Raw genomic sequence first — 42,112 nt, forward strand, 5'->3', positions numbered from 1 at the left:
AAAGCCTCAACATTGTGTTGAGGCTTTTTAGCATTTTAGAATTGAGATAAAGTTTGAGTAAGCCTATCTATAAATATCATCTTTTATTGTGATATGGAGCAATATTTGTAACCCTCAGCGTTATGAGTACATAAGTACATAAACACCCAAATCTTTAGTTTACCATTGCAACTAAATACTTGATCTATAAAACAGCAGAGCACTAAAGTAATTTATTAAATAATCGACTACTCAAATTTCGAAGATCTATTAATGGTTAGATTTTTATTGAAAATATTTTATATGATTTGTTTATTGGTCATGAGATGTATTTTTCTAATTTTGCAATCTTTTCAGTGTATCTCTATGTATTCATTATTAGTGCAAAAACAAACTCACAAGAAAATTTCGGCTTGAAATTACAGAGATGTATTTAAAACGATTTCGTGATAATTAATTATGTAGTTTACTTGATAACCAATTGAGAAATAAACACTAAAAACTGCTTGCTGTGATTGTATTAGTTTGTATAATGCAAATTGTTGATAGAGAGATAAGTCTTTTCAAGAATTTGTGCCAGTGTGATGGAATTGGTAGACATAGGGGATTCAAAATCCCCCGCAGCAATGCGTGGCGGTTCGAGTCCGCCCACTGGTACCATTTAATACATCCATAGTATTAATGTAAAGATAACCGACGAAAGTCGGTTTTTTTATGCCTGCAATTTAGCTTGTTTTAACTTTAATTAGCGTGTATTCCTCTCTCTGGGTTAGAATAACGCGTACTTCAGCTTTAAGGTTTTACATCTTCTATGTCAAATATCGAACAACGAACTGGATTTATGCGCCGTTTAGCATCATGGGTTTATGATGCATTAGCTACCATCGCAATCATCATGTTAGCGCAAATTATCTTTTTAGGGTTAATTGAGTTATTGCTGTCTTTAGGAATCGTTAATAAAACAGATGATGCTGATATCTCTCATTTTGTAACGACTCAGCCATGGAATTTTATTAATCAATTTTATTTAGTGTGTGTGGCGTGTTTTTTCTATGTGTATTTCTGGTGTAAAGGCGGTCAAACCATCGGAATGCGTGCTTGGCGGCTAAAAGTAAGAAATCTTGATGGTTCTCCAATTAGTAAAGGACAAGCACTTATTAGAGCGGTTACGGCGCTTTTAGGGGCAGGCAACCTTTTGGTTATCTTCGATTTTAAGAATAAGCGAGCATTACAAGATTACCTCGCAAAAACAGAGGTAATTACCTTGTCAAAAGAAGAGAACAAAAAGGTATATCGAGAACTCGATTAACCCTATCTTAAAAAGTAAAAAGGCGCTATTGGCGCCTTTTTAGTAGAAATGTTGCAATCGCAATAAAGATAACGCTTGGCATTATGGCACCAATAGAGGGGTGTAACTCATATACCAATACAAATGGGCCAAATATACGATCTGTTAAGTGGAAAACAATACCTGTTACCACACCCATTACAATGCGAGCGCCCATGGTTACGCTTCGTAGTGGGCCAAATATAAACGATAAGGCAACTAATAACATTACAGCGATAGTAAGAGGTTGAACTACCTTTCGCCAAAACGCGAGATCGTAAGTGCTAGTATCTTGATCGTTTTCTTTTAAATATGAAAGGTATGAATATAAACCAGTAAATGAGAGCGTTTCTGGTTTTACTGAAACCACGCCTAGTTTTTCAGGTGTTAATTTTGATTGATAGAAAAACTCTTTGCTGACTGAGGTATTTGTATTGTTTGCAGTAATATCAAGATTCTGAACCTTGTATAGCTGCCAACCATCTTTTTCAGGAACGGCTTTTTCGGCACGTTTTATCGATTGTAATTCAAGGCGCTCGTTGAACTGGTACATAGTTAATCCATCAAGACGACCTGATTCATCAACATTATTAATATTAATAAAAGTATTGCCGTCTTTTGCCCAAACACCTTGTTGGGCGTTGAAAATACTACCACCTGAGATTTCCATTGTTCGTAGTTGCTTTGCAGTCTTTTGCGCTTCAGGAACAACCCACTCGGCGATAGCCATCATCACTAGCGCAAGTAACAGTGCTGTTTTCATTACCGAGCGAATAATTTGAAAGCGTGAAAGTCCAGCTGCTTGCATAACCACAAGCTCGCTGTTTGAAGCAAGCGCACCAAGCCCAAGTAGACCACCAATTAACGCAGCCATAGGAAAGAAGACAACTATATCGTAAGGCATGCTGTATAAGGTGTAGAGCACAGCATCAACAATATCATATGTGCCTCGGCCAACAGATTTGAGTTGTTCAATAAATTTAATTAACGTACCAATGCCTACCAAAACTAACAGTGTAAACCCCGTTGTTTGTAAAAGGCTGCGGCCTAAATAACCATCTAAAATTTTCATGCTGTAGCCTCCTTCTTGCTAAACCAAGCTCTAATTGTAGAGCCAAGAGGCCTGTCTCTGAGAATTAAGAATGTACCAATAAATAAAGCACTTAAATGTATCCACCATAAACCAATTGAGGTAGGTACTTTACCATCTTGTACTAAAAAGGTACCTGCGTTTAATAAAACAAAGTAACCAAGATACAGTGAAATTGCGGGTACTAGCTTAGCAAACTTTCCCTGACGCGGATTAACCACTGATAAAGGCACTGCTATTAGGGTAAGTAACGGAATTGATAAAGGCACTGCTAAGCGCCATTGGAATTGAGCAATCGACTCTTTGGTGCCTTGCTCTAATAATTGCATTGATGACAAAGCTTCTAATTTGCGGCGTTTTTGTTCAATAGCCTGATCTTGAATTTGTACTTCATAATTAGTGAATTCAGTTAATTGTAACTGTTTTGAACCAGCTGGATTTTCGTACCGTTTACCATCGTTTAATATTAGTTTTTGTTCACCGGTGTTGTTATCTTCTAATACTTTACCTCTTTCGGCATAAACTACTTCTGAGGTACGCATTTCTCCGTCTTTATCAATCTGCGCATAAAAAACGCGGTCGAGTTCTGTTCCACCTTGATTAATATCATGAATAAATACAACGGCTTTTTCGTTATCAGTTTGTTGAAAACGACCAGAGCGAAGCGCTGCGAGGCCTGCATCGGCTTCTATTTTCTCTTTTAATTGGTATTCGTGTTCATTTGCCCATGGTGCAAGTTTAAGTGTAAGGAAACCGGCTAAAATAGCTAATAGTGTGGACGATACTAGAGTTAGGCGCACCACGTACCATTCACTCACGCCGCACGCTTTTAAAACTGTCATTTCGCTGTCAGCATAAATGCGGCTATACGCCAAAATAATGCCTAAGAAAATACTTAACGGTAAAATTAAAGATGCAAGTTGTGGCAGCTTTAATAACACCATTTGCAACACCAATTGTCCAGGAATAGAGCCTTCTGCTGCATCAGCTAAAATAGAGACAAATTTTTGACTGACGAAAATCGTCATCAGGGTAAGGAATACCGCGAGCTGAGATTTAAATACTTCTGTCGATAAATAGCGAAAGATTAACACCGCGACCCCTACAAAACTTGTCTTTTTACTGGAATAGTCTGAAATTTTAAGTAAACTTTGTATTTTTACAACTTAAATATATGCCATTAGGACTTAAATTTAAAAATTAAGTTTGTTTTGGTTTAATTTATAGTCAAAATCACTCAGGAGTCGCTATGGAATTTAGCGTTAAAAGTGGCAGCCCAGAAAAACAACGCAGTGCATGTATTGTTGTGGGTGTTTATGAACCTCGCCGTTTATCACCAATTGGCGAGCAACTCGATCGTATTAGCGATGGTTATATTTCTAATTTGCTACGCCGCGGCGATTTAGAAGGTAAGCCTGGGCAAATGTTGCTATTACACCATGTACCAAACGTGTTAAGTGAGCGCGTGCTATTAGTTGGTTGTGGTAAAGAACGTGAGCTTGATGATAAGCAATATAAGCAAATTATTTCAAAAACCATTAGTACGTTAAATGATACTGGTTCTATGGAAGCGGTATGCTTCTTAACAGAACTACATGTAAAAGGTCGCGATACGTATTGGAAAGTACGTCAAGCAGTAGAAACTACGCAAGACAGCCTATATGTGTTCGATCAGCTAAAAAGCAAGAAAAGCGAAGCACGCAGACCGCTTCGTAAAATCGTATTTAACGTACCAACACGTCGTGAATTAACGATTGGTGAGACGGCAATTGAGCATGGTTTAGCTATTTCACATGGCCAAAAGCTGTGTAAAGACGTTGCAAATATGCCACCTAATATCTGTAATCCAGCGTATCTTGGTGAGCAAGCGCAAGCACTTGAAGCAAACTTTGACAACGTTAAAGTAAATTTAGTTGGCGAGAAAGAAATGGAAGAGCTTGGTATGCATTCATACCTTGCAGTAGGCCGTGGTAGTGCGAATGAATCGATTATGTCGGTTATTCACTATACTGGTGCGGCTGAAGAAAAAGCGCCAATTGTACTGGTTGGTAAAGGTCTTACTTTTGACTCAGGTGGTATTTCAATCAAGCCAGGCGAAGGCATGGATGAAATGAAATACGATATGGGTGGCGCCGCAGGTGTACTAGGTACGATGCGTGCGATTGTTGAAATGCAGCTGCCAATTAACGTAATTGCGGTACTTGCTGGTTGTGAAAACATGCCAAGCAGCAATGCATACCGCCCAGGTGATATTTTAACAACCATGTCTGGTCAAACAGTTGAAGTATTAAATACAGATGCTGAAGGTCGCTTGGTATTATGTGATGCATTAACTTATGTTGAAGCCTTCGATCCTGATACAGTAATTGACGTAGCTACCTTAACAGGCGCGTGTATTATTGCACTTGGTCACCATACTTCAGGTCTACTTGCTAACCACAACCCACTGGCGCATGACTTATTAAAAGCGTCAGAGCTTAGTGGAGACAGAGCATGGCAGTTACCGTTATGGGATGAATATCAAGAGCAACTTGAAAGCCCATTTGCAGATTTCACTAACTTAGGTGGACGCGCAGCGGGTACAATTACTGCAGCGTGTTTCTTATCTCGCTTTACTAAAAAGTATCACTGGGCACACTTAGATGTGGCGGGTACTGCATGGCGTAGTGGTAAGAACAAAGGGGCAACAGGTCGCCCAGTTGCAATGTTAACTCAGTATCTATTAAACCGTGCTGATGTTAATATGGAGCAAGATGCCTAAAGTGATTCTAGAGGCAGTTTAATGAACGCAGTATTTTACGTTCTAAAACAACTAAATGAGCCGGTAAATTCCATTCCGGCTCATTTTGATCTAGCAGCAAGGCTGGCTGCAGATTGTTACCGACACGGAAAAAAAGTATTTATTTATGTAGATAATCAAGAAGATGCCCATTTAATTGATGAGCATTTGTGGCAATTCGAAGTTGATAGCTTCGTGCCACACAATCTACAAGGCGAGGGACCACAAGCAGGTTCACCTGTTGAAATTGGCGAGTCAGCGCCGGTGGCAAATCGCAAAGTGATAATTAATTTGGCTAAAACAGTGCCAGATTTTATTCGTCGCTTTTCAGAGGTATATGACTTTGTACCTTCTGATGAACAATTAAAAGGTGTAGCGCGTGAACGCTACAAAGTAATGCGTCAATTAGGGGCGCATTTGTCGACACAAGAGATAGAGATTTAGTATTAAGGTTCTGTGCAATGGATAAAACCTATAATCCACAAGATATTGAACAGTCGTTATATCAAGGCTGGGAAGAGAAAGGCTACTTTAAACCGTCAGGTAAAGGTGACGCGTATTCAATTATGATCCCACCGCCAAATGTCACAGGTAGCTTGCACATGGGCCACGCCTTCCAAGATACCATCATGGATACGCTGACACGTTTTAAGCGTATGCAAGGCAATAACACCCTTTGGCAGGTTGGTACTGACCACGCAGGTATCGCAACGCAAATGGTTGTAGAGCGTAAACTTGCAGCTGAAGAAGGTAAAACACGTCATGAGCTTGGCCGTGATAATTTCATTGACCGTATTTGGCAGTGGAAAAATGAATCTGGCGGCACGATTACCAAGCAGTTACGTCGACTAGGTGCGTCGGTAGATTGGGACCGCGAACGCTTTACAATGGATGAAGGTCTTTCTGAAGCAGTTAAAGAAGTATTCGTTCGTCTTCATAAAGAAGATTTAATTTACCGTGGTAAGCGTCTTGTAAACTGGGATCCGAAATTACACACTGCAATTTCAGATTTAGAAGTTGAAAACAAAGACAAACAAGGCCATATGTGGAACCTGCGTTATCCGCTGGCTGATGGCCTAACAACGCAAGATGGTAAAGACTACATTGTTGTTGCAACAACACGTCCTGAGACCATGCTGGGTGATACAGGTGTTGCAGTAAACCCAAATGACGAGCGCTATCAAGACTTGATTGGTAAAGAAGTAATTCTGCCAATTGTAAATCGTCGTATTCCAATCGTTGCTGATGAACATGCCGATATGGAAAAAGGCACTGGCTGCGTAAAAATTACCCCAGCGCATGATTTCAACGATAACGAGGTAGGTAAACGTCACCAGTTACCTATGATCAATATCTTTAACAAAGATGCTGCGGTATTGACTGCGGGTGAAGGTTATACATTTGATGGCAAGCCGCAAGAAATCGACGCACCAATTCCAGAGCGTTTCCATGGTCTTGATCGTTTTGATGCGCGTAAAGCGATTGTATCTGAATTTGAACAGCTTGGTTTACTAGAGAAAATCGAAGATCACAGCCTAACAGTACCGTACGGCGACCGTTCAGGTGTGGTTATTGAGCCACTTCTTACAGACCAATGGTATGTGCGTGTTGCACCACTGGCAGAGCCTGCTAAGCAAGCAGTTGCAAATGGTGATATTAAATTTGTACCAGCGCAATATGAAAACATGTACAACGCATGGATGAACGACATTCAAGATTGGTGTATTTCGCGTCAGCTTTGGTGGGGACACCGTATTCCAGCATGGTACGATGCTGAGGGTAACGTATATGTTGGTCGCAGCGAAGAAGAAGTACGTAGCGAGAATAACATCGCTGCAGATGTTGCACTTACACAAGATGAAGACGTACTTGATACTTGGTTCTCATCGGCTCTTTGGACCTTCTCAACGCAAGGTTGGCCTGCACAAACTGAAGATTTAAAAGTATTCCACCCATCAGATGTGCTGGTAACGGGTTTTGATATTATCTTCTTCTGGGTTGCACGTATGATCATGATGACCATGCACTTCATCAAAGATGAAGACGGCAAACCACAAGTGCCATTTAAAACGGTTTACGTAACCGGCCTTATTCGCGATGAAAATGGCGATAAGATGTCTAAGTCAAAAGGTAACGTACTTGACCCAATCGATATGATTGACGGTATTGATCTTGAGACCTTAGTTGAAAAACGTACGGGTAATATGATGCAGCCACAGCTGGCAGCAAAAATTGAGAAAAACACTCGTAAGACATTCGAAAATGGTATTGAAGCACACGGTACAGATGCACTGCGTTTTACACTTGCTGCAATGGCATCAACAGGGCGTGATATCAACTGGGATATGAACCGTCTTGAAGGTTACCGTAACTTCTGTAACAAGCTGTGGAATGCGAGCCGTTACGTTTTAATGCACACAGAAGAAAAAGACTGTGGCTTTAATGGTGGCGAAATGGAGCATTCACTTGCAGATCGTTGGATCTTAGGCCAATTCCAAAACACGGTTAAAACATTTACTGATCATATAGATAATTACCGTTTTGATTTAGCAGCAAGCACTATTTACGAGTTCACTTGGAACCAATTCTGTGACTGGTATCTTGAGCTTACTAAGCCAGTATTGTTTAAAGGCAATGAAGCGGAGCAACGTGGTACACGTAATACGCTAGTTACCGTGCTTGAAGGCTTACTGCGCTTAATGCACCCATTAACGCCATATATTACTGAAACAATCTGGCAGCGTGTTGCACCACTTGCAAACATTAACGCCGATACCATTATGCTGCAATCTTTCCCTGAGTTTGATGCAAGCAAAGTGGACGAGTCAGCAATGGCTGATCTTGAATGGGTTAAGCAGTTTATCGTTGCGATTCGTAACATCCGTGGTGAAATGGACATTAGTCCTAACAAGCCGCTTGATGTACTGCTTAAAAACGCAAGTGACGAAGATAAGCGTCGCCTAGCAGAAAACGCAAAGTTCCTAGCATCATTAGCTAAATTAGAGTCTACGACTGTATTAGCTGACACTGACGAAGCGCCAGCATCTGCAACCGCGTTAGTGGGTGGTCTTGAAGTACTTATTCCTATGGCAGGTCTTATCGATGTTGAAGCTGAGCTTGCGCGTATTAGTAAACAGCTTGAAAAAGCAGAAAAAGGCTTAGAGCAAGTTGAGCGTAAGTTAGCAAACGAAAAGTTTGTTAACAATGCACCTGAAGCAGTACTTGCCAAAGAGCAAGAAAAGCTTGCTGAATACAGTGAAGCAAAAGCGAAACTGCTTGAGCAAAAAGAAAAAATTGAAAGTCTTTAAGGCTTTTGTTAAAAAACCGCGATAAATTCGCGGTTTTTTTTGCAAGGACGAAAATGAATAGCCTAGGTATTTTTTATATTAATTTAGCGCGTAGCCAAGATAGGCGCGGTGCTATGGAAGCCGAATTAAACAAATATAACTGTACTTATACCCGTATTGAAGCTGCAGACGGTAAACAGCCAGAGATGCTTAAAAATTCAGGATACTGTGCAAAGCTTAATAAAAAGTATTACCACAAGGTACTTTCCAGCGGCGAAATTGGTTGTGTAGAAAGTCATAAACGAGCACTCAGCGCGTTTTTACAATCTGATTTTCAATGCGCGCTGATTTTAGAAGATGATGCACGCGCAAACTATGATCTTTTTAAGGAATTAACCTCACTGGCACAAACCTCGAATGACTGGGATGTTATTAAACTGTACTTAGGGAAAAAGAAAAAGCGCTTGAGAAACTCAGTTAAAATTTCAGAAAATTTGAAAATTGGAATACCAACAAAAGTTCCCACTTCGGCATTAGCTCAGTTGGTTTCTCGGGAAGGGGCAGAGAAATTATTGCGAGCTTATAAGAATTTTGGTGAGCCAGCAGATGTTTTGTTAAAGTCGTGGTGGCGCTACAATTTACGCATTCTTGCTGTGGAAAATGCTGTTTTTGACACTGCAGATGTTGAAAGTGAGATTGATGCTCAGAGTCATAGGAAAGTGGGCAAAAAGAATCGGCTCAAACGCCTGTGGCAAAAATTGAAGTATGAAGTGTTTAATCAAATCAATAAGCAATCCGACAACTTACTAAGTTCACTAGCAAAAGTGTCGGTTAAATAAATACCCAAAATTTTTACGCTTGTTTACTTTATTTAGCGCAAAAAATTGACTCGCAAAGTCATTTTAAGAGATAGTGATATTGTAACAATTTCATAAGAAATGCTAATAAAAAGGAAACGCACAATGCGCATTAAAGCGATCGCAGCTGCACTTGCAGTAAGCTTTGCAGGCTCGGCTTTTGCCGACGAGGGTATGTGGCAACCACACCAATTACCTGAACTAGAAGATGTTCTTAAAGCAAAAGGTTTAGCAATCGACGTTAAGTCAATTTCAAAGCTTACCGAATTTCCAATGAATGCCGTTATCAGCCTTGGTGGCTGTACAGCATCATTTATATCGCCAAAAGGTTTAGTTGTTACTAACCACCACTGTGCTTATGGTTCTATCCAGTACAACTCAACAACTGATAACAACATTCTAGAAAATGGCTTTTTAGCAAAGAAACCATCTGAAGATTTACCAGCAGCACCAGGTTCACGTGTTTATGTAACTGAAAAAGTGACCGATGTAACAACTAAAGTTAAAAAGGGTACTGAGAGTCTTGCTGGCAAAGCGCGCTACGAAGCAATTGATGCTAACCGTAAAGCACTTGTAGCTGAGTGTGAAGAAGATAAAGGTTACCGCTGTAATGTATACACCTTCCACGGTGGTTTAGAGTACTATCTAATTAAATCGCTTGAAATTAAAGACGTACGTTTAGCTTACACGCCAGCAATGGGTGTAGGTAAGTACGGCGGCGATATCGATAACTGGATGTGGCCGCGCCATACCGGTGATTTTGCATTCTACCGCGCATATGTTGGTAAAGATGGTAAACCTGCAGAATTCTCAAAAGATAACGTTCCATTTGAATCTAACTCATTTTTAAGCGTGAGCGCTAAAGGTGTGCAAGAAGGTGATTTTGTGATGGTAACTGGCTACCCAGGCCGTACTAACCGTTACCGTGTATCTCCAGAGGTAGATTATGTTTTCAATACCGCATACCCACTTTCTCGCAAGCATAACTCTAAATACGTTGAGCTGATCGAAGAAAACGCACCTGAAGGTTCGCAAGAGCGTATCGCATACGAAAGCACGATCGCAGGTTACAACAACTACATCAAGAACTATGGCTCGATGATTGAGAGCTTCAAAAAAGGCTCGATGTATACGCGTAAGCAACAATTTGAACAAGATCTACAAACTTGGATAAACAGTGACAGCGACCGCAAAGCAAAATACGGCAAGGTATTAGCTGATTTAGAAGCGCTTGTTGCAGAGTCACAAAAGCATAATCAGCGAGATCGTATGCTTGGTTATGTACACCGTTCACAAATGATTTCAACAGCGCGTATGTTGTATCGTTTAGCGGTTGAAAAGCAAAAGCCAGACGCAGAGCGCGAAAGTGGTTATCAAGAGCGTGATTTGCCACGTATTGAAGCGCGTCTTAAGAGCATGAGCCGTCGTTATGCAGAGCCAGTTGATAAAGCAATTCTACTTCACTTCTTAGAGCTATACGCTGCACTTCCAGCAAATGAGCGTTTAGTTGAAGTTGATAACGCGTTAGAGCTATCTAATGGTTTTGATAAAACTAAACATGCAGCAATGCTAGATGACATGTACGTAAACTCTAAACTTGCTGATGAAAAAGCGCGTTTATGGATGCTCGACTTAGATCTTGCACAGCTTGATCAAAGCAATGACCCATTTGTTAAATACGCCAAAGCGATTTTCAGTGTAATGAAGTCAATTGAAGATCAAGACAAAGAGCTAACAGGTAAAATGCAGGCTGCTCGCCCAGCGTTAATGGAAGCGATTATTGCGTACAATAAATCACTTAATAAGCCTGTGTATGCAGATGCAAACAGTACATTACGTGTTACTTACGGTACAGTGGGTGGCTACTCACCGCAAGATGGTCTTGTTGCAACGCCGTTTACTTCACTTGAAGGCCTGCTTGCGAAAAATACTGATGTTGAGCCATTTAACTCTCCGAAAAAGCAAAATGACTTAATCAAGCAAAAGCAATACGTTGATTACACAGGTGGTATGAACACCGTACCTGTTAACTTCTTATCAAATGTTGATACAACCGGTGGTAACTCTGGTTCACCAACACTTAACGGTAACGCAGAGCTGGTTGGTTTACTGTTTGACGGTGTTTACGAAAGTATCATTGGTGACTGGGATTACGATGAAAACTTAAATCGTTCAATCCACGTAGATTCACGTTATATGCTTTGGGTAATGGACAAAGTTGATAATGCGCAAAATCTACTAAACGAAATGAAGATTGTGCGATAAGTACAATATGCTTAAAAAAGGAGGCTTATGCCTCCTTTTTTTTTGAAAATTTCACCGTTTATTGGCTAGTGTCTGATTATCAGCAGGACTTCTAACGATAAATCTATGTTAAAGTGAATGTTATGTCAGATTAGTTTGCGCTATTAAAAAACTCTTCCGCATCTTCTTTAATATCTTGGTAATCTTCATCATCAAGATCCAATACAGCCAACACTTTTTCTTTCATATACGGCCAATCAGGTGAAGCAACAAAACGGCGGTTAACATGCACAATATTTTCCGCCATTTTCAATGTGGCAAAAGTTAGTTGATCCTGACCGAAGTCAATATTTTCTAAAAAACTCACGTCGTGATGACGTAAAATGATTTGGCAAATATTCTTAGGCAAATTCCAACTGGTCGCTAAAAAATAACCAACAACCGCATGATTTGTCCGGTAGTTTGCCTCTTCACGTTCTATTAAAGAAGTGTGGTAGTCACGATTTGACTCAGCAAGTACCTTAACGTAATCCCCGTAATTCATTGCCATCGCAGGAATGCCTGCATCATGAAACAAGCCAACCATATGTAGGTTTTCAGTCGGTACCTTAGATTTAAGCTTTTTACCTATTAGGGTTGAAATGGCAGCGATTTCACTTGCGGTATCCCAAAAGCGTTCAAGTTTGATACAGCATTTAGTTTGATCAAATGCTTTTTCTAATAGAAAACCAGTTACCAAATTAGTGATGCCCTCTAAGCCAAGAAACATAACAGCTTGTTTTATATCAGTGATTGTTCTAGCAAGGCCATAAAAAGGAGAGTTAATCACTTTTAAAACCATCGCTGCAATAGCAACATCTGCTGCAACAATAGACGCAATAGTATTTAGCTCAGGAGAGTCACTACTTAATTCATTCTGAAGTGACTGCAATAATTCTGGTTTAGGGGGAATGGTAAATCCAGACTCTAGATCAGTAAGAACCTTACTATCAATTTCGATCATGTTAAGCACCCTGTATTCTTTAAGTAACCATTATACTGAGTCTTTATTTCTTAAGTTAGATTTAAATCAAAGGTTTTTGGTTTAATGAACGTCTGTATTAAATCATCATACCTGTGGCACAATAAAATCAGAAACTTCAATTTTGGGCATTACTTTGCGTTATCTACTTTTTTTAACTCTAATCTTTCCCGCGCTTTGTCGGGCGCAATGGCATTTTGAAGAGCAAGCTATTATGGGCACTTCAGTCAAAGTAACGTTTTGGCATAACGATGAAGTGCAAGCGAAGAAAATAGCGTCAGCATTTTTTGCTGAAATGGAACGTATTAATCAATTGATGAGCCCTTATATTGAATCAAGTGAGCTCTATTCAATTAATAAAAACGCAGGAATTAAAGAGGTATCGATTGGTGAAGAACTTTACCAGTTAATCGAGCTATCAATTGAAATCGGCAATCAAACAAACGGTGCATTTGATATTACGTTTGCCAGTGTGGGATTTTTGTATAACTACCGAGAGCGCATTAACCCAAATCAAGAATCTTTACTAAACAATCAAGCGCTGATTGATTACAGGCAAATAAAGCTTAACCCACAAAAACAATCTGTATTGTTAACACAAGAGGGTATGAAAATAGATTTAGGCGGTATTGCAAAAGGCTATGCTGTTGATAATGCTGTTGCCTTGTTACAAACCTTAGGTGTCACTTCAGCTTTAGTGAGTGCTGGTGGTGATACCAAAGCGCTGGGAAAACATGGGCAGAGGCCATGGTTACTCGCCATTCAAGACCCGCGCAAAAAAGGCAAGCACGCCATTCAATTACCAATGGAAGATGAGGCCATATCCACCTCCGGTGATTACGAGCGTTATTTTATTAAAGAGGGTATTCGTCATCATCATATTATTGATCCTAAAACGGGACGCTCAGCATCAGAGGTGCAAAGTGTTTCCATTATTGGCGCAAAAAGCGTGATGACAGATGCGCTTTCGACCAGTGTGTTTGTGCTTGGAGTGAAAGAGGGGCTAGCATTGATAAATCAAATGCCAGCCTATGAAGCACTGATTATTGATAAAGACAGAAAGCTACATTTCTCGAACGGCTTATTAGCAAACTAACCATCGTTTATGCTGCTAAACAATGGGCTCAAATGCGATTAAACTGTCCATTAATCTTGCATTGCCTAAACCATGCATGGGGAACAAGTTTGCAAAACTGCCTTGCTCACCATGCAGTGCCATATAATTTAGAATAACAGTCTCAACCAGTAGGTTAACATTATTTGCTGCAGGGCCTGAGGCTGTCTCCACTGACGCATCACGGCGCATGTAACCAATTTGTTGGCGTTTTGCTTGTTGATCTGGTGTTGCACCTAATAACTGTGGTGTGCCTTGAGGGTTATATACCAAAAAGAATGATGCTGAAGTTGAGGAGTTATCACCTGTCCACACCCCTTTACCGCGGCCAAATTCTGAGTCATCAATCATGCCGTTACTGGCAACCGAGCCATCACTGTAAACATACATCATCAATGGTACACCAAGCCTTGCGGCGTACTCTAAACAAGCTCCCATACAGCGACCCGCGCGCAAGTCGCGAATTTCACCTGTTGCTCTGTCACCCGTATGGTAATCATAACCGCCCATAGTGATGGTGCCTGCGCCCGCATAGCCATTTAAAACTAACTTCATAATTGAAGCTGTTTTTCTAAACTCGCTGTCTTGTTCTAATTCTTGTTCACTAAAAATGGCATTATCACCAGTGATCAGCGGATCAGTGAGTGGGTTTAGGTTATTTGGATTGCCAAAGCGGTCGGTAATATCAGCGGTTTTCACATAGCCACAGCGCACCAAGTCCTTTAAAACATCGTCACGACTTATTTGGGTGCTAACATTATTGAGCTTCATATCGCTGATACGTTGAATGGACTCCATCACTGCTACTGCATCGCTTTGGTCGAGCAGACCAACTAAGTCGCCAGTATCAACAAGGCCAATAACATCACTTGGCCTATCAATTTTGGTAGGGCGTTTTGCAACATCAAATAAGCTGTTTGGCGACATTGAATTGGCACCAGAGTCTGAGTTACGAGAGCCAATCAGGCTGAGTAACGAGCCATCAGCCCCAACACGGTTAATGCCAAACATTGGGTTGTGCGGGTTAGTACCAGTATCATTCTCAGAGCGGGCAGGAATAACAGCCCCGTTAATATTTGCACGATTTGTAACTGACACTTTTTCTAATATACCGCGTAAAAATTGGCTATCAGAATGAAATGCAAGCCCAAGTTCACTATTTACAAAGTCGCTTAACCCCGTTTGCGCATTGGCAATAGGGGGGATCATATCACCGGGCAACCCCAGCTTGCTGTAACCTTCGGTTGATAAGAAATCCATCTGACCATTGGGCCCTCCAACGAGTACATTTGAACCTGCGATATTTGCGCCGCCAGCCAAATCAAAACAAATAAAGGGGATTTTGCCAGCGCCTGAAGTGGCAATTCCGCAGCTTTGTTTTAATGCTTCTAAGTCGCTTGATAACGTGCTTTGCGCTTGAAGCGGGCTTGAGAATAAACTAAACAGCGAACCACTAAAAAAAGTGCCTAAACCTGCGGCAAAGCCTTGTGCGATAAAATCACGCCTGCTAATTGGTTTACTGTGATCTTGATGCAGTAATGGCGTATCTGGATTAAGAATATGTTTTTGCTTTTTCATAAGAGATCCATTACTTGATAATTGTGGCAGCACTACCAACGATGGCAGCACAACTGGCTTTGGCAATAATCTGCGTACGCTCGGCATCGCAAGATTGCGGGCAACGATTTAAACGGTCAATCAGATTGCTGAGCTCTTGCTGTAGTGCAACATAATTAGGCGCAGACGCGAGTTCTTGGCCGAGTAGATAGTGACTAAGTTCGCTGATAAATTGTGCTTTGCTATTTGTTTCAAAAGCGATGTTTGGTGCTTGATTAACATCGAATGCGCTAAATGCCTTTGCACGCAAATCACTATTATCAATAAATGCGCTGCAATATTTAATTGCCAATTGTGATATTGCCATCTGATTTGCGGCAACAAAGCTATCGATAGCGTTAACTGTTGGCAGTTGTTGCTTTAATTGCTCAAAGGTAGTTTTTACATCCGCTTGTGAAGTGGCAACACCTGTCATTTGTGCCATTGAATAATTAATTTCTGAGAAGGCTTTTATGCCGATATCACTGGTTGGTTCAGCTGGAAACTCAATAGGAAAAGCAGGCACTTCGGCTGGTACGCGCACAAATTGATGTTCACCTAAACGATCAAACGTTAAAAAGAATTCATCATTATTTGGCCCTTGCTCTAACGGAATTAAGCTGCCTAAACGTGAAAGGGCTTGTCCTGTTTGATTAGAGTAGTTATCACCTAACACCGTTTTAATATTGGCAAAGCTTTGACCTAGGGGACTTTCTTTACCATTAATACCAATACGAATGCCTTCAAGCGAAATATTTTCTGGCGATACCGTATTATCTAATGAGAGGAAAAACGGCTCTTTAAAGAGGTAGCTGAAACTATCAAATTGACTGACTTCGGCAACAATATAGCTGCGTGGTAAATCAATAAGTTCACCAATAGAGAATAATAAAAAACGCCCACATCATAATTTTGCACAATTTGTTGCGCTGAAAGTGCACGGTTATGAATTGCCAACATGCGAATTTGGCCATGCCATTTAAAATTACTGCTGGTTTCACTGCCTAGAATAAGTGCAAAACTGGCGTCCCAATTGGATAAAACACCCAAACTTTCACTTTGTTGTGCTGCTAGATTACCATTTACAAAAATGCGTTTACCGTTAACTGGGTCAAACGTTAACACCACATGTTGCAATGTCGCTTGCAGTATTTCTTCATCATTTGGCGTTGAAAGCATCGGTTCGCCATTACTGCTGGTGGTGCTATCGCGCAGTAAAAAGTCATAATTATAAAGTGTTTGACCAAGCGTCATGTTGCGTCTGTCATCACCGCCAGAGTAACTAATAATGCGTGCGGGTCCTTCTTGTGTAACATTATCGGGCACAAGCCATGCTTCAATACTAAATTCGCCTGATGCGGTAAGCATTTTATGCAGTTTTGTACTTGAACTGGTTGCAGCTTGTGCTCGTCCGCCCGCAAGGCGAATGCCCCAGCCACCTACCCAAGAAACATCGCCAGATAGTGTTAAATTGGCTGCGGGTTCAATGCCACTGGTATCATAGGCTGTAAAGCCTTGGCCTGATTTAAACTCCCATTTAGCAATAACATGTTGTTCAAAGCGATTGCCATTATTAGCCACAATACCTTCGGTTAATTTAAGTGCTTTGCTGATAACTAACGCTTCATCAACTTGATTAGTGGCAATGGCATCTGCCATTTGGCTAATGGCTGTTTGCATTTGGTTTGCATCGTTTTCGCAATTCGACCAACAATTATGGAATTCATTGCCAAGTCTTAAAACAAAACGCGAAAGTGCAGGTTGGTTTAAATCTATTTTAGCTTTTGCAACTTGATAAGCCGCATCAACATTTGCTTCGGCAAAGTAGGGCGCCACAGGAAAAGCAGCGCTGCTACTGTGACAGCTTGCGCAATTCGTTTGTAAAATAGGATGGACATAGCTTGCAAATAATGCGCTTGATTCCGGAAAGCTTTTACTGCTGCCTGGGTCTTTTAAAATTGGGTCATCAAAGTCAATGGTCGTTGCTGTGCTGTCTGTGTCAGCCCATTCACTTATCCAAGTTGTAAGAATATCAGCACATACACTGTCGCTTTGTTGCCAGCAGTTATGGCCGCCAGCAACTTTAGTCACTAAGAGCGAATCTTTCGGGGATGTTAAATTAATAAACCCGTTGATTGCACCATAAGCTAAGTTAATGTCATCTCGCCTAGCAAATTGTGGTGATTGACCTTGCTCATTGTGGCAGGCACCACATTTATCATCGCCAACAATATTATCCCAAACGGCGATTTTAAATTTTTGTACATCAGCAGATTCAGCAGCAGGGCCGCTGTAAACAAATTCACCACTATTGTCATTGGGTGGTTTGGGTTGCTCGCTAACTTCGGCATCAGAACCACAGCCAGCAAGCAGCAATAACAGCAAAAGTGATAAAGTAATGCGCATCTTAATTTCCTTTGCAGTAATTAGCTGTGGCGGCAAATACCGTTTTAAGTTTATAGCCTGAAGCTTTAAAGGTATTTGTAATGGCATCAAGGGTGGTTTGGTCTTGTTGGTTTTGTGGTTTTCGTAAGCACACTTTCTCAAATACTTTATTTACTTGGCAGCTGGCAAATTGCTGGCTGTGAGCAATTTCTTTTCCTAAACTTTTTGCCCCTTGACCACTGCCCGAAAGCTGCGTATCCCAGCCTAATCGAGAGTTTAGGCCTTGGCGCCAAAAATTGTCCCAATGGTTTGATTCGGTGATATAGCCAAATTTGAAGGTTTCGCTATTGATATGATATTTAGCATCAACACTATTAGCTTGATAAACTAATTGACCGTTTTCGGCTTCAGCGTCAGTTTCTCTATCGTAAGCAAAATTGTAATAAGCATATGCTTGTGCCATCGGGTCCATGCCTGCATGGCAGCCACTGCAAGAGTTCATGAAAATTCGACTATCACCACCTGGGCTTCGACTAACATCTTGGCGGATACGATCTGTTGCAATGCTGGTATCTTTTAACGCATCTAAATCGGTACACATATGATTAATAAAAGTATATCGGAACATTGCGCGGTTGGTGCCAGCAATAAAAAACGCTTTGCTTGCAGCGCGAGAAGTAATTACGCCACTTGTTGCTTCAACTGGTAAATTAGTTACGCTTGATTGAGTTTGCCTTGTCAGCGCCTCTTTTAAATTTAATTCACTGTTTTCTAAAGCAATATAATGGTTGTTATCGGTCATTGAATACGCCGGTAAAGCACTACTACTTGATGCCGTATAGACAATATCATCAAACAAAATACTGCGAAAATCGAGGTCATCACGGACAATTCCCATCACAGTGGCACTGTAGTCATTAAGTGGTTGGTGTATATCGAAATCTCGATTAGTCCAAGGTGTAATCCAGTCTTTTAACGTAACACGATAGAACGCATCATTTTCCATTGCCAATAGTGCAGCAGCTTCGCTATTGCCTGCGTTAATTAAATTAACCATTTCGGTCAATACAGTTTCTGATGGCGAAATACCAGTTAAGCGTGTATGCATGCGCTCAGCTTGTTCCTCTGAACCTGCTAAAGCACTGTGTGAGTTCCATGCAAGGATCAATGCAAGCAAGTTAAAAAGTAACGGAAAACTGGCCTTGTTGTTCGAAAAGTCCATAGTGAATCTACTGATTGACCTTGATAGAGGTACGTATGTTAACATTGTTAAAAAATAAACATCAAAGAAAAGTTATTGTAATGATGATGTTTGCTGTAATAATATTATATTGCTAATTTTAATTTCTAAAATAATACTAAATTATGGTTTGTTTGGTGGTGCTTTAGGATAGTTTTTAAAAAGGAAAATTAAGTGGGTAAGCTGCTAAAAATAATTTTACTGTTATTGGTAACAGGATGTGGCAGTGATGTTGTTGAGCAGAAACCACAAGTACAAGATCCAATCGTAGAAGAAGTGCCTTTGGCATTTGTGTTACGCAGTATCGAGCAGCCGGTTTCTTTTGCCGTTAACGACCCAACAGTTTTTAACCCCGGTGCTGAACTTTTCTTAAAAAAACTCGCTGGCGTTGATGCCCCGCTAATTAGCATTACAGATACTTTATTTGATGCGCCAATCGATATTAAACACGTTGCAGCATCTTACGATGGACAAAAACTACTATTTAGTTTGCGCGCGCCAGAGCTTGAAGATGTCTCAGATGATATGCAACCGAAATGGAATATTTGGCTTTATGATGTAGCGTCAGAAACAGTGACTCCGATTATCAATGATGCACTGATCAGTGAAGAAGGCGATGATCTATTCCCATCCTTTTTGCCTGATGGCCGTATTTTGTTTAGCTCAAACCGCCAACAAGGTAACAAGGCTCGATTACTTGATGAAGGCAAGCCACAATACCAAGCTCTTAGCGATAACTTTCGAGAAAAAGCCATAACCTTGCATGTAATGGAACAAGATGGCACTAATATCAAGCAAATTTCGTTTAGCCAAGGCCATGATTTATATCCAACTGTTTTACAAAATGGCAAAATTGCCTTTGTTCGATTTGAGCATAGAGGACGTAACCGTGGCCTCAATATTTATCAAATGGATTCAGATGGTAAACAACTCGAATTATTATTTGGTGCCCACTCAGATTTCCCAAATGACTTATCGGTTGCCAGTTTAAAACAAGCTCCAAATGGCCAATTAATTATTGGTTTACGTAATAGTGAAAGCGAGCAATTTAGCACTGATTTTTATTATTTAGATACTGAAAGTTTTATGGATGAAGGGCGTTTTCATGATGGTGAAGCAACATCTGACTCGGCATTTAATTCTGCACTTTTTGCTGCCAGCCCACCTGAAGGAGAACTTTCACTAACAGGGAAATACCATTGGTTTTCGCCTATTTTTGATGGTTCACAAAGAAACTTAGTGGTGTGGAGTCAATGCCAAGTTGTTGACCCAGAAAATAACAATAATTTTCTCCCTTGTACGGCAGAGTTACTAAACGATGAAAACATCGTTGCGGCACCAGACCTGTTTGGTTTATGGATTTACGATGAAATAACGCAAACGCAAAAACCGGTAGTGCTTGCAAAACGAAATACATTGATTGAAGAAGTGGTTGTACTTGAATCAATAAACAGTCCTTTAACCACAGAATATCCGTCAAATATAAGTTTGCAAAACGAACAAATGGGCAGTTTGCACATACGCAGTGTGTATGATTTCTCTGGCATTGATACTGCCATTCCTAATATTTCAGCAGTGTCGGACCCTCAGCTAAATACCGAGCGCATATATGCGATGCGTATTGTTAAGCCAGTATCCATTCCCGATCGTAATGAATATAACTTTTCAACGGCATTATTTGGCCGCAGTAGTGGTCAGTCGATGCGCGATATTATTGGCTATGCGCCAGTGGCTCCCGATGGTTCGGTGTACGTTAAAGTGCCTGCTGATATGCCATTTGCCATCGAACTATTAAATCGTGATGGACAGCGAGTTAGTCAACGCCATGAAAATTGGTTACAGCTAAAATCAGGGGAAGAAAGGACCTGCAATGGCTGTCATCAAAGTACTAACGAGTTACCTCATGGCAAAGTTAATCAAGCAAACAGTATAAACTTAGGTGCTGCTAGCACGCTTTGGCCGGGAAGTTTTGGTGATGTAGATGCAATTGTTGGCGAAACAATGGCGCAAAGTTATGCGCGAGTGGTTGGCATTCCGTCATTAAGTGCTGAGCCGATTTTTGCCGATGTGTGGCGAGGTGGTTTGGCCGCTATCGCAAATAACAATAGCAGTCTCAATAATTTAGATACGACATCGCCACTAACAGAGGCATGTGCAGCACGTTGGACAAATTTATGCCGTTTATCAATTCATTTTCCAAAGCATATTGCGCCATTATTTGATTTATCGCGCCCAGTTTTTGACGATATGGGCAACGAAATTGATAACTATCGCTGTTTAAATTGCCATATCACCACTGATGATAATGGAGATGCACAGATACCCGCTGCGCAGCTTGATTTAAGCCTAGCCGCCTCAAATGACAATAATCAGCATGTTGTGGCCTATCGCGAATTATTCTTTAACGATAATGAACAGGAAGTTGTTGAAGGCATTTTAGTTGATAAGCTGGTGGACAGATTAGATGAAAATGGTAATCCGGTTTATCTTGTCGATGAAGACGGTAACTTAATTTTGGATGAAAACGGTAATCCAATTATTGAGCAAGTGACTGTGACAATAAGGCCGCCACTGAGTGTCGCGGGTGCCAATGCTAACACCGGATTCAATTTACGGTTTTCGCCAGCAGGCAGCCATGGTGCCTATCTATCTGATGCTGAAAAGTCACTTTTATGGCAATGGCTAGATATTGGTGCGCAATACGCTAATAGCCCGTTTTACAGTGAGCAAGATTAATATGAAAGGGATACTATTTTTACTCTTGCTGGCGCTCAGCTTTCACATCATTGCTGAGCCGTTACAACTTTCGGTCAAAGACCCCTATTTGAATATTCATAGTGGTGCAGGGCGCGGTTACCCGATTATTTATGTTGCCGAAAAAAGCGAAACCATAACGGTAATTAAACGCCATACTAGCTGGTATTTAATCACACTTGAAAATGGTCAAGAAGGCTGGGCAGAGCAATCATCACTGGTAAATACTTTAACCCTAACAGGGCAACCATTTACCATCGAACATACAGGCATTGATGCATTTGAAAATCAAACGCTTGCATTTGGTATCGGCTTGGGTGAGCTTGATGGTGTGAGCAATCAATCTGTTGATGCAAGCTGGCGATTCACACAAAACCTTTCAATCAACCTTGAATATAGTTATGCACTCGGAGCGGTAGCAAAGAACCAACTGGTTGATATTTCTGTTATTCATCACCCATTTCCCCATTGGCGCGTCTCTCCGTATTTAGGTATTGGTGCGGGTAATGTGTGGACAACGCCTAAAACACCGGTGATTGGTGGCGGTGATGAAACCAGACAATCAGATTTACTGAGCGCCACTTTTGGTGTGAACACGTATTTAACCAGCCGTTTTGTACTTAAAGCAGAATACAAACGGTTTAGTGCGCTTACAGAGCGTGATGCTACAGAGGATTTAGAGCAGTGGAAATTAGGTATAACCGTCTTTTTCTAAACGCATTTACCTGTTTGGGTATGGTGTTTTCAGGACAAACGCTCGCATCTAACGAAGCGGCTCCACCTGTTGTGGACCCTCAAATTGAGCGTACAGAAGTAGATGAATCACTGATTGACAGCGATGACTTTGAGTTTGGCCTTTATGGCGGCGTAATTTCAATTGCCGATTTTTCGTCAACCTCGTTAGTTGGTGCCAAACTGGCCTATCACATAAATGAAGATTTTTTCACCTATTTTAAGTATGGCATGGCAACCGCTGGCGAAACTAGTTACGAAAAACTCAGTGGCGGTGCCAAGTTATTAACCGATGACGAGCGCGATTACCAATTATTAGACCTAGGCATTGGTTACAACCTTAAAGGTGAAACGTTTATCTCACAAAACCTCACGCTCAATAGCGCGTACTATTTTACATTAGGTGCCGGCAGCACGCAGTTTGGTGGTGATGACCGTTTTACAGTATCGCTCGGCGCGGGTTATCGCGTATTACTGAATGACTATGTAACCATGCACATCGATATGACGGATTACGTATTTGAAAGCGATATTTTGGGCGACCCCGAAACAGTACATAATCTCGCATTTACACTTGGTTTAAGTGTTTATTTTTAAGGTATTTATAAGATGAAAAAACTGACACTGGCCTATTTATTGTTGTTCTGTGTATTTGCGGGGCAAGCTGCTTCAGCTGAATTAGACAAGAGCGCGCCTGATTTCACATTAAAGTCACTGAGCGGCGAGAATGTTCGATTAAAAGAATTAACAGGCCAAGTGGTGCTTGTAAATTTTTGGGCAAGCTGGTGCGGCCCGTGCCGTAAAGAAATGCCTTTACTAGATGAGCTGCACAGTAAATACAATGATTTGGGCTTTACTGTATTGGGTATTAATGTTGAACAGCAAAACCAAAAAGCAAAAGACTTTATTTCAGAACTTAACGTGTCATTTCCAGTGTTATTGGACGATGAAAATACGGTGAGTAAATTGTTTGATGTTGAAGCAATGCCTACCACAGTAATAATCGATCGCAATAGCACCTTGCGTTATGTGCATTATGGCTACAAGGCTGGCGATGAAAAGCTCTATAAAAAAATGGTGAAGGCGCTTATCCGTGAATAAATTACTTATTTTGCTGTTACTCGGGGGTTTGTCTGGTTGCGTTTCAACAGGTGAGATTGAGCCGTGGGTAAAACCATATGAGCGAGAGAATTTGGCTCACGCTGCAATGCAATGGCAATTAGACCCTGTTGAGTCTGGTTATATTCATCACGTTTACCAAGCCCGTGAGGGCGCGAAAGGCGCTGAAGGAACATCAGGTGGTGGCTGTGGCTGTAACTAAGTTTAACCGTTTTTGTACTTTAGTTTTTGCGTTTATAAGCTTTTCAACGTTAGCAGCTGTGTTACCTGAAGATCGTGTCGATGCTATGTACCATAGTTACGATGGCGGCGGTATGAGCATTGATGGTCCTTCAATACTTATTCGCAAAAAAGTGTCTAATGCGGTGTCGGTTTCTGCAAATTATTATGTCGATTCGGTGAGTTCAGCATCTATTGACGTTTTAGCAACGGCAAGCCCTTATAAAGAAAAGCGAGATGAACAATCGCTTGGCGTCGACTACTTAAATGAGAAAACCATTTTTTCATTAGGTTATAGCCAATCGCAAGAAAATGACTACGACGCGAAAAGCTATAAATTAGCGGTGAGCCAGAGCTTTTTTGGCGACTTATCCACTTTAAGCTTGAGCTACGCGCAAGGCGATGATGTTGTTAAACAAAATGGCAATGAATTATTTGAAGAAGAAGTAAAACGTTCAAACTACACCGTATCTTGGTCTCAAATTGCGACTAAAAATTGGACGGTCGATTTCAACCTTGAAGCAATCACAGAGCAAGGCTATTTAAATAACCCCTATCGCTCTTACCGCTACCGCGATGATAGCGCAGCTTTAGGGTACAGCTACGCGACTGAGATTTACCCCGAAACCCGTACCAGCAATGCAGTTGCACTGCGCTCTCGCTATTTTTTACCTGTGAATGGCGCACTTTATGGTGAGATACGTTTTTTTAGCGATACCTGGGGGATCTCTGCAAGTAATTATAAGCTCGGTTACAGCCAAGCTCTTTATGATAATTGGTTAATTGATTTTCATGTACGCCATTACGCGCAAACAAAAGCTGATTTTTATCAAGACATGTTTGAGCGAAAAGATCAGTTCAACTTTATGGCACGTGATAAAGAAATGAGTACCTTCAACGATTTAACAATTGGTTTAAAAGCGCGCTATTTACATACATTCGACCGTTCAAGCTTGATTAAAAGTGCCAGCGTTAATATTGCTTGGGATCATATGCGGTTTGATTACGATGATTTTAGAAATGTACTGCAAACTGAAAATCCCGGTGAAGAAGGGTTTTACAGTTATTCGGCAAACGTTGTGCGAGCGTTTGTTTCGCTGTGGTATTAGGAAAGCAAAGATGAAAAAAATTAGTCACCTCGGTTTTATGCTGCTGCTTTCGCTTTGCGCTGCAACTGCCAATAGCAATGAAAGCAAGCCGCTTACAGAACAAATCGAAAATTTAAAGCAACAAGCAATCGCCTTAAACCGCGATTTGTTTATCTTAGAAGAAGATCTGTTATACCCACCGGCAACACAAATTGCGTTTTATGTTGCGATGGACACCAGTCACTTATTCACCCTTGATGCGGTAAAACTGTATGTCAATGATGAGTTAGCAACACATTATCTTTATACCGAAAAACAATTAAATGCACTGGCCAAAGGTGGAGTGCATCGCCTATTTCAAGGAAATGTTAAGCAAGGTGAGCACCAACTTACTGCATATGTGCTGGGTAAAGGACCACAGGGCAGAGATATTAAACGTGCCGCAACACTGTCATTTACAAAAGATGACGAAGCAAAAGCACTCGAACTGGTTATTTCAGCCAATAGCAGTAAAGAACAACCTGAATTTGAAATACGAGAAATAGAGTAAGTATGAAACGGGGTGTGGTGAATTTGCTGTTTTTAGCATTCGGCGTTAATGCCTTTAATGTTATTGCAAATAGTTATATGAAGGCAAAAGTAGAAGATCCTCACTACGGCGTTGCCTTGTATGAGCTCTATCAAGGTAACTATCAAAATGCACTGACCGAGTTTGCTATTGCCGAAACTAATGGCTCGATACAGCACCAAGGAGTTGATGCTCGTCTTGTAAAAGCTGGCGCGGCATTTTCTTACGGATTGCACCTCTCGGCTGCCAACGATTTTAAACGATTACTCGATGAAAAAGACTTGGGTCTACTTAATTATGCGAATTTGCAATTAGCTAAAGTGTATTTTACACGTGGAGAAATCTCCCATGCAGAACAATTTATTAATGAGATTTCCTTACAAAGTCTTGATGAGCAATGGCGAGATGAATTTCATTACTTAAAAGGGCGTATTAGCCTTGCTTTACAGCAATTTAACCTTGCAGAAAGTGCACTTTCGCAATTGCCTAGCGATAACCCTTTACATGATTACCTTGCCCATAATTTACTGCTGGTTGCGAGTCAGCAGCAAATAACCCCCACTTTGCCAAAAACCCCAATTACAGCGCTCGACGACGAACAACTGGCTTTGTTAGACCGAAGCTTTTTAGCTATTGGCTACAGTGCACTTGAAAAACAATTGGGCGAGCAGGCAGAGCTCGCGTTTTCACAAGTTTCTCAGCAATCCATTTGGTTAAATGAAGCACTTTATGGCTTAGCTGCTAGTCAGCTTTTGCAAAGTAACTATGCTAAGGCGCTATATGTATTAGAAATGGTGATTACATCAGAGCAAGGGAATGTGTTTACCCAGCATCAGGCGCTTACTGCCAAAGCGCACGTGTTATTAAGCGAAGCAAAGTTTCAATTGGCACTTGATGCAATTGAACACGCAGAAAAGCGTTTTGCTGAATTTAATGCTGAGTTGAATACTGTTAATACTAACTTGCAAAACAGTGCTGTGCTATTAGCGATGTTAAATAGCACTGAGCAGCAGAATCAATACCAAAGCGCATTGCACTCAGTGTTTGTAAGTGATGAATTTTATGAGAAAAATGAACAATTAAAATCACTTTTACAGCTTAAGGAACAGTTTAAATCGCAACAACGAGCACTAGAAAATTATGCTGAAATTTTAGCTGAAAAAGCGGCGCGCCAAGAACGCATTATTGAAACGACAAATTTAACAAGTTATGAGGCACGTTTATCAGCACAAAAAGCAGAATTAACAACATTATCAACTCGATTAGCGGAGGCAAAAGCAAGTCGAACAGGGTTAATGACAGCAGATGAGTTAAAGATAAATCAGCGTATTGTGAATGCGGAGAAAAGGCTATCAAGCCTTTCTCAAAATCGAAATATGCAGTCTCAACAAGCCCGATTAACGCGCTTAAAAGGCATATTGCTTTGGCAACAAGACTATCTGTTTGATGAACGTTATCAAGCCCATGCAAATCAGCTATTAGTAGCGCAAACAGCTTTGCAAGAGGCAACAAGGCAGTATCAAAAAAGTAGTCAGCTAATACAAACAGGACAGGACTACAATCGTATTTCACAGCAACTAAACGCGATAAAAGCGCAGCTTAGCACACGCCAACAACAGGCAAATTCGCTTATTAATCAACAGCTCGATGAAATTCAAATCTTACTTTTAGAAGATGTTAAAGAATCGCAAGCTTTTTTATCTGACGATGTTTATAAGCTTAAAGTAATGCGCAGTATTGCCCTTGAGGGGTTGGCAAGTCATAACGCTAATTCAGAGAGTGTCTTACCATGAAACGATGTTTAGTAAGTCTACTCACGCTCAGTTTAACAGGCTGTTTTTTGACAGAAACCAAGCCATTAGAGCGCAAAACGCTTGGCCAATTAGATTTGTCAAAACCACAAAAAGAGGTAGCTGTAAAAGCGGTTACGCCAAGTGCAGATGATATTGTTGCTGCCTATCAAGAGGTGGCAAAATTAGCACCTCAAACCAATGCAAAGCTGCAAGCAAATAGTCGATTAGCACAATTAAGTTTAGAGCAACAACAGTTAGCACAAGAGCAAGGGCTTTCGCAAAGCAATGATTATTTTAGCCAAACAATAAACCAGTACCAATTGCTGCTAGCACAGCCTGATGGTTTAGAGTCTCGTGACGATGTGTTGTATCAATTAGCCAAAGCGTATTTTCTGAAAGGCGACCTTGACGCTGCATATACTACAGTAGCAAAGCTGCTTAATGAATATCCAGAGTTCGAACACAGTGAAGAGCTTTTATTTCGTCAAGGCGAATACCTCTTTAATCAGAAGCGTTATGGTGAGGCAAAAGAGCATTACGCACTTGTTATTGAGCAACACCCCAATTCAACACTGGTAAGCACTGCGCGTTATATGCTGGCGTGGTCTGATTTTAAATTATTTAATTATAAAGCGTCACTTAATAACTTTACCAAAGTGCTGGATTTAGCATTACAGCAAAATGGTGAAACTGCACTTAGCGTTGATGAGATAAGTAGTAGTGCCCGTTATTTAGTCGCAGATACCTTGCGCATTATGAGTGTGATTTTCTCATATAACGATTTTGACCAAGACCCCGTGACGCATTATGAGCAATATGGTTGGCAAACATTTAGTTTTATGAATTTTGAAGCACTTGCCAATTACTATTTGGAGAAAAAACGTTATCTTGATGCGATTGCGGTGTATCAAAAGTATATTGAACACGCACCAGCTAAAGCGCATAAAGTTGATTTTGCTCTGGCGCAGCTAAGTGTTTATAAAAAAGCGAACTTTATTGAACTACTTAGCAAGTATGAGCAAACGTTTATAGCGCAATTTGGTATTGGTAGTGTTTATCTTAAGGCGGATAGCGAGCTGCCAAGTGATGCGCATTTTAACGCATTAACGTTGTTAGAAAAAAAGTATGCTGATAGAAGCTATTACCAAGCTCAAACATTAAAAAAACAACATAAACCATTTGAAGCTCAATTTGCATCTGCAGCAAGCGGTTATTCACGCTATCTTGAAACCTTGGCTTTAAAAAATCAGCGAGACATCGATAGCGAGTATTTACTGGCAGAGAGTCTGTATCAGAGTAAACAGTGGCAGTTAGCCCTCACACAATATAACAATATCGCTTACGGCCAGCTGCCAAATCAATATCAAGATAGAGCCGGGTATGCTGTTGTATCTATCTACATGACGAAGTTGCAACAAGCTAAGGGGGCTAATAGCAAGACTATTTCACCAGAATTGGTGACAAATGTAGTGACCAACTGGCTTAAGTTTGCAACCACGTTTAAGCAACACTCGTCTGCAACCATAGTATTGCTGCAAACGTTTAACTTATTGTTTGAACAGGGGCGTTACCAAGAGTTACTGAACTATGAACCCCTTTTAGCACAATTTAATTTAACTGAGCTACAAGGGTATCAAGCGCAATTACTTATGGCGCATAGCCACTATAATCTAGCTGACTATGATCAAGCTGAGCTCGCTTATAAACAATTATTGGCTAATAAGACTCAGCGCTCGCCACTAGTCGCTGAAAACCTTGCGAAAAGTATGATTAAACAGGCGGAGCAACTTGCTGGCACAGAGCAAACCCAATTAGCCCTAGATAAATACATTGCATTACTAACGCTCTTGCCAAACACACTTTACCGTGAGCAAGTTCAGTATCAAGTAACTCAGTATTTGTTCTCGTTACAACTCTTTAGTAAAGCGAGTAGTTGGGTTGATGATTTTATAACGCGTTATCCAACCAACGACAGTATTGAGTTACTACAAACTCAAAAGATTGATATTTATAAGCATACTCAGCAAGGGGATAAATTGGCAAAGCAATATGCCTATTTAGCTGAAAATCACTCAGACAGAAATACCAGACGTATCTCACTTTTGAAAAGCGCAGCGCTTTACTTCGAGATGGGGCAAATTGAACGCGCGCGTATTCAATACCGCAGTTATGCACATAATTACCCTGTGCCATTCGCACAAAACCTTGAAGCAAAAATAGCGCTTTCAGATATTTATAAGAATCAAAATAAAGCAAAAGAGTATCGCTTTTGGTTAAACAAAATAATTTTGGCTTATCAAAGTGCACCAGCCGCTGAAAAAGAATGGGCTGGTTTAGCAGCCGCTAAAGCAACTGAGGTGTTTGCTAATGATGCTTTTTATGCCTATCAGAACAGCCAACTAACAGTGCCATTAAAAACCAGCTTAGCGCGTAAGCGTGAGCGCATGACAACGGCACTGAATCGCTATCAACAACTCGCTGAATTTGGCCTTGCCGATTACACTACGCAAGCCAACTTTAAAATTGCCAAAATTTACCACTTAATGGCTGAGCAAATTATGGCATCTGAGCGCCCTAAACATCTGCAAGATCTTGCCCTCGAGCAATATGAGCTGTTATTAGAAGAACAAGCCATTCCATTTGAAGATAAAGCTATTGCGCTGTATGAGCGCAATAATCAGTTATTACACTCAGGGATTTACGATAAATGGGTGAAAGAAACTTTATCGGAACTTGCTAAATTGATGCCCGCACGTTTTGCCAAGCAAGAAGTAGCACCAGGAGAAACTCATGCGATTTTTTAACATTGTTTTAGCTACTTTGCTGGTGGCACTCTCGGCGTGCCAAACTGCGCCAAAAAAGGATGCTGAACAAGCAACTGAGAAGGCAATTGAGCCTGTTGTTTTGAGTGCAAAAGAGCAATTATTACAAAGCGCAAATAAATACCAACAAGCTGATGTGCCAGAAGCAATCAAACCCCAATTTGAGAGGGCGCTAAAACTAAAACAAGCAGGGGAATTTCAGCTGGCGAAGCAGCATTTCACTAATATTGCTTTGCAGTACCCAACTCTGTCAGGAGCGCATTTACAGTTAGCCTATATTGCAAAACACAATGGTAAACAAGACGAATATACACAACATTTAGATGCTGCTTTAGCTGCGAACAAATACAACTATTTTGCAGCTAATGAACTGGCTTTAGTCGCCCGTGAAAATGGCCAGTTTGCAGATGCATTAGCACTTTATGATCAAGCTATTAGTAGTTGGCCAGGTTTTGCACCTAGTTACATCAACAAAGGTATTTTGCTGGATATTTACCTTGGTGAAAAAGCCAAAGCGAAAGCAGCTTATCAAACCTATTTAATGCTAATACCTCAAGATGTGCCCAGTTATCGACAAGTATCCACATGGTTACTGGATTTAGAGCATCAGTTAAAAGAAACCCAAGGAGCGAGTAATGAATAAATCGCTTTTATTGTTGAGTTTGATTTTTGTTTCAAATTCCTATGCGGTTGAGTCGCCGTCAAAGCCAAGCAAACAGCCGCAAAAAATAGAGCTACAAACCACGATTTCAGGCGCTGAAGAAGAGCCTAAATTTATGTCAATTTTACCATGGCAAGATTTAGAAAAGGTTCAGTTAACAAAACCCCAGTTACGGTTACTTCCGCGTCATAAAATTAGTGCAATCGACCCGAGCAAACTAAAGCGTCAGATTGCATTTTACCAATCACAGAATAAAAACAATAACCCTAATTAACGGTTACATTTGGAGTTTAAAATGGAAAGTTTCGATACAGTTGTTAGATTTTTTCAAGATGGCGGTAGCTTTATGCTACCAATTGCAATTGTGCTTGCTATTGGTTTAGCTATTGCTGTTGAGCGTTTTATTGTATTAACAGGCGCTAAACTTGCTAATCAAAAGGCATTTAAACAGTTAATGCCTCACCTGGCTAAAGGTGATTATAAGCAAGTGCTTGCAGAGCAAGGTAAATCTGGCGTTGCAAAAATTATTAGTTCAGGTCTTGAGCGAATTGAGCACACTCAGCGTCGAGAAGAAATAGAATATGCCATGGAGGAGCAAGTGCTTGAGCTAATGCCACGTTTGGAAAAACGCACCGCATACTTGGCAACGCTTGCAAATATTGCAACTTTACTTGGTTTATTAGGTACTATTATTGGTCTTATCGCCGCATTCTCGGCTGTGGCAGATGCTGATCCTGCACAAAAAGCTTCACTACTTTCGGCCAGTATTTCAGTTGCGATGAATACCACTGCATTTGGTTTGATTGCCGCTATTCCACTGCTTTTATGTCATTCATTTTTGCAAACTAAAACCACTGAAATAATTGATGGCTTAGAGATGGCTGGTGTTAAGTGTTTGAACTTACTCACTAAGCATAATCTCGTTTCACAAAAGACCCGTCAAACAGATTAAGGGGGCGACTATGTTTCGTCGCAAATTGCCAAATAAGCAAGATGCTGAGCTTGATATCACCTCATTTATGAGTTTGATGATTGTGCTGGTGCCAGTATTACTTATGATGATGGTGTTTTCTCATATTACCGTGATGCAGCTTAAATTACAGCCTTTATTAGCGGGAGAAAGCGCAGAGCAATTATCAAAAAAAGAGCTTCAGCTTGAGATTAAAAAAGACTCGCTGACTATTTATTATCCCGCAGGCGTCCCCCTTAAGCAGTTTGAAAAAACGCAAAGTGCGTATCCGTTTGAGCAGGTTCAGTTAGCATTAAAAGATGTTAAAAACCTACTGCTGGGAAAAGGCGTAGATAAGAAAAATATTACCTTGTTAGTCGCTGAAGATGTTGATTATCAAACGCTGATTTCGGCAATGGAAACTGTGAGAAGTTACCAGGCAGTCGTTGTTGCATCGGTTGTTGAAGCAGAACTTTTTCCAGAAATTGCTTTGGGTGATGCTATGGTGGAGGCGCTATGAAAAAATCAGTTAGAGCACTTCGCATGGAAAGGCACCATAAAAGGGCACAGCAGCAAACTAAACTGAGTTTGGTGTCGTTAATGGATATCTTTACCATTTTGGTTTTCTTCTTAATAGTAAATTCCTCTACAGTGCAAGTGCTTGATGTAAATAAAAATATTGACCTGCCAAAGGCCAAGCAACAAGCATTGGCTGAAGAGGCATTAGTGCTTTTGGTAAGTGAAACTAATCTTATTTTGCAAGGGCAATTAATTGCACAAATGAGTGAATTGGATAGCAGTAAAACAGAGGTATTTGCCCCTTTAGCTAAAGCATTAGCAACACATGCAGACGCAATTGAGCCTGTTGATGATATGCGGCCGCTAACAATTATGGCAGATGGAAAAATTGCCTATCAGCGCCTTAAAAAAATCATGCAAACATCGCAACAAGCAGGGTTTGGAGATTTATCGTTGGCTGTTGAACAAGTTGCCCAAAGTGGTGGTGAACTATGACCACAGCAGTCTTGAATGCAAATTTTGAACTTTACGATAACGCTGGAAATCGATTATTTAGTCGTTTAACCAGTGCGTTTTTAGTGGGTACTTTGTTATTTGCTGCAGTAGTTAAACTCACTGAGTTACCCGAGCTTACACCGGCACAAAAAACAAAAATTCCGCCAAGTCTGACACGGGTTATTGAACGCGTAAAAGTTGAACCAAAACCGGAAAAGCCAAAACCCGAGATCAAACAGGAACAACCAAAACCTGAGCCTGAGAAGAAACCACAACCCGAAATTAAAACGGAAGTAAAAGTAAAAACGCCTAACAAAAAAGCCCTTGAAAAAGCAAAAGAAGAGGCAAGTCGTGCAGGTTTAGTTGCGCTCGCTGATGATTTAGCGGCGCTTAGAGATGACTTTGATTTAGCAGGTTTAGTTGCGCTCGCTGATGATTTAGCGGCGCTTAGAGATGACTTTGATTTAACGCCTACTACACAGCCGTTAAAAACCAAAAAGCCAACGCCTAAGGTGACAAGTGTTGAAGAGGTTACTGCCAAAGCCGATACATCCAAACAAATTACTGTGAAAGATGGCGCGCAAGCGAGTGCGAATGTACAAGCATTGGCAGATAAATCACTGATTGCTTTAGGTGATGAGGTTGTGGCAGAGCAAGGCGGTTATCAAAGTGACATGAGTGAGGGTGAAGTAGTTAGCGAAGAAACGCTAGAGATGCGCAAAGTAGAAGCGATCCGCGCAGTACTTGATAAAAATCAAGGTGCATTTTACACCTTATATCGTCGTGCACTTCGCAAAAATCCAAGTTTGCAAGGCAAAGTTACGGTTGAAATTGTGGTTGCTGGCAATGGCCAAGTAAAGACTTGCGAAATACTTTCAAGCGATTTAAATGACGCGGAGTTGGAGCGAAAATTAGTTAACCGCATTCGCATGATCAATTTTGGTCAAGAATTGGTATCAGAAACAAAGCTCAATTACTCGTTTAATTTTTTACCTTTCTAACTTAGTGCGTTAACTGCAAACATGGCAGTTAACGCATTATTTTTCTTATTCAAGTGAACCATTTTCCTTTTTTAACCCTATAGCAGTGGGTGCTATTCTTTCGATTAAGGCTTTAAGCTTTGTAAAAGCGAGCTAACCTATTATTTATGGGATTTGGCGGATTAAGTTTGTAACAGGCATTGAAAAGCTGAAAAAAGCACATATTTAAACCTACACGCTAGTTTCAATAAAAAGCTAGTGTTATAATATCACAAAACACTTGTTGGAAATGTCGTGGCTGAAGTAAGAGCAAGAGTCCAGCTCAAAGTTGGCAAAAACAGTAAAATCCCTGCAGAAATTGTATCTTTTCATGGTCTTTTAGACGGTGAAGAACACGTCGCTTTAATCTTTAATAACGCTGATAAAGAGCCAAACCCGTTAATTCGTATGCACTCTGAGTGCTTAACAGGGGATGTATTCCATTCTTCACGCTGTGATTGTGGCGAACAACTTGATGAATGCATTGAAATGATGCACAAGCAAGGCGGTATTATTCTTTATTTACGCCAAGAAGGGCGCGGTATTGGTTTATATAATAAAATTGATGCCTATGTGTTACAGTCGCAAGGTATGAATACCTACGAAGCAAATAATCATTTAGGCTTTGCAGACGACTTACGTGAGTTTAGAGATGCAGCGTTAATGTTGCAGGCGCTTGATATTGACTCAGTTAAACTTCTTACAAATAATCCACGTAAAGTTAAAGCGCTCAGTGAATCGGGCATAAACATAGTGGAGCAAGTCGGTACGTCAGCGCATTTAAAAGAAGGCAATGAAGCCTATTTAGCGACGAAAGTGGCTCATGGTTCACATATGCTGGATTTAACGCAACTAAAAAAGTAGCATAGATCTATCGTGTTGATTTATTAACGCTCCATTTTATGGAGCGTTTTCATTTATAAGAAAGAAAAATGGCAGTTGAAATACGGATTTTTAAGGCAAAAGCGGGTGTTAACTGGTTTAAAGCTGGTTGGGAGTTGTTTAAATGCCAACCAGGTACCTTTATTCTCATGCACCTATTTATAGGTATTTTATCTTTAATCGCATTGGTTGCGCCGATTTTTCAGCTGCCTGCAGCACTGGCAATGCCATTTGTCACGGCGGGTTTTTACCGTGCCATGCTAAATCGCCAACAAGGTAAAAAAGTCGCATTCTTTGACCTTTTTAATGTGTTTAGTGAAGCTGGGCGACGTTTGATGTTATTTCGCTTAGGGCTTTATCACCTATTTGGTGGCTTTATTTTAGCGCTTTTAACAACGTCGTTATTTCAAGGTTTAAGTGAGCCTCTTAATGCCTATCTTCAGGCCGTTGAATCACAAAATGTTGACCTAGTGCAGTTACATGCACAGCAAGTAATCGATAGCATTCAGGTTTCAAATATCATTGTGCTTATTGCTGCGTATTCACTTTATACCATGTGTTTTGCTTACACGATTCCGCTGGTTTATTTTTCTGAAAACAACAGTATTTTAGAGTGTATCAAAGCAAGCCTTTTGGTGTTTTGGCATAATATGGCAGCACTGGGTATTTTTGGTGCAATCTCAGCGGGCCTAATTTTATTTGCGGCATTCTTATCGTTTATTCCATTGTTATTTATTTTACCAGTGCTTTATGCAGGGTTCTTTGTGTCTTTTCAAGCGATGTTTATGTCATCAGTAATCGTTAAATCTAAACAGTCAAATAATGAACAGCCGCAGGCGCAAAATCACGATAGATTTGATGCGTAAATGACAGAAAAAGAACAGGCCAAATTAAAAAACTATGTGCTTTGGTTGCTTTCACGACAAGAGTATTCCAAAGCACAAATTGCCAAAAAATTAGCTGCGCGTTGTGAAGACAACGAGTTTATTGAAAAGCTCATTTTATGGTGTGAAGATTATGGCTTTATTGATGATATTCGCTATGCCGAAAGTTTTGTGCGACGCCAAATAAATAAAGGTTTGGGGTTAATGCGAATTAAAAATGAAGCCTATCAAAAAGGGGTTAGTGCCGATCTAGTACAAACTATTGTCGAAGAATTAGAAATAGACTGGTATCTGCAGGCCCAATCCGCATATAATAAGAAATTCACAAATACAAGTAGTTCCCTCGACTTTAAAGAAAAAGCGAAGCGCATTCGCTACATGAGTTATCGAGGGTTTAATCATGAACAAATTGAATTTGCAATGCAAACAAGTCCGTCAAACGAGTGAGAGGTAGCATGCAGCATATGACGACCGCGGAAATCCGCAACGCGTTTCTAAATTATTTCGCATCAGAGCAACACCAAGTGGTGCCATCAAGTTCATTGGTGCCAGGCAACGATCCTACCTTGCTATTCACCAATGCAGGTATGGTGCAGTTTAAAGATGTATTCCTAGGTGCAGAGCGCCGTCCATACAATCGTGCAACGAGTTCGCAGCGCTGTGTGCGTGCTGGTGGTAAGCACAACGATTTAGAAAACGTAGGTTATACTGCCCGTCACCACACGTTCTTCGAAATGCTTGGTAACTTCAGTTTTGGTAACTACTTCAAGCAAGATGCGATTAAATTTGCATGGCAATTTCTAACAGATGTTATCAAGTTACCAAAAGAGAAGTTGCTGGTAACGGTTTATCACACTGATGACGAAGCGTTTGATATCTGGCACAAAGAATTAGGTCTACCGCAAGATAAGATCATTCGTATTGATACAGCAGATAACTTCTGGTCAATGGGTGATACAGGTCCTTGTGGTCCTTGTTCAGAAATTTTCTACGATCACGGTGAGCACATTTGGGGTGGACCTCCGGGCAGCCCAGAAGAAGATGGTGACCGTTTTATCGAAATCTGGAACCTAGTATTTATGCAATACAACCGTCACGCTGACGGTTCAATGGATCCTCTGCCAAGTCAGTCTGTTGACACTGGTATGGGTCTTGAGCGTATCTCTGCGATTATGCAGGGTGTTCACTCAAACTACGAAATCGATATTTTCCAAAACTTAATTAAAGCTGCGGCAGCTGTAACTAACGCACAAGATTTAGAAGATAAATCATTGCGTGTTATCGCTGACCATATTCGTTCATGTGCATTTTTAATTGCCGATGGAGTAATGCCATCTAACGAAGGCCGTGGTTATGTATTACGCCGTATTATTCGCCGTGCTGTACGTCATGGTAATAAACTTGGTGCAACAGGTACTTTCTTCCATAAATTAGTTGCAGCGCTTGCAACTGAAATGGGTGAAGCTTATCCAGAATTACATCAGCAACAAGCGATTATCGAAAAAGTACTGCGTATTGAAGAAGAGCAATTCGGTAAAACCCTTGACCGTGGTCTTGCGATTCTTGAAGAAAGCTTGAAAGACCTAAAAGGCGATGTAATTCCAGGTGATTTAGTATTTAAGCTTTACGATACTTATGGTTTCCCTGCAGATTTAACGGCTGATGTTGCACGTGAACGCTTTATGACAATTGATGAGCGTGGCTTCCAAGAAGCAATGGAAGTTCAACGTAAACAAGCGCAACAAGCAGGTAAATTCGGCGCAGATTATAATGACCAATTAAAGTCAGAAAAAACCACTGAATTTAAAGGCTATGATAGCGAACAATACACTGGCACTGTGATTGAATTATTCAGCGGTGCAGATGCTGTTTCAGTACTGGAAGATGGTCAACAAGGTATTGTTATTCTTGACCGCACGCCTTTCTACGCAGAAAGCGGTGGTCAGGTTGGTGATACGGGCGTACTTAAAGTAGCTAATGGCGAATTTATTGTTGAAGACACCACAAAACTTGGTAATGCATTTGCCCATAAAGGTAAAGTAGTAGGCCGTATTGGTGTAAATGACCGTGTTGATGCACATGTTGATGCAACGCGTCGCGATAACACTAAGAAAAACCACACTGCAACGCACTTATTGCACGAAGCTCTGCGAGTGGTTCTTGGTGAGCATGTTACGCAAAAAGGCTCATTAAATGATCCTGAGCGTTTACGTTTTGACTTCTCACACTTTGAAGCAGTAACAAAAGAAGAGTTACAACGCATCGAAGATATGGTGAACCTTGAGATCCGTAAAAACATCGATCTAAATACCGAATTAATGGCAATTGATGCGGCGAAAGAAAAAGGCGCAATGGCATTATTTGGTGAGAAATACGACGATGAAGTTCGCGTTGTTAGCATTGGCGATTTCTCAATTGAGCTTTGTGGTGGTACGCACGTTAAGCGCACTGGCGACATCGGTTTATTCAAGATTGTGTCTGAAGGTGGTATTGCTGCAGGTGTTCGTCGTATTGAAGCGGTGACAGGTGAAGGTGCGGTTGCTTACATCAATAAACAAGCTGAAACATTATCTGCTATTGCTGCGCTTGTTAAAGGCGATAGCAATAATGTGTTAGATAAAGTATCAGCATTAGTTGAGCGTGCTAAGGGCCTTGAAAAAGAAATTGCGCAGCTTAATGATAAGCTTGCAAGTGCAGCTGGTGCATCATTACTTGACGCTGTAATTGATGTAAATGGCGTTAAATTACTAGTAGCAAATGTTGAAGGCACTGAGTCAAAAGCATTGCGTGGTATGGTTGATGACCTTAAAAACAAACTTGGTTCAGGCATTATTGCGCTTGGTGTTGCAAGTGGCGATAAAGTAAGCCTTATTGCAGGTGTGACGAAAGACTTAACTGGTCAGTTTAAAGCCGGTGAGCTAGTTAACCACATGGCATCACAAGTGGGTGGTAAAGGTGGTGGTCGTCCTGATATGGCACAAGCAGGTGGCTCTCAACCAGAAAACTTAGCTGCAGCACTTGAAAGTGTGAATGCGTGGGTGAGTGAGCGCGCTTAAACTTGGCGTTATTAGTTAAAAAATTTGGCGGCACTTCAGTTGGTTCAATAGACCGAATTGAAGCTGTCGCTGACCTTGTTGTACGATCTAAACAGCAAGGACATCAAATCGTCGTTGTTGTGTCAGCGATGTCTGGCGAAACTAATCGTCTTATTAATCTTGCGAAACAAATAGATTCCACCCCTAGTTCTCGCGAACTAGATGTACTGTTAACTACTGGTGAACAAGTCTCAGTAGCACTTCTTGCAATGGCAATTATCAAACGTGGTCATTCGGCAATTAGCTTACTGGCTGATCAAGCGGGTATTATGACGGATAATCTGTTTGGTAAAGCGCGGATTCAGATGATCCCGCCAAAACGCTTAAATCAAGAGCTAGAGCAGGGGCGTATTGTGATCCTTGCTGGATTTCAAGGGCGAGATATCGAAGGGAATATCACGACGCTTGGTCGTGGCGGTACGGACACCACAGCGGTAGAAGTTGCAGCAGCAATTAATGCTGATGAATGCCAAATTTATACCGATGTTAATGGCGTTTATACCACCGATCCAAGGGTTGAGCCAAAAGCAAAACGAATGGATTACGTGACTTTTGAGGAAATGCTTGAGCTTGCCAGTTTAGGTGCAAAAGTTTTGCAAATCCGCTCTGTAGAAGCCGCTGGTAAGCATAACCTGCCTTTACGTGTGCTTTCATCATTCGAACCTGATCATGGTACTTTAATTAGTTATGAGGAAAACCCTATGAATTCTAAAGTAGTTTCTGGGATTGCATTCAGCAAAGATGAGGTGCTGATCAAAGTACATAACTTAGAGAGTACACCACAGCAACTGGCTGAATTATTAGAGATATTTTCTGATAACAACATAGAAATTGACATGATCAGTAATTTTTCCTGCAAAGGCGATAAAGTCGGCTATGCTTTAACTGTACATGAAGTTGATTCGCAGTTGGCAGAACAGTTAATTAAACAAAATCTTACAACTCTTAATGCGGATTCAGTTACAGTTAATGAAACTGTTGCTAAGATTTCTATTGTTGGGATAGGAATGAAATCAAATGCTGGTGTTGCAGGAAAGCTTTTTAGAGCATTAGCAGATGAAAATATTAATGTTCAGCTTATTTCAACCTCTGAGATAAAAGTCTCGGTTTTAGTAGATGAGAAGTACCTAGAATTGGGAGTTAGATCGTTACATAGTGCTTTTACTTTAGACCAGTAAAAGTTTCTAACTTTTTGAATAATATTCATGTAAAATGGAATTGATACGGAATCTTTAAACTTTGGATATTTAGGAGCAAAGAATGCTAATTTTGACTCGTCGCGTAGGTGAAACCCTAATGATTGGGGATGAAGTTACAGTTACTGTACTTGGCGTTAAGGGTAACCAAGTGCGTATTGGTGTTAATGCACCAAAAGATGTTTCAGTACATCGTGAAGAAATTTATATGCGAATTCAAGCTGAAAAAGCTAACTCTGAACCAGGCAACGAATAGTTTAGAGCAGAATTTTAAGAGCCAGCATTAACGCTGGCTTTTTTTGTTTTTAATACCTTGTCACTGTTTTATCTACTGTTATGATGTATACAATTTTAACAATGATAAAAACGCTATGATCAAACAAACTTCTCTCGCATTAGCGGTAGGCCTTGCACTAACAGGTTGCATGGATACAAAAACAAATTCGAATACAACCGCAGAGCAAACAGCTCAATTATCTGAAAATCAAAAACTCAATCAACTTGTTGAAAGCTATTTTGATGAAGCTTTAGCCTTTTCGCCGGTATCTGGTACTTATGTGGGTGAATCTCAATACAATAATCAATGGAGCCCGGTTATAAGCGCTGAAAATCGAGCGAAAGCAACGGCGTTTACTAAGAAATATCAGTCATTATTAGCTGCTATTGATGCTACAAAGTTAACCGGCCAAGACCTTCTAAGCTACCAAATTTTTAAGCGCGATTTAGCCCTTTCTTTGGAGTCAGAGAAATTTCCAAGTTACTTAATTCCAATTGATCAAATGGCGGGCGAACATAATACCTTTGCTAGCCTTGGTTCAGGTAAAAGTGCACAACCATTTACAACTAAGGCTGAGTTTGATGCCTTTATTGGTCGCGCTAATGGTTTTGTTACTTGGTTAGAAAGTGTCGAAGAAAATATGCGTGAAGGTATTAAGCAAAATGTGACTTTGCCTCAAGTGCTTGCGAAAAAGTTATTGCCGCAATTCCAAGCTCACGTTGTTACTGATCATACACAAAGTGTTTTTTGGATGCCTGTAGCTGATATGCCAGAGTCAATTTCAGCACAAGATAAAGTGCAAATCGAAGCAGACTATCAAGCGCTTATTTTGAACACGCTTGTGCCAGCATACGCAAAAATGGCTAAATTCTTAGAGCAAGAATACATTCCGGCAGCAAACGAGAAAGTTGGTTATGCAAACTTACCAAATGGTAAAGCATGGTATGAGTTTTTAATTAAACAACACACTACGCTTGATTTAAATGCTGAGGAAATTCACGAAATTGGTTTGAGTGAAGTAGAGCGCATTTTAAATGAAATGAAAGGTGTGAAAGAAGCAGTTGGCTTTAAAGGTGATTTAGCCGCATTTTTCGTTCATTTACGTGATAGTGATGAGTTTTATTATGATAAGCCAGAAGATCTAGTAAAAGCATATGAAGACGTAAAACTTAAGATTGATGCCAAGCTACCTAAACTCTTCGATATCGCGCCAAAAGCAGATTATGTTGTTAAACCAGTAGAGGCATTTAGAGCGGCGTCTGCTGCGGGCGCATCATACCAAGCACCTGCACCAGATGGTTCAAGACCGGGCGTGTTTTACATCAATACGCATAACCTAAAAGCGCAGCCAAAATTCTTATTAGAAACTCTTTCAATTCATGAAGCAGCTCCCGGTCACCACTTCCAAATTGCATTACAACAAGAAGTAGAAGGTTTACCACGTTTCAGAAAATTTGGTGGCTACACTGTGTTTGCTGAAGGTTGGGCATTGTATGCAGAAAGTTTAGGTAAAGAGCTGGGCTTATTTACTGACCCTTATATGTGGTACGGGCGTTTAGTTGATGAGCAATTACGTGCGATGCGTCTTGTATTAGATACGGGTTTCCATGCGAAAGGTTGGACACGTGAGCAGGGTATTGAATATATGAAAGCAAACTCATCTATGGCTGAAAGTGACATTATTTCAGAAGTTGAGCGTTATATCGGCTGGCCTGGTCAAGCATTGTCATATAAGTTGGGTGAGTTTAAAATCCGCGAGCTGCGTGAAAAAGCGAAAACCGCACTTGGCGATAAATTTGATATTAAGGCGTTCCATACGCAAATTTTAATTGATGGTGCACTGCCAATGCCGATTTTAGAAGCTAAACTAGATAGCTGGATTGAAAGTGTAAATTAAGCAAATTTAAGTAGCAGTTTCGGCTGCTACTTAATGCAAAAACTTGTATATTCTAGCCGTCTTAGCTAGAAAAATAAGCAAACTGCATATTCTGTGAACGAACAGAAAAAATATGACTAAAATTGTTTGACTTATTTTCAATAGGCTTTAATATACGCACCCACAAGACGGAGAGGTGGCCGAGTGGCCGAAGGCGCTCCCCTGCTAAGGGAGTATAGGGTTTG

At 40.7% G+C, this 42,112-nt stretch carries 36 protein-coding genes and 1 tRNA gene; 30 read left to right on the forward strand and 7 right to left on the reverse strand.

Annotated features, from left to right (window positions below; genetic code table 11):
• The first annotated feature begins 554 nt into the window (after window positions 1–554).
• Both ON073_RS10615 and ON073_RS10620 read left to right on the forward strand, forming a co-directional pair.
• Window positions 555–639 (forward strand) — tRNA-Leu (locus ON073_RS10615).
• Between the two features lie 151 nt (window positions 640–790).
• Window positions 791–1,288 (forward strand): RDD family protein, encoded by a 498-nt coding sequence (locus tag ON073_RS10620; protein ID WP_274761864.1) that lies wholly within the window; start codon window positions 791–793, stop codon window positions 1,286–1,288.
• Between the two features lie 25 nt (window positions 1,289–1,313).
• Here ON073_RS10620 and lptG read toward each other — a convergent pair whose 3' ends face one another.
• Together lptG and lptF are read right to left on the reverse strand one after the other, a co-directional pair.
• Window positions 1,314–2,378 (reverse strand): LPS export ABC transporter permease LptG, encoded by a 1,065-nt coding sequence (gene lptG / locus ON073_RS10625; protein ID WP_274761865.1) that lies wholly within the window; start codon window positions 2,376–2,378, stop codon window positions 1,314–1,316.
• Window positions 2,375–3,490, reverse strand: coding sequence for an LPS export ABC transporter permease LptF (gene lptF, locus ON073_RS10630; RefSeq protein ID WP_274761866.1), 1,116 nt, complete (start codon window positions 3,488–3,490; stop codon window positions 2,375–2,377). The genes lptG and lptF overlap by 4 nt, the downstream gene beginning before the upstream one ends.
• Before the next feature lie 155 nt (window positions 3,491–3,645).
• Here lptF and pepA point away from each other — a divergent pair, with 155 nt between their 5' ends.
• The 5 genes from pepA to ON073_RS10655 all read left to right on the forward strand — a co-directional run bounded on the left by pepA (window position 3,646) and on the right by ON073_RS10655 (window position 11,584).
• Window positions 3,646–5,157 carry a leucyl aminopeptidase gene (pepA, locus tag ON073_RS10635; RefSeq protein ID WP_274761867.1) on the forward strand — a complete coding sequence of 504 codons (1,512 nt, stop codon included), beginning with the start codon at window positions 3,646–3,648 and terminating at the stop codon, window positions 5,155–5,157.
• A 21-nt stretch (window positions 5,158–5,178) separates the two neighbouring features.
• Complete coding sequence (locus tag ON073_RS10640; protein WP_274761868.1) at window positions 5,179–5,619, forward strand: DNA polymerase III subunit chi; 441 nt, start codon at window positions 5,179–5,181, stop codon at window positions 5,617–5,619.
• Window positions 5,620–5,636: 17 nt separating this feature from the next.
• Window positions 5,637–8,483 (forward strand): valine--tRNA ligase, encoded by a 2,847-nt coding sequence (locus ON073_RS10645; RefSeq protein ID WP_274761869.1) that lies wholly within the window; start codon window positions 5,637–5,639, stop codon window positions 8,481–8,483.
• A gap of 53 nt (window positions 8,484–8,536) precedes the next feature.
• Window positions 8,537–9,301 carry a glycosyltransferase family 25 protein gene (locus ON073_RS10650; RefSeq protein ID WP_274761870.1) on the forward strand — a complete coding sequence of 255 codons (765 nt, stop codon included), beginning with the start codon at window positions 8,537–8,539 and terminating at the stop codon, window positions 9,299–9,301.
• Window positions 9,302–9,424: 123 nt separating this feature from the next.
• Entirely contained in the window at window positions 9,425–11,584 is a 2,160-nt protein-coding gene (locus ON073_RS10655; RefSeq protein WP_274761871.1) for a S46 family peptidase, read from the forward strand.
• A 130-nt stretch (window positions 11,585–11,714) separates the two neighbouring features.
• Here the strand turns inward: ON073_RS10655 and ON073_RS10660 are convergent, their stop codons facing one another.
• Window positions 11,715–12,566, reverse strand: a complete 852-nt coding sequence (locus ON073_RS10660; protein WP_274761872.1) for an HDOD domain-containing protein — start codon at window positions 12,564–12,566, stop codon at window positions 11,715–11,717.
• Window positions 12,567–12,798: 232 nt separating this feature from the next.
• Between ON073_RS10660 and ON073_RS10665 the strand changes: the two genes are divergently transcribed.
• A complete protein-coding gene (locus ON073_RS10665) occupies window positions 12,799–13,680 on the forward strand; it encodes an FAD:protein FMN transferase (protein WP_274761873.1) in 882 nt (293 codons plus the stop codon).
• 15 nt (window positions 13,681–13,695) lie between these two features.
• Here the strand turns inward: ON073_RS10665 and ON073_RS10670 are convergent, their stop codons facing one another.
• The 4 genes from ON073_RS10670 to ON073_RS10685 all read right to left on the reverse strand — a co-directional run bounded on the left by ON073_RS10670 (window position 13,696) and on the right by ON073_RS10685 (window position 18,901).
• Window positions 13,696–15,276, reverse strand: coding sequence for a general secretion pathway protein GspF (locus ON073_RS10670; protein WP_274761874.1), 1,581 nt, complete (start codon window positions 15,274–15,276; stop codon window positions 13,696–13,698).
• A 10-nt stretch (window positions 15,277–15,286) separates the two neighbouring features.
• Window positions 15,287–15,970 (reverse strand): hypothetical protein, encoded by a 684-nt coding sequence (locus ON073_RS10675; RefSeq protein WP_274761875.1) that lies wholly within the window; start codon window positions 15,968–15,970, stop codon window positions 15,287–15,289.
• Between the two features lie 101 nt (window positions 15,971–16,071).
• Entirely contained in the window at window positions 16,072–17,700 is a 1,629-nt protein-coding gene (locus ON073_RS10680; protein WP_274761876.1) for a LamG domain-containing protein, read from the reverse strand.
• A gap of 1 nt (window position 17,701) precedes the next feature.
• On the reverse strand, window positions 17,702–18,901 hold the full coding sequence (locus tag ON073_RS10685) for a hypothetical protein (RefSeq protein ID WP_274761877.1): 1,200 nt from the start codon (window positions 18,899–18,901) through the stop codon (window positions 17,702–17,704).
• A gap of 192 nt (window positions 18,902–19,093) precedes the next feature.
• Between ON073_RS10685 and ON073_RS10690 the strand changes: the two genes are divergently transcribed.
• From ON073_RS10690 to ON073_RS10795, 22 genes are all read left to right on the forward strand, one after another.
• Window positions 19,094–21,655, forward strand: coding sequence for an HzsA-related protein (locus ON073_RS10690; protein ID WP_274761878.1), 2,562 nt, complete (start codon window positions 19,094–19,096; stop codon window positions 21,653–21,655).
• 1 nt (window position 21,656) lies between these two features.
• Window positions 21,657–22,388 (forward strand): SH3 domain-containing protein, encoded by a 732-nt coding sequence (locus ON073_RS10695; RefSeq protein WP_274761879.1) that lies wholly within the window; start codon window positions 21,657–21,659, stop codon window positions 22,386–22,388.
• The gene (locus ON073_RS10700; RefSeq protein ID WP_274761880.1) at window positions 22,358–23,002 is read left to right on the forward strand and encodes an outer membrane beta-barrel domain-containing protein; all 645 of its coding nucleotides are present in this window, start codon (window positions 22,358–22,360) and stop codon (window positions 23,000–23,002) included. Before ON073_RS10695 ends, ON073_RS10700 begins: the two co-directional genes overlap by 31 nt.
• A gap of 12 nt (window positions 23,003–23,014) precedes the next feature.
• Window positions 23,015–23,506 (forward strand): TlpA family protein disulfide reductase, encoded by a 492-nt coding sequence (locus tag ON073_RS10705; RefSeq protein ID WP_274761881.1) that lies wholly within the window; start codon window positions 23,015–23,017, stop codon window positions 23,504–23,506.
• On the forward strand, window positions 23,499–23,726 hold the full coding sequence (locus ON073_RS10710) for a DUF4266 domain-containing protein (protein WP_274761882.1): 228 nt from the start codon (window positions 23,499–23,501) through the stop codon (window positions 23,724–23,726). Before ON073_RS10705 ends, ON073_RS10710 begins: the two co-directional genes overlap by 8 nt.
• Window positions 23,713–24,852, forward strand: a complete 1,140-nt coding sequence (locus ON073_RS10715) for a DUF3570 domain-containing protein (RefSeq protein WP_274761883.1) — start codon at window positions 23,713–23,715, stop codon at window positions 24,850–24,852. The genes ON073_RS10710 and ON073_RS10715 overlap by 14 nt, the downstream gene beginning before the upstream one ends.
• Before the next feature lie 10 nt (window positions 24,853–24,862).
• Entirely contained in the window at window positions 24,863–25,381 is a 519-nt protein-coding gene (locus ON073_RS10720) for a hypothetical protein (protein ID WP_274761884.1), read from the forward strand.
• 2 nt (window positions 25,382–25,383) lie between these two features.
• Window positions 25,384–27,192, forward strand: coding sequence for a hypothetical protein (locus tag ON073_RS10725; protein ID WP_274761885.1), 1,809 nt, complete (start codon window positions 25,384–25,386; stop codon window positions 27,190–27,192).
• Between the two features lie 47 nt (window positions 27,193–27,239).
• Window positions 27,240–29,996, forward strand: a complete 2,757-nt coding sequence (locus ON073_RS10730) for a tetratricopeptide repeat protein (RefSeq protein ID WP_274761886.1) — start codon at window positions 27,240–27,242, stop codon at window positions 29,994–29,996.
• The gene (locus tag ON073_RS10735; RefSeq protein WP_274761887.1) at window positions 29,983–30,657 is read left to right on the forward strand and encodes a hypothetical protein; all 675 of its coding nucleotides are present in this window, start codon (window positions 29,983–29,985) and stop codon (window positions 30,655–30,657) included. Before ON073_RS10730 ends, ON073_RS10735 begins: the two co-directional genes overlap by 14 nt.
• A complete protein-coding gene (locus ON073_RS10740) occupies window positions 30,650–30,949 on the forward strand; it encodes a hypothetical protein (RefSeq protein WP_274761888.1) in 300 nt (99 codons plus the stop codon). The genes ON073_RS10735 and ON073_RS10740 overlap by 8 nt, the downstream gene beginning before the upstream one ends.
• Before the next feature lie 21 nt (window positions 30,950–30,970).
• Window positions 30,971–31,627, forward strand: a complete 657-nt coding sequence (locus ON073_RS10745) for a MotA/TolQ/ExbB proton channel family protein (protein ID WP_274761889.1) — start codon at window positions 30,971–30,973, stop codon at window positions 31,625–31,627.
• 10 nt (window positions 31,628–31,637) lie between these two features.
• Entirely contained in the window at window positions 31,638–32,144 is a 507-nt protein-coding gene (locus ON073_RS10750; RefSeq protein ID WP_274761890.1) for an ExbD/TolR family protein, read from the forward strand.
• Window positions 32,141–32,638: an ExbD/TolR family protein gene (locus ON073_RS10755; RefSeq protein ID WP_274761892.1), complete on the forward strand. Its 498-nt coding sequence runs from the start codon at window positions 32,141–32,143 to the stop codon at window positions 32,636–32,638. The genes ON073_RS10750 and ON073_RS10755 overlap by 4 nt, the downstream gene beginning before the upstream one ends.
• Entirely contained in the window at window positions 32,635–33,639 is a 1,005-nt protein-coding gene (locus ON073_RS10760) for an AgmX/PglI C-terminal domain-containing protein (protein WP_274761894.1), read from the forward strand. Before ON073_RS10755 ends, ON073_RS10760 begins: the two co-directional genes overlap by 4 nt.
• Window positions 33,640–33,912: 273 nt before the next feature.
• Window positions 33,913–34,521 (forward strand): GTP cyclohydrolase II, encoded by a 609-nt coding sequence (locus tag ON073_RS10765; RefSeq protein WP_274761895.1) that lies wholly within the window; start codon window positions 33,913–33,915, stop codon window positions 34,519–34,521.
• Between the two features lie 68 nt (window positions 34,522–34,589).
• Entirely contained in the window at window positions 34,590–35,405 is an 816-nt protein-coding gene (locus ON073_RS10770) for a BPSS1780 family membrane protein (RefSeq protein ID WP_274761896.1), read from the forward strand.
• Window positions 35,406–35,870, forward strand: a complete 465-nt coding sequence (locus ON073_RS10775; RefSeq protein ID WP_038642402.1) for a regulatory protein RecX — start codon at window positions 35,406–35,408, stop codon at window positions 35,868–35,870.
• A gap of 8 nt (window positions 35,871–35,878) precedes the next feature.
• The gene (gene alaS / locus ON073_RS10780) at window positions 35,879–38,479 is read left to right on the forward strand and encodes an alanine--tRNA ligase (RefSeq protein ID WP_274761897.1); all 2,601 of its coding nucleotides are present in this window, start codon (window positions 35,879–35,881) and stop codon (window positions 38,477–38,479) included.
• A 2-nt stretch (window positions 38,480–38,481) separates the two neighbouring features.
• A complete protein-coding gene (locus ON073_RS10785; protein WP_274761898.1) occupies window positions 38,482–39,696 on the forward strand; it encodes an aspartate kinase in 1,215 nt (404 codons plus the stop codon).
• 82 nt (window positions 39,697–39,778) lie between these two features.
• Window positions 39,779–39,970 (forward strand): carbon storage regulator CsrA, encoded by a 192-nt coding sequence (csrA, locus tag ON073_RS10790; RefSeq protein WP_274761899.1) that lies wholly within the window; start codon window positions 39,779–39,781, stop codon window positions 39,968–39,970.
• Window positions 39,971–40,085: 115 nt separating this feature from the next.
• A complete protein-coding gene (locus ON073_RS10795) occupies window positions 40,086–41,888 on the forward strand; it encodes a DUF885 domain-containing protein (RefSeq protein WP_274761900.1) in 1,803 nt (600 codons plus the stop codon).
• Window positions 41,889–42,112: the final 224 nt, after the last annotated feature.

The organism is Pseudoalteromonas sp. G4 (assembly GCF_028875915.1).
In the GTDB taxonomy this organism is placed as follows: Bacteria; Pseudomonadota; Gammaproteobacteria; order Enterobacterales; family Alteromonadaceae; genus Pseudoalteromonas.

What these genes read in the sequence shown, in the direction of transcription:
- ON073_RS10620 (WP_274761864.1), top strand. Translation starts at nt 791, where the DNA reads ATGTCAAATATCGAACAACGAACTGGATTTATGCGCCGTTTAGCATCA.
- lptG (WP_274761865.1), bottom strand. Translation starts at nt 2,378, where the DNA reads ATGAAAATTTTAGATGGTTATTTAGGCCGCAGCCTTTTACAAACAACG.
- pepA (WP_274761867.1), top strand. Translation starts at nt 3,646, where the DNA reads ATGGAATTTAGCGTTAAAAGTGGCAGCCCAGAAAAACAACGCAGTGCA.
- ON073_RS10640 (WP_274761868.1), top strand. Translation starts at nt 5,179, where the DNA reads ATGAACGCAGTATTTTACGTTCTAAAACAACTAAATGAGCCGGTAAAT.
- ON073_RS10645 (WP_274761869.1), top strand. Translation starts at nt 5,637, where the DNA reads ATGGATAAAACCTATAATCCACAAGATATTGAACAGTCGTTATATCAA.
- ON073_RS10650 (WP_274761870.1), top strand. Translation starts at nt 8,537, where the DNA reads ATGAATAGCCTAGGTATTTTTTATATTAATTTAGCGCGTAGCCAAGAT.
- ON073_RS10655 (WP_274761871.1), top strand. Translation starts at nt 9,425, where the DNA reads ATGCGCATTAAAGCGATCGCAGCTGCACTTGCAGTAAGCTTTGCAGGC.
- ON073_RS10660 (WP_274761872.1), bottom strand. Translation starts at nt 12,566, where the DNA reads ATGATCGAAATTGATAGTAAGGTTCTTACTGATCTAGAGTCTGGATTT.
- ON073_RS10665 (WP_274761873.1), top strand. Translation starts at nt 12,799, where the DNA reads ATGGGCACTTCAGTCAAAGTAACGTTTTGGCATAACGATGAAGTGCAA.
- ON073_RS10670 (WP_274761874.1), bottom strand. Translation starts at nt 15,276, where the DNA reads ATGAAAAAGCAAAAACATATTCTTAATCCAGATACGCCATTACTGCAT.
- ON073_RS10680 (WP_274761876.1), bottom strand. Translation starts at nt 17,700, where the DNA reads ATGCGCATTACTTTATCACTTTTGCTGTTATTGCTGCTTGCTGGCTGT.
- ON073_RS10685 (WP_274761877.1), bottom strand. Translation starts at nt 18,901, where the DNA reads ATGGACTTTTCGAACAACAAGGCCAGTTTTCCGTTACTTTTTAACTTG.
- ON073_RS10695 (WP_274761879.1), top strand. Translation starts at nt 21,657, where the DNA reads ATGAAAGGGATACTATTTTTACTCTTGCTGGCGCTCAGCTTTCACATC.
- ON073_RS10705 (WP_274761881.1), top strand. Translation starts at nt 23,015, where the DNA reads ATGAAAAAACTGACACTGGCCTATTTATTGTTGTTCTGTGTATTTGCG.
- ON073_RS10720 (WP_274761884.1), top strand. Translation starts at nt 24,863, where the DNA reads ATGAAAAAAATTAGTCACCTCGGTTTTATGCTGCTGCTTTCGCTTTGC.
- ON073_RS10725 (WP_274761885.1), top strand. Translation starts at nt 25,384, where the DNA reads ATGAAACGGGGTGTGGTGAATTTGCTGTTTTTAGCATTCGGCGTTAAT.
- ON073_RS10735 (WP_274761887.1), top strand. Translation starts at nt 29,983, where the DNA reads ATGCGATTTTTTAACATTGTTTTAGCTACTTTGCTGGTGGCACTCTCG.
- ON073_RS10740 (WP_274761888.1), top strand. Translation starts at nt 30,650, where the DNA reads ATGAATAAATCGCTTTTATTGTTGAGTTTGATTTTTGTTTCAAATTCC.
- ON073_RS10745 (WP_274761889.1), top strand. Translation starts at nt 30,971, where the DNA reads ATGGAAAGTTTCGATACAGTTGTTAGATTTTTTCAAGATGGCGGTAGC.
- ON073_RS10750 (WP_274761890.1), top strand. Translation starts at nt 31,638, where the DNA reads ATGTTTCGTCGCAAATTGCCAAATAAGCAAGATGCTGAGCTTGATATC.
- ON073_RS10755 (WP_274761892.1), top strand. Translation starts at nt 32,141, where the DNA reads ATGAAAAAATCAGTTAGAGCACTTCGCATGGAAAGGCACCATAAAAGG.
- ON073_RS10760 (WP_274761894.1), top strand. Translation starts at nt 32,635, where the DNA reads ATGACCACAGCAGTCTTGAATGCAAATTTTGAACTTTACGATAACGCT.
- ON073_RS10770 (WP_274761896.1), top strand. Translation starts at nt 34,590, where the DNA reads ATGGCAGTTGAAATACGGATTTTTAAGGCAAAAGCGGGTGTTAACTGG.
- ON073_RS10775 (WP_038642402.1), top strand. Translation starts at nt 35,406, where the DNA reads ATGACAGAAAAAGAACAGGCCAAATTAAAAAACTATGTGCTTTGGTTG.
- alaS (WP_274761897.1), top strand. Translation starts at nt 35,879, where the DNA reads ATGCAGCATATGACGACCGCGGAAATCCGCAACGCGTTTCTAAATTAT.
- csrA (WP_274761899.1), top strand. Translation starts at nt 39,779, where the DNA reads ATGCTAATTTTGACTCGTCGCGTAGGTGAAACCCTAATGATTGGGGAT.
- ON073_RS10795 (WP_274761900.1), top strand. Translation starts at nt 40,086, where the DNA reads ATGATCAAACAAACTTCTCTCGCATTAGCGGTAGGCCTTGCACTAACA.